The sequence below is a fragment of the Okeania sp. SIO2C9 genome (genome assembly GCF_010672455.1).
In the GTDB taxonomy this organism is placed as follows: Bacteria; Cyanobacteriota; Cyanobacteriia; order Cyanobacteriales; family Microcoleaceae; genus Okeania.
Genome location: NZ_JAAHGO010000066.1, coordinates 1 through 51639, shown reverse-complemented (window position 1 = coordinate 51639; position 51639 = coordinate 1). Strand labels below are relative to the sequence as shown.

Here is a 51639-nt window from a genome sequence, read left to right as displayed (position 1 = left end):
TCTATCTCACCTTTAGTAACCTCTAACTCCCAGTCACCACCCAAAGCAGCACTACCTGTTGGTCTAGCAGAAGCCGCAATATTTGCCCCTGTTAACTGATGTAGCTTTTCCAAAAATTCTGTACCTGTATCGGAAGCAGCGACATTACAACCATAGAGTAATATATTAGTAACTGACCAAGTTTCTAAATCTTCGGCATAACTATGATTAATACTATCAATATTTAATTGGCTATTACCAAACTGTAAACAACCTGGTGAACCATGAGAAACTATATGAACAGTTTTGACTTCCTGGTTACGAACTAATGTTTCTGTAATTTGTTGGATACCGTCGCGGTATGTATCCAGAATTACAATTTTAATATTGGGATTTGTTCCACGAACAAGAATTTGATAGTCTTCTACAGTGGGCTCTATAAATAGAATAGATTTAGTCATCCCTAACAATTTTGAATTCATATATCTTCCTCTATTTTAAATGTTTTTATAAAAGTATTTAATATTTAATCCGTTTCCTTTAACCTTCTTTAGGCTAACTGTTTTATAGCTAAAATGGCAAGCTTTTCTTAGAAAAAATTATAATATAAGTCAAATTGCTAACGTATATTTACTGGCATTTGTTTTGAATAAAAAATCAGGAATTGGTAATTACTTAAGTGTATTATTGGGACTCAATAAATATACTTAAAATCCCAATAATATCTATAAATAAGAACATCATTAATATTCAAATATTAATTATTCATATTGACTTAATGCACAATATGTTATAGCTATAATTATACTCAGAATAATTAGGAGACGATGATGGAGAAGCGAAAATTAGGTAACTCTGAAATTGAAATTACCCCAATCATTATGGGTACATGGCAAGCTGGAAAAAAGATGTGGGTTGGAATTGAAGATTCTGAAACTATCAAAGGAATAAGAGCTGCTGTTGATGCAGGTATCACCACAATTGATACTGCTGAAATTTATGGAGATGGTTACTCAGAACGAATAGTTGCTCAAGCAGTAGGAGATGTTCGAGAAAAAGTAATTTTAGCGACTAAAGTTTTTCCCAATCATCTCAAATATGACCAAGTAATAGAAGCTTGCGATCGCTCCCTCAAAAACCTGAAAACTGATTATATTGACCTCTATCAAATTCACTGGCCGTCTGGTGCATTTAATAGTGAAATTGTACCAATTGCAGAAACAATGAACGCCCTAAATAAACTCAAAGAGCAGGGTAAAATTCGAGCAATTGGTGTGTCTAATTTTTCTCGCGAACAAACAGCAGAAGCAGCTCAATATGGTCAGATTGATAGTACCCAACCACCCTATTCTTTATTCTGGCGAAAAATAGAAAAAGAAGAAATGCCTTACTGTGTTGAAAAGAATATTTCTATTATTGCTTATTCTTCATTAGCACAGGGTTTATTAACAGGCAAATTCGGACCAGACCACAAATTTGCAGAAGGCGATCATCGTGCTAAAAATAGACTATTTTATATCAAAGAAAACTACGAACGAGTGCAAACCGCTTTAGCAAAACTGCGTCCTATTGCGGAAAGTAAACAATGCAGTCTAGCTCAACTAGCGATCGCCTGGTTAATTGCTCAACCCCAGACAAATGCTATCGTTGGAGCAAGAAATGCTGAACAAGCTACTGCTAATGCTAAAGCTGGAGATGTTAAATTATCTGAGGATGACCTAGCAAAAATTGATGCGATCGGACGGATAGTCACAGATCCTTTAGACGATCGCCCCGTCATGTGGGATTTTTGAAGCAGGTTGTAGGTCTTAGGTATAGTTCAACAATTAATAATTAATAATTACCTCTCCTTGAAAAGAAGAGGATTGATTCAAGAGTTGTTGGGAGAGATCGGGAGGTGGGGAGGTGGGGAGGTGGGGAGATCGGGAGGTGGGGAGTGTGGATAGAATTATATAGCAAGGAACGAGTTGGCGTTTGACTTATGTTGATGATAAACCTGAGACAGAGAAAAGTTTTTGCCACTATTTCCTGTTCCCTCTCCCTCTTTTCTGGAGATGTCAAATAGAGAGACAAATTTTTCAGCTAGAAATTCTGACAAACTTAAAAGTTACCCGTAATGAATAGTTGCAAGATTGTATATCAATAATAGTGGGCATAACCTACCTACCAAGACTATAACTATATTAATTTAATGGGTAATGGTTAAATATTCAAAATTATTACAAATTTGTACAACTGGACTAATATTAGCAATAATCTCTCAAGGATGCACTTCTAACACCTTCTTGAAAACTAGACACGCGCTAGACATTTGCCATCTGGTGAGGTGCAAATGATTTCGTGGCTCACCCGTTTCAATGTGTACTTGCTGTGAAAGTTGATGTTCCGCTCTGAACGAAGTCAGAAGTCAGAAGTCAGAAGTCAGAAGTCAGAAGTTGTTTTTGCAACGGGTATTTGAGCAAACCTCTAAAAAGATTTTGCCATTTCCGGGCGCGATTGCGCAACCCTTAATCAAGTCAGAAGTCAGAAGTTGTTGAGGATACCTTAAGCGGGTTTTCCTCCACTGAAAAAGTTGAGTCCTCCGGATACGATTTAGTTTAATAAAACTAGCAACTCGTCTCCAATGACTCCAATCATATTTGTTGACATCCTCTGGTCTCAACAAACACTGTGGGATTTTTTCTGATAACTTTAACGCTCTACGGCCAATTACTAAAGCTGCAGCAGTGCCACTACTCAGGCCGTATTTACCCATATAATTAATCATTCCAATTACACTGGTAAAAGCTGGATTAACTTTGATTAATTCCACTCCAAATCTTGTACAACGTGACAATATAGCTTCCCTAAACATTCCCGTAGATAATAGGATCAGCATCTCATTATAAACTTTACTGTCTGAGCTCATCTTGGATTTTTTCTTCGTAAAATCTAGAGACTCAATGGCAATAGCACATTCAAAAAATTTGGCTAATTTGACAACTTGACAAACAATATTTCTCATGGATGCAAGGCGATTGTCCTGTAGTTTGATTTTTCCATTTATACGGGATTTCTTTTAAATATTCAATATTTCCATCCCACTTCACATAAGTAACTGAAATTGATTCTGCATTAAAGTCAATACCTATACAACCATTTTTTCTTGTATGAACTACTGGTATTTCTTGTACATAAGTAGAAAGATGTATATACCAATTGTCTTGTTTATGTTCTCTACGAAAAACCTGAATTGTGACTGGTTTGAAATTGTTTATGGCATAATCTAAATCTTTGACTCTATATCTGCCATTCCTATCTGAAACACTAAATTATAACTGTATTTTCTTACCATATTTATCCTGTAATGCTCTAGATTGAATCACTTTAACTCAAGGTTAGCAGAGCTTGTCTAAGGGTGTAAATAATATTTGCTATAGCTTTGACCTTTTCTCAAGTTTTGGCACAGGTTCCTAATTTTTCTACCTATTTGCTATTTGCAATTGTGTCATATCCTAGACATTTTGTAGATGTTTGTCTAGGATAGACTATATTTTTTGTGTTAGCAAACAACAGCAGAGAACAGCTCATCTGGCAATAGCAGTGCAACCTGATGAAAAAAAATCTAGAAACTTTGAACAGGGGGTATGGGGGAAGAGCAGGGAGAATAGGAAAACTTGATTTTAGCAAACATTGAGCTATTTCAAATTCAATCCTAAAATGTGGCAAAGTATTGACAGGGCCACATTTTTATCTCTTCTTTACTCAAGTCAAAGACTCTAAGTAATCCTGCACCTGACTACGACGCTTGGGTTGGCGCAGTTTCTGTAGAGCTTTTGCTTCAATTTGACGGACTCGTTCCCGAGATAGTTTCAAAGAACGACCAATTTCTGATAAAGAGTAAGGATTACCATCTCCTAAACCATAACGCATTGAAATTACAGACTTTTCTCTTTGAGTTAAATCTTCTAGTAGTCCTTTTAATGCTTGTACTAAAGATTCTCGCATCAACATTTCTTCTGGAGAAGCATCTTCAGTTTCTAGGAGTTCTCCTAACTCAGTATCCTTATCACTACCTACTTTTGTTTCAAGAGAAATTGAACGTGGAACTTTCAGTAAAACTTCTCTTACTTGAACTGGTGTCATATTTAGTTCTTGGGCAATGTCCTCAAGTTTTGCTATACGTCCTTTTTCTTGAGAAATTTTACGTTGCGCTTTTTTAATTTTGTTTAACTTTTCAGTAATATGGACAGGTAAGCGAATTGTACGACTTTGAGTAGCGATCGCTCTTGTTATCCCCTGACGAATCCACCAGTAAGCATAAGTACTAAATCTATACCCTCGTCTTGGGTCAAATTTCTCAACTGCTCTTTCTAGACCCAAAGTTCCTTCTTGGATTAAATCTAAAAGCTCTAGGCCACGATTCTGGTACTTTTTCGCTACTGACACCACTAAACGCAAGTTAGCATTAATCATGTGGTCTTTGGCTTTAATACCATCACTTTGAGCTTGCTCCAGTTCTTTGACAGTTAAACCTGCTAATTCTGCCCAACGAAGTTTTCCGGCAGTCAGAGCAGGTTTTAGTTCTACTACAGGTATATCTGCTGCTTTTGCCCACCGTTCCAAAGAGGGCCTATGTCCTAACTGAGCTGTCAGACGATTACGAATCTCAATCAACTGAACATAACACTGAATTACGCCTTCTTCTTCTTTAGCTGATTCATTGAGTAACTCCCATAACTCTACATAGCGCTTGACTTTTTGAGCTTCAGAGACTTCTTGATCTCTTTCTAGTAAGTCAACTCGACCAATTTCTTGGAGATACAAACGTACTAAATCAGTTGTGCCACGACTAGTGCTTTTCTGAGCATTATCTGTTTCTCCATTCTCCATTTCTAGCTCATTGGTTTCTGGTCGATCAGTGATTTGCTCTATTTCTTCAGAAATTTTAGTCTGCAAATTATCATCTTGCAGTTGTTCTTCAGATTCTTCAGTGTAAGGATAGGTAGCTGACATAACGATCATCTCAGTTGCTCCAAGTGACAAAAGGCTGTACTTAGTGGACAGTCTATGGATAAAATGCCTTATTCTGAGGAATATTGGCATTTGCTCTAGATTTTGTTTCCTGATGAGTATTAACAATTATAGACTGAATAAACTTAAGGAATCGCTTATATTAAATATTACGTTAAATATATTAGTGATGACCTTAAGAGTACATTTGCCTGTGTGTTTTTGCTCCAGGTAACTTCTCTAGGCTTGATTTTTAGTATACGGAGACTTCTGCTATAGAAAGGTGACTATAGTCAGAAGTTATATTAATATTCATCACTATTACTGGTTGTTTCCGATCACTTCGGGAAGTTTCTGATTTTGGAAGTTAAATTCTTATAGATCGTTATTTTGATTTTTTGCTGGTTACATTTTACTCTTGACTCAGCTTAATCTTTATAAAGCTTGTAACTTAATTTATGTGTAGTGTTCTCAATATAGTTACTAATCAATTTCTAGCTATTAAGTTATTTCAGACACAATAATAGGCGATCGGTATCACATTTTAGCAGTGATCATTTTTGCTATCAGGGGTGATGGGTGATGTACTTTGGAAGTGACTATCGCTTTCCTGAGTAGCAAAAATGAGGCAAAATCTAAAGTCTACTTCTTACTTTTAGCCTTTGGATGATTTTTCATTAATTCTTTTACTTGTTCAGCATGATATGAGCTACGAGTCAAGGGGGAAGCAACAACTTGTAAAAAACCCAATGAATAGCCTATTTTTCTCCATCTATCAAACTGTTCTGGTTTGACAAAATTAGATACTGGTAGGTGCTTAGGACTTGGTTGCAAGTATTGTCCAATAGTTAAAATGTCGCAGTCAACACTCCGTAAGTCCTCCATTACTGTTTGGACTTCTGCTTCAGTTTCTCCCAGACCTACCATAATACCAGATTTTGTGTATACTTCTGGGGCAAATTCTCGCGATCGCCTGAAAAGTTCCAATGTACGATGATAGTCACCTTGAGGCCGAACTCTACGATACAGTCGCTTAACTGTTTCGGTATTATGATTAAGTACTTCTGGCTTTGTTTGAAGAATTATTTCCAGAGCTTGCCAATTACCACACAAGTCTGGTATTAGGACTTCTATACTTGTTTGAGGTGAAGTTTCTCTAACTTGGGAAATACATTTAGCAAATTGAGTAGCGCCCCCATCTTTCAAGTCATCTCTATTAACAGAGGTAATAACTACATGATTGAGCTTTAATCTTTTTACTGCTTCTGCAAGTCGCTCTGGTTCAGTCGTATCTAGAGGCTGAGGCTTTTTCTCAAAATCTATATCACAGTAGGGGCAAGCACGGGTACAAGCAGGTCCCATAATTAGGAAAGTTGCTGTACCAGCATTAAAACACTCACCTATATTTGGACAGGAAGCCTCTTCGCAGACAGTATTGAGGTTCAAGTCTCGCAAAATTTCCTTGACATTACCAACTCTTTGCCATTGAGGGGCTTTTACTCGTAACCAGTTCGGTTTAACTACCACTTCTTTCTCTGCTGTGATTTTTACCTTAAGTTTAGCTTAACAAATGTAGGATAATAGCCACAAGAGGTTTAAGTAAATTTTTCGCTAAATTCCTGAGTTTAGGAAGTAGCGAAAGATTAACAATTAAGTTCATATAAGTTCATACATACAAACAGATATAAATAAGTCAAAAGTCAAAAGTCAAAAGTCAAAAGTAAGAAAATAAGAAGCCAAAAGTTAAGAAGTAAGAAGTAAGAAGTAAATTATAGTGGTCAATAGGAGTCAAGGATTCAGTAAGTATTTATGTTTAATATTTGACTGATAATTTGACTTTTGATGGAGGTAAATGAAGATAGTTTATATAGATAAATACTTAAGTTTGCTACGGATTTTATACTGATTTTCATGTTACAAATTGAAGTGCGGAATGTGGGCACTAACAAAAATATTTATTGATTATTAATTATTTTAAGTTTGGTTAATTAAAGGTTAATAATTAGGGCTTGCTGATTAAATATCAAGGCATTTACAGATAAAGGTTTTAGCCTTTTTAGGGTCGAATTGCAGTGCGTCTGTTTAAGTTGAAAACGCTCAAAAAGCTAATATTTTGGGCTGACTATGGCAGAACAATCTTGGGACAATTCTTACTCCTACCTCCTTGCTCATTCCCAGTTCTCCCCTCCTGGGAGGGGTTAGGGGTGGGTTGTCTCCTGTCTCCTGTCTCCTGTCTCCTGTCTCCTACCCCTACTAAAAGACTTTTTCAGCAAACCTTAATTATTTTCCAACAAGTACAAATTTCAATATAAATATGATTGCTAATATCCACATAGGAAAAGTAGTTTCATGTACTTTTCTTTGGAATGTTTTCAGGAGAGGATAAATAATTAGACCCATAGCTAATCCATCGGCAATTGAGTAACTTAAAGGCATGATTATAATTGTTAAAAATGCTGAAATAGATTGGGCTGGATCTTCCCAATTAATATTACGAACACTACTCATCATTAATACTCCTACAATTAATAATGCTGGTGCAGTTGCAAAGGAAGGAATTGCTGATAATAAGGGAATAAAAAATATAGATAAAATGAATAAAAGTGCTGTAATAACTGCGGTGAATCCACTGCGTCCTCCTTCGGAAATACCTGAAGCGGATTCAATATAAGTTGTGACTGTGGAAGTTCCCATTACTGCTCCAAATGTTGTACCAATTGCATCTGCCATAAATGCTTTTTTTAAGTTTAATGATTTTCCTGTTTGATTAAAATAACCTGTTTTTATTCCTAATCCTGTTAAAGTTCCTACTGTGTCAAATAAATCTACAAATATTAAAACAAAAATGATGGTAATTAGCTCCCATATGTTAGTTTTTATGATACTTTCTAAGCCAAGAAATGCTTGACCAAATAAGTGTGTTGGTAATTCAGGAAACCTGACAATTCCTTGAGGTAAAGGTGCAATTCCTAATATCCAGCTTAGTAAGGCGGTTGCTAAGATTCCCCATAATAATGCTCCAGTAATCCTGCGAGCTATGAATCCAGAAGTAATAATAATTCCAGCGATCGCTACTAATGTTTCTGGTTGATTTAGATTCCCTAAACTTGTAGTTGTAGTTTCATTAGAGACAATAATTTTGGTGTTTATTAGAGCTATGTAAGCAATAAATAAACCAATACCAACTGTTGTCGCTTGTTTAATACATTCAGGAATAGCATTAACTATTTGATTGCGAATTTTACTAATAGTTAAACCAATAAAAATTAAGCCTTCTATCAACACAGCAGCCAAGGCAATTTGCCAAGAAATTCCTAACTTCAACACTACTGAAAAAGTAAAATAAGCGTTTAATCCCATGCCTGGTGCTAAGGCAAATGGATAATTACCATATATTCCCATAATTAGAGTAGCAAATGCTGCTGATACTGCTGTAGCTATTACTAATTCTCCAAATAAATCGCCGGAGCTCTGCAAAAAAATTGCTTTAGATAATATGTCAGGATTTACTACTAAAATATATGCCATCGTCACAAAGGTAGTTATTCCTGCTATTGTCTCTGTGCGAAAGTTAGTTTTGAGCTGGTTAAATTTAAAAAATTTAGCAATAATTCCTAATTTATTTAACTGGCCATTTCCTGGTGTCATGTTGCTACCTAACAATTGAGAATTTGGCTAGATAAAATATCTTTATTTGTATCTTTTGTCAAGTCAAAAAAAAGTTTTTTTCTACAATTATAAATACCGTTTCTATTAACTGAGAATACTTTAATAGATAACTGTTTCAGTATTTTGCAAAAAGTATTATACATACACTATATTTAGCAATTTTTAGCAATTTTTGATTGATTTTTGCAAAAATACATAAATCTTCGCTTCATTCTCATTACTTTTTCAAATTTTATCTTTCATCATAAAAAAATTGATTTTGTTAAAACCATGCTGTATAATTATTTATATATTTATAATTTATTTAGAATTGTTGCAACAATTTTTTGTCGATAGATTCTAAGCATTAGTAAGCCTTCGTTAACGAAGTCAGAATTCAGATATGGGAGCTATCAGATTGGTAAGGTACAGAAGTTATTTTTGTAACGGAGATTTTGATCAACCTTCCAAAAAAATTTCGCCTTAAAAGGGGAAGTTTTAGACCAAATTATTTTGATAAATCAGTAATTTTTTTTGATTTTTTTTCACATTCCTTGCTATGGAAATTGTTTTTTTTAATTCATCGATCAAAAAAAATATTGAATTATAGGTTGCTTTAAGAAGGCTTATGCAAAATAAGATTTTCCTGTAACTTCTAACGCATCAGCGTTGCAGATCAAAGCAATTTGAAACTTATAGGGTGCATCACAGATTCTTAAGTCCTATTTGATTTTCATAGCTAAAAATTTCAAATGAATAAAGAACTAAAACCTCTTTAGTATCTCTAGAAAATAGGACTAAGATGTAATTTTTTTCTGGCCTATACAAAATTTAAAGGTAAATTTAACATGACAAGTCAACTGAAATTACTACCCCAAAATTCAGCAAAAAAATCTACAACTTTCTCTTTAATAGCATTATTAATAGGATTATTAGCTGTATCCTTAGCCGCAATTTTTATTAGATTAAGCGAACGAGAATTAGGACCTGCTAGTACAGTATTAGATCGTTTTATTATCTCTGGTTTTGTCTTGTGGTTTTGGAGTAATTTCCAAGCTCAAAAAAATCAATCATCAACTAATAAAAATGAACAATATTCAACTTATACATTTAGTGAGTGGATTTGGCTATTAGCTGGTGGTGTTACTTTTGCTCCTAGTTTACTTCTTTGGGCATGGTCTTTAACCCAAACTAATGTCGCAAACTCAACTATACTTCATAACATGATTCCCATTTTTACTGCTCTGGGAGGATGGATATTTTTAAGTCTTCGTTTTGACCGTAGATTTTTAATAGGAATGGGAATAGCTATAGTAGGAGCAATTACCATTGGAGCAGATGATATACAAGTAGATTTAGAACATTTTACTGGTGACTTAGCAGCATTTGCATCTGCAATTTTATTTGGTGCTTACTACTTATTAATTGAAAAACTTCGCTCCAAATTTTCTGCAACAACTATCTTATTTTGGACTTGTATAAGCGGTAGTTTATTTACTCTTCCTATTGCTTTGTTCACGGAAGATCATATTTTGCCTTTTTCTTGGGAGGGATGGTTATCAATTATTGGTTTAGCAGTAATTGCCCAAGTTTTAGGTCATGGGTTTGTTACTTATAGTCTCAAAACTTTTTCTTCTGGTTTTGTTGCTTTATGCTTTTTATTGGAACCTGTAATTACTGCTTTAATTGCTTGGGGATTATTCTCGGAACAACTTACTATAATTAGTTGGCTAGGATTTTCTATCGTATTGTTAGGATTATATTTAGCTCAATCAAGTCCTTCAATTCAAAAAGCTAGTAATTGAAATAGCACTCAGCAGTCAGCGTTCAGCTATCAGCTTTTCAAGGTGCTTCATTAATGGATAATTGATAATTACCTCTGGTTAAAACCGAGATGATTGAATATAAGGAAATATTATTTTTTCTCTTGTCTTGGTCGATTGGATATGTCTCCGAGACTTCGCCATCCCGCCCTTCGGGAAGCTGCGCTTTTTCCGTTTGTCATGCTACACAAACATGTCGGCGACAATCGTTAACGTAGTTATGCGCCAGCAAAACGCCATTCCTCGACCGCTTTTTTCCCTTAAAAGGGAAGGCTTTAAACCGGAATTATTTAATTCTTAATTATTCGGTAATAAGGGATTTAAATTCCTATTAACATAGACTAATAATTTTTCAAATTATAGTGTATAACAGCTCTAAACCTTTGGATTTTTAACTGATAGCTTATGGCTGATAGCTGTTTGCGTTTGCGTAGTATCCCGTAGGGAAGCAGTCTGTAGGAAATGCTTACGATTTATAGTACATCAATAATTGATAAATAAATAATTTGTGATTTTAACTAATTAGAGCTTGCTGATTAAATATCAAAGTATTGACTGATATTTGTTTGAGGCAATTTATGTCTGGAAAAAGTATAACTTTTCAGCAAGCTATGTTTAAAAAAGCGAGCATTTTCGGGTAGCAAAAGCCGAAAAATTACTCTTACTATTTTTTTTGCCACTGACTCTGTAATTCCCATTTATTCTAAGTCCTAACTACTCCCTTTTTCCCCTCCACCGGAGGGGTTAGGGGTGGGTCCCTACAAAGAGCAAAAAGACTTTTTCAGCAAACCCTAATTAAATTAATCCCACTTTTAAATAAATCTTCAATAGTTTGTTTATCTCTGAGAATAACTCCTAGTTCATCTCTATATGTTAAATGGGGGTCTGCTCTAAATGATAAAAAGTTAAAGCTGGTTACTATGGCAAATTTATCATCACAAATAATTTGTTTACGATGAGTATTTTTAGTTTTGTCAAATTGGAGATTTTTGTAATTTGCTTTTAAATTCCCTAATTGTTTAATCGACTTATCATCATTTTGAACTTTTGAACCTTTAATTCCATAGATTATATAAACTTGAACTTTTCGTTTTAAGGTATCTTTTAAAGTTGATATAAATTTTTCATCTACTACATTTGCTTTAATCCAAGGTGAAATTATCATTAGTCTATTTTTTGCTTCTTTTGAAGCTTTAAGTAAATATTCACGAATTTGATAAGTATGAATTACTTCTGATATTCTGGTTTTGTTTTGGACTTGCTTGAGTTCTTTCTGAAGCTTTTGTTTTTCTTGTTTGACTGAATTATTTTTAGTTTCAACAAAATGATCGGGGTCATTGAGAGAACTAATTTTTGTAGTTAATTTTTCTACAGTTTGAATATCATCATCTTTAATACTAAAAATAACCTCATTACCTAAACTTTCTGGTAGTTGATCCTGTTCCATTTGTTGAAAAATTGGCTCCAGTATTTTTTTTCCTTCAGCATACAATTCTTCTATAGTATTCCGATATTCTACTTGGATAGAACCTCTAGAAAAAATCTCATATTCAATTTCGCGATCGCCAGGATTATTTTTATACAAAACTAGCAAAAGTTCATGCCATTGAGGATATATTTTTTCTATGTTATTAACTTGTACTAATTCTATGAGATTAGGATGATTAGGAACGGATTTTTGTAGAAGTTTTTCAATATCTGGATAGTAATCAACTAAATCTTCTATATGACTTTTCTTTGGTTTTTTGATGATTTTATTTATGGCACTATTTTTATGAATTTTACTGTCAAAATTTTCCGAGGAGAAAGAGTTTGTCAGTTTTCCATTTAGAGTGTCTAGATAAAATGTCTGAGTTTCAGAAATAGGTGCTAAAACTGTTTGTTGTTCTAAAGCATCTAAACCTACTGTTGTTAACTCTAAATTTTCTTCTTTTTTGACTAAATCTCTGGAAATTAATTCTGATAATACTTTTTCTATTTGATAACTTTCCATACCAAGAAAACTAGAAATTTCTTTTGGTTTTACCAACCCATTAGTAATAGATTTCAATACAAATTCTTCTAGTAATTTTAATTCTCTATTCGTCAAATAAGTTAAGTCAAGACGTAAGACATAGAAAGGATAACCAACTGGTTTAGAATCAAGCACTATTGCTTCAGGAAGTGAATGATATTTTCTAATCTTATTTTCAAAGTCTTTAATTTCGTTCTCCATCATTAAGTTCCTCAAATAAATTTTTACAGCTTTTTATTTATTCTAGAGCTTTAGTCTCTAAACCCTTTTCAAAAGTTAGTTGCTATGATTTTCTTAATAGCTACATTCAAATTCTCATTTTCTCAAGCGCGTAACTTCCGCATCAAAGGTTCCATAAATTTCTCCTCAATAGAAAATACCTCAAATTCTCATTTTCTCAAGCGCATAACTTCCGCTTCAAAGGTTCCATAAATTCCTCCCCAATAGAAAATCCCTCAAATTCTCATTTTCTGTAGCGCATAACTTCCGCTTCAAAGGTTTCCATATATCACTCCTCCATAGAAAACACCTCAAATTCTCATTTTCTGTAGCGCATAACTTCCGCTTCAAAGGTTCCATAAATTCCTCCTTAATAGAAAAATACCTCAAATTCTCATTTTCTCAAGCGCATAACTTCCGCATCAAAGGTTTCATACATTCCTCCTCAATAGAAAATACCTCAAAATCTCATTTTATTAAGCGCATAACTTCCGCATCAAAGGTTCCATACATTCCTCCTCAATAGAAAAATACCTCACCCAATCATTTTATGGAGCACATAACTTCCTCCTTAATAGAAAAATACCTCAAATTCTCATTTTCTCAAGCACATAACTTCCGCTTCAAAGGTTTCCATAAATTCCTCCTCAATAGAAAATACCTCAAAATCTCATTTTATTAAGCGCCTAACTTCCGCATCAAATCTTTCCATATATCACTCCTCAATAGAAAATACCTCAAAATCTCATTTTATTAAGCGCCTAACTTCCGCATCAAAGGTTTCATACATTCCTCCTCAATAGAAAATACCTCAAAACCTCATTTTATTAAGCTCCTAACTTCCGCATCAAAGTTTCCATACATTCCTCCTCAATAGAAAACACCTCAAATTCTCATTTTATGGAGCGCATAACTTCCGCATCAAAGGTTTCCATAAATTCCTTCTCCATAAAAAACACCTCAAATTCTCATTTTCTCAAGCGCATAACTTCCGCATCAAAGGTTCCATAAATTCCTCCTCAATAGAAAACACCTCAAATTCTCATTTTATGGAGCGCATAATTTCCGAATCAAATATTTCCATAATTCCTCCTCCATAAAAAACACCTCATCAAATCATTTTATGGAGCGCATAACTTCCGAATCAAAGGTTTCCATAATTCCTTCTCCATAGAAAAACACCTCAAATTCTCATTTTCTCAAGCGCATAACTTCCGCTTCAAAGGTTTCCATAATTCCTTCTTAATAGAAAAATACCTCAAATTCTCATTTTATGGAGCGCATAACTTCCGCTTCAAAGGTTTCCATAAATTCCTCCTCAATAGAAAATACCTCAAATTCTCATTTTATGGAGCGCATAACTTCCGCTTCAAAGGTTTCCATAAATTCCTCCTCAATAGAAAATACCTCAAATTCTCATTTTCTCAAGCGTATAACTTCCGCTTCAAAGGTTTCCATAATTCCTTCTCAATAGAAAATACCTCAAATTCTCATTTTCTCAAGCGTATAACTTCCGCTTCAAAGGTTTCCATAATTCCTTCTCAATAGAAAATACCTCAAATTCTCATTTTATGTAGCGCATAACTTCCGCATCAAAGGTTTCCATAAATTCCTCCTCAATAGAAAATACCTCAAATTCTCATTTTCTCAAGCGCATAACTTCCGCATCAAAGGTTTCCATTCTCCCCCAAATTTTGATACTATAGTATTTAGATTGAGTCGTTCGTATATACTTATGACTTTTTATTCAACTTAAAATAGTATAGTTTTGAGCGCGATAGAACTCCATTCCGCTCCGCGATCGCTAAGGTTGTAGAAAGGAAAATCTTTTACAGCTTTTTAGAGGTTAATTGTAATAATTTTATTAATAACTCCATTTTTCCGAATTTTTCCAAATTTTCATCTGTAGGAGTTTGGTCTCTAAACCCCTCTTAAGAGTTCGTTGTAATAAAGAGTATTTCATCATATAAATTTACCAGACTCAAGTCGAGAGCAAACTTTACTACTATCAATATATTCAATTAAATCTTTAAATTGATTAGGAATATTACGAGGAGTCTTTCCTTCATAAGCCATATTATCATTGCCTACTATAATTAATAATTGCCTTGCACGAGATAAAGCAACATTTAATCTGCGATAGTCCGAAGTAAAACCCAATATTTTCTTAGAATTACTCCGAACTAAATCATAAATAATAATATCTTTTTCTCCACCTTGAAAAGCATCAACTGTATGAATAACAATATCTAGATTTTTCCACAACTCCTTATTTTTAGGAGCAATAGTCGATTCTAAAATACCAATTTGTGAACGATAAGCAGAAATAACCCCAACCTCTTTTGATAAATTATTCGACTCACAATTTTTTTGAATTTTTGCCAAAACTCCCTTAATAACTTTAGCCTCATAAGCATTACTAAAACTTTTTCCTATTCGTTTTTCTTGAGATTTTTCTTTTGAAACATCGCTAGTAGATATCCAAGAAATATTGTGATTAAATTCTCTCAAACCGTGTTTTTTTTCCTTAACATGAACAAACTGACTAGAAACCCGACTTTCGTAAAATAATGTACTAACCAAATCACCAATATTTGGGTGCATTCTATATTGATTAGTTAGAGTTATCTTATTATTATCTGGCAATTTTTCATAAAGATACTCAAACAAACTTATCTCCAGAATTCTCTTTTCAATATGTTGTTCATTCCACGCTTTTTCCTGAACTTCTCTATCGATAATTGGCGGTAACTGTTGATGGTCTCCCACTAAAATAATTTTCTTACCTTTCGACATTGGCACAAAACTTTCCGGTGCAGTAGAGCGAGCAGCTTCATCAATTATTACCCAATCAAAATTACGGTCTTTAAATCTCGCGACCCCTAAACAAGTTGCCCCTAAAACATTTATTTCATCTATAAATATAGACATCAAATCTTGTTGTTTTCTCCGTAATTTTTCATTCCATTCTTTATTTAACTTCTGTAAAATGAAAGGAGATGTCTCTTGGACTAAAAAGATAAATTCCCACCTAAAAACTGCTATTAAAGCCATTCCCATATGACTTCTGAGTTCCCCTCCTGGAAGGGGTGAGGAGTGGGTTGACTCCTAAGAAATATCCTAGCTATTTGTAGCAAACATTTATCAATTTGATATTAGATTTTCAGTGCTATACTAATTTGGAAAAAAATATTACGAATAATCAGGGCAGGGCGAATTGCCATTCGCCCCTACTTTACAGGAATGGCAAATATTACTTATTAATAATTAATTATTACTTATTAATTATTCAACCGTATTTCCATGAATAGGTAATTAAAGAAACAAAATTTTAAATATAGTAGTCGAAGGAAAAATTAGAAGATATTAAAAACCTAAAACTCAGACAACTCAAGATTTTTTATTCTTCCTTCTTCCTTCTTCCTTCAGCTATATGTTTGAAACAGGCGATCGCCACTTTAGCATTTTCAATCTAAATCACCTTTAAATGCCTGGTGAATGGCTATTATTTCAATCACCTTTAACTTAAAATTTAATTACAACTCATAACGTAAGCATTCAGCAGTCAGCTATTAGCTATCATCAATAGCTGATAGGAGGAGTTCAACAATGAATAATGAATAATGAATAATGAATAATGAATAATGAATAATGAATAATTACCTCTCCTTGAAAAGAAGAGGATTGACTAATAATGAAAATTTTTTTTTATTATCCCTTTAAAAGGGGAGGCGCATACCCACAATTTTTCGGTAAAAGCAATTGAGAAATTTGGATAGAATTAAAACTTACTGTCAAATTATGCTTTTTCATGATTATATGGAATTATTCATTATTTGCGCTCTAGCTGACTGCTAAGAGCTTAATGCTTACCTGACAACTGATAACTGATAACTGATAACTGATAACTGAAATTACCCTTGATTAACTTCTTCAATAATCCAATGAAAAGTTTCCATTACTTGCTGTAATGCTGCATCATCTTGTAATGTCGATAAACGTAAACTAGGCGCTCTAAATTCTTCTAAATTTCCTGGTAGAGCTAGACCAATCGAACTAAGTTTAGCTCTTAACTCCAACCATTTAGTATTGTTATTAAATGGAGGTTGACAACTATATTTATTCGAGTAAATTTCTAGACGACCTGAAATATCAATACTAAACAACTCCAGACTCTTTTTCCCTGGTTGATTAACTATTGTAGTAAAGCCACCATAAACATCTCCTGTCCCCCACTGAATTGAAACTATAGGTTCTTGGTTTTTAGCCCACTCATGAATTTTTCTCAGTATTGCTGCCTCATCAGCGCCCCATCTAGTTTCAAACTCTTGAAAGAAAGATACTTCGTCCCACCTTCTTCTTTCACGAGTTGTGCTTAATTTTTTCAGTTGTGCTTCAGTTGTTTGACCAATTACTCTTGGAACTAAAGTTCTTAAACCTTCCTGACTAACATACTGTTTAATTTCTAATGCCAAAACTTCTAGTGGGTCTATTTGTTCATTCAGAAATTCTACTACCCTTCGTAATTCTGCCGGAATATTATCTGCCACAAATACTAAACGAATTTTATTTGCTTGTAAATTGGTTTTAACTTTTTGCCAAAACTTTTCTTCATCAGCATCTAAACCCAGAAATTTTTCAAATACTTGTTCTGGATCGCGGCCATGTTCCCGACAGTTGACTTCAAACTGAGCAATAATTGACTCTAGAGGCCAATAAACTCCTACATTAGCAGCATAATCAATCATTTGACCTACTACTTGTTGGCGAATTTCTGCTTTGTAAGCGCCTTTAACTATTACTAATGTCGGAATTGCTTCTTGGTCAAGAAATAAATTAGATAGCGCCCACTGTTGTGTGATATCTTCTTCTGTAGATATTGTTATTTCCCGTGATATTAATAACCATCTTCTGGGAGTAGCTCTGTCTATATCATCTCCCGCAAGTAAGTTAGGATAAGTTTCTACAAATTCTTGTAGTTGATCTTCAGACTCATAAGCTTGTTCTGTCATTTCCACTAGTTGATCGTTGTCACGAATTAAGTAAATACCTCCGCCCATGAATATACCTCTATTTTTAAGTCAAAATTCCCAGTAAAAATCAATATAACTTTTAATTTTTATCTAAAAGTTATTCTCAGTATTGAAAATAGCACAGTTGATTTTTTTATACTATCTAATTTTTCTTTATAACTTTCTTGAAAATGTAAATTTTGATATTTATAGCAGAAGGAAGAAGAAAGAAGGAAGAATTCATTAATGGATAATGGATAATTACCTCTGGTTAAAACCGCTACGGAATTGAATATAAGGAAACATTATTTATTTCTTTTCCCCTTAAAAGGGAAGGCTTTAAACCAGAATTATTTAATTATTAATTAATTAATTATTCGGTAAAAATTTTACCTTATCTGAGTTTTAACCTGTTGATCTTTGCTAACCTTTCTTTTGACTGCTATAGCAGGGAACAGGAAACAGTGGGAAAAGTATTTCTCTGTCTTACTATTCATCATCAATTTATTTCCTAACCAACTCGTTCTTTGCCATATAAAACTAATTTTTAAATTGTCAAAAAATTAATTTTCAACAATTGCCAATCTCTACATTTTTATGAACTAATTATTGATTCATTAATGACTCCTGTAAATACTTTTTCTGCGGGTCCAGTCATATAAACTTTTTGGTCTGTAGTTGACCATTCAATTTCCAAACAACCTCCAGGTAGTTCAACTGTAACTTTGTTTTCGTTTCTTTGAGTTAAAACCCCCGCTACTACTGATGCACAAGCACCCGTGCCACAAGCTAATGTTGCACCAGCGCCTCTTTCCCACACTCGCATTTTCACATAATTTGGGCTAATAACTTGAATAAATTCTGTATTAGTGCGTTCTGGAAATACGGAGTGATGCTCAAATTGAGGACCTACTATTTCTAGAGCTATATCAATAACATTTTCTACAAAAGTTATACAGTGTGGGTTTCCCATATTGACACAGGTAACAGACCAAGACTTTCCAGCCACTTCTACAGTTTGATTGACAATTTTCTCATCACCATTACCTATACCTAGAGTTGTGGGTATTTCCGATGCCAATAGTTTTGGCTGTCCCATATCAACTTTTACTTGGCCATCTGGTTGTAATTCGATTCCGAGCAGACCTGCACCAGTATAAATTTTATATTTAGTTTTATTATCATTATCTATTTCAGCAATAAACTTAGCTAAACATCTAATCCCATTGCCACACATTTCTGACTCTGAACCATCAGAGTTAAATATCCGCATGGTATAATCTGCTTGCTCTTGTCTAGGCAGAGCAAAAATCACACCATTTGCGCCAATACCAAAATTGCGATCGCACAATTTTATCGCCTGTTCTGGTGTTACTATGGGTTGCGGGAGGTGGCGATTATCAATCAAAATAAAATCGTTGCCTAGACCATGATACTTGGTGAATGATACTGTCATTATAATGCTCCAGCAATTAAGTTGAAATTTACTTTTAAATAAAAATTTGACGCGGGAAATATATTGAATAATTATTATGTCTGACTTTGATACCAGTTTACCCAGTGTTCGCCAGATTCAAACTTATATCACAGATAAGAAAGAAGTAGAGCTAAAACTAATTACCAACGACCTCCATGTGGGAAAAGTTTTTTGGCAAGACCCAAATTGTATTTGTCTCTTAGACCAGTATGATTTACCAATTCTAATTTGGCGACAAGCTATTGTTTATCTCAAACCAAAAAACTAATCCTAATTTTTTCATCAAAGTTCTTCTACCTTTTTATTTTAAGTTACAGCACTTTTTAAGATGGTGAGGTAAAGTTCAACATTAATCTCTCTTTCCTACTCCCTACTCCCTACTCCCTGAACTACTAATCCTAATTTTTTCATCAAAGTTCTTCTACCTTTTTATTTTAAGTTACAGCACTTTTTAAGATGGTGAGGTAAAGTTCAACATTAATCCATCTTTCCTACTTCCTACTTCCTACTCCCTGAACCACTACTTTCCAGAATAAATTTTTTACCTCCGGAAAGTTTGAAACTGCTGTAATCAAAAATAGAAAATTCCAAAATGATGTAATTACAAAATTTGTGGCAAAGTCAAATATGGCAAATGACTATTGCTAAATTTCTGTAGTTTCACTAACTGCTGTAGTTAACTTCTGTTTTTTAGGATATTTCTGAGTCTGGGGAATTTTCAGTTGCCTTACTTGACTTAGTTCATGGAAACCACCACATATCAACAACCGATCGCCCACTTGTAACTTCGTATTTCCTCGAGGCCATCGGATAAATTTCCCTTCTCGTCGAATTGCTTGAACTTCTACCCCATATTGACGACGTAAATTTGCCCCAGATATTTTTTTGCCCACATAAGGACTAGACTCAGCTAAAATTAACCATTGACAAGAAGTACTTTCTTTTGGCACAGCAATTTCTCCTTTAGCCAACTTATCGAAACTCTCTAATTCTGAAGGTTCCCCTACCAACAAAAGTTTATCGCCAATATCTAATATAGCTTGACCTTCTGGATAGTCAATTTCCTCTCCTTCCTCTCTACGGATAGCCATTAAGCTGACTCCTGTCAACTGTCTTAAATTAGTTTCCTCTAAACTCATCCCAGTCAGAGGAGAATTTTCTGGTAGGGAGTACCATCTGCTGTTCATATCCTGAATTGCTGCTTTTAACTCGCGAGATATTTCAGGGTCTGGAATTGAAAGACGCAATGCTTGATAATGACTTTGACGAATTTCTTCAATTTCTTTTTGAATATCTTTTGCTGGTATCCCCATCCCAATTAGCAAATGATTAGAAAGCTCCAAACTAGCTTCAAAATTTGGTTCAACTACCTCCCTTGCTCCAAGTTGATAAAGCAACTCTATATCCTTATATCGGTTAGCTTTGACCACAATATCTAAATCTGGGGCAAATTCTAAAGACCGCTTCAGGCAAAGTCTCGTACTCATAGCATCTGGTATAGCGATCGCCATTGCCATTGCCCTGTCTACACCTGCTGCTTCTAAAACGTGTAAGGAGCAAACATTTCCGTAGAAGTACGTAATTCCTTTTTCTCGTAACTTTTGAGCTACTCTTTCAGATTGGTCAATTACCAGATAAGGGACATTATGTTTTTCTAGTTGTTGTGCCAAGTTACGGCCTACCTGTCCATAACCACAGATAATTACATGATTTTGTAGAGGTAAATCTACTGCTATCGCTGTAGAAGGTTCCCCAGTCTGGTAAAGATATTTTTGTAACCAGGGGAAAGTCTCAGCCCAGTTTAACAATTGTGGGACTATTTTCAGGACAAAAGGTGTAATTACTAAAGTTACAGCCGTTGTACCTAATATTAATAAGTATACCCGACGAGAAACTAATCCTAATGTTTGTCCCGCACTAGCAAGCACAAAGGAAAATTCTCCTATTTGGGCTAAACCTAAACCAGTCAGAATTGCTGTTTTCAGAGGATAACCAAAAATTCTGACAATGGGAGTGACAATCAAAAATTTTCCCACTAGAACTAAAAAGACCAAACCCAGAATTATTTCTAGATGACTCCATAAGAAAAATGGGTCGATTAACATCCCGATCGCTACAAAAAACAGAGCTGCAAAAATGTCTCGGATCGGCTCAACATAAGTTAAAGTTTGGTCAGCATACTCTACCTCAGAGATCATCAGACCCGCCACAAAGGCACCCATCTCAATCGAAAAACCCAAGTGTTCAGTGAGGAGAGCTATTCCTAAACATAGGGCCACTACTCCCAATAAAAATAATTCTCGACTCTCAGTTTTTGCTAGAAATCTGAGTAAATATGGTATAATCCATATTCCTGCTGCTATTGCACCCAGGGCAAATAGACCTATTTCCAGAAGCGATCGCCCCACCGTAATACCAATAATTTCTGGTGGCTGATTTAAAGCAGGTAAAACCGCTAACATTAGTCCCAAGGCTAAGTCTTGGACTACTAAAATCCCCAACATTACTTGGCCGTGTGATGTTGAAGCTTCGTTGCGCTCCATCAAGCACTTCAATACAACCGCCGTTGATGATAGGGATAAAATTGCTCCTAAAAATATTCCTTGGGCAGGAGAAGATACCCATCCCACACCTAAAGATACTAATGTTGTGATTAAAATAGTCAGGGCAATTTGTAGTCCACCTCCGCCCAAACTTATAGCTTGAACTTTTTTCAATTCTCCTAGAGAGAATTCCACTCCTAGAGCGAATAGTAAAAAAGCCACCCCTAGTTGAGCTAATGTTTCTACTTGAATCAGTTCTTTAATGAGACCAAATCCTGCTGGTCCCACAATCATCCCACCTACTAGATAACCTAATAACACTGGTTGTCGTAGTAGTGAAGCTAATAGTCCTCCTGTAGCTGCAGCGGCCAGAACTAATACTAAGTCTATGATTAATCGGAAGTCTTCTTGCACAGATTTTTATTAAGTATGACAATATTGTAAAGGTATATTAACTTCAAGATATAATATTTAATGTTTGATTGGTTATGTCTTAAATCCTTAAATAATAATTTATTGACATTTAATCGTTTGAGTGTTAATCATATTAATCCTATTGATTAATCATCAAATAACTTAACTTGAAGAATTAGACATTGATGAATGAGTCTATAATTTTTATATTTTTGATATTTAATTGAATATTGAATTAGATTTATAATTTTCAGCTATCTATACCATGCCAAAAATCAGCAAAGCTAAAAATTAATTACCAAAGCTATGTTTCTTTTGGTGGTAGGTCTTAGGTATAAAAAACACTAATTGATTGGAGTTAAATACCCTAAAAATTTGGAGTTGTACATTATGTAATGATATTGCCAAAAATTTAGTTTAGACTTTGACTAAAAAAAACTAATATTAATATTTACTAGCAATTGATTAATCCAAAATCCTGTTCATTAAAAACATAAAATTCTTTGTTACTGTGCAACGCAAAAAGTTGAATCTAATACCTAAAACCTACAACTTAAAACCTTCTTCAAATAGATTCCTCCTGAGATAAGAGGATATTTTTAATTTGAACCTGCAAATATAATTTAGTCTTTAATTAATTAGAAAAATCTTAACTACAAAAACTAATGTTTTGGTCTATCAAACTTAAACAACTTATCCCTAACTTAATCTTAGCTATAGTTACAACAATATTCATAATATCTAGCCCTGGATTTAGCCAAACTGTACAAATAACTCCTACTAACCCACAACTTGGAGATACTTTATCAGTTGTAATTCAAGAATCCATTGGCGGAGCAACCCCTAAAGTTAATATGGATGGAAAAACTTATCCATTTTTTTCAATTGGAGAAAATAAGTTGAGGGCATTATTACCAACTACTCCTTTAGACCGACCAGGTACACGACAGCTTCAAATTACCACTGAAACAGGTGTACAGAATGTAAATGTAAATCTGCAAGGTCGCTCCTTTCCCACTCAATCTATTTGGTTGCCTCCTGGTAAAGATTCTCTCAAAGGAACAGACTTAGAATTTGACAGAGTGGGAGAATTTAAGAAACTTGTCACTCCAGAGAAATTTTGGAATGGTCCATTTCTTCGACCTAACCAAGGTCCTGTAAGTACAATTTATGGGGTGCGACGGTATTATAATGGAGAATTTGCTGAAAACTATTATCATCGTGGGGTAGATTATGCAGATTATAATGGCTCTCCTGTAGTAGCTCCTGCTGCTGGTCGTGTCGCTCTAGTAGGATTAGAATCTCAGGGCTTTGAAATTCATGGTAATACTGTGGGTATCGATCATGGTCAAGGGGTAACGAGCGTTTTTATCCATTTGAGTCGTATTAATGTTAAAGAAGGTGATTTTGTGAAAGCTGGCCAGTTAATTGGTGCTGTAGGATCTACGGGGGCATCTACAGGTCCTCATCTACATTGGGGACTATATGTATCTGGTCAAGCTGTCGATCCTGTTCCTTGGCGATACAAAGGTATTGAATAAGGCTTTTATAATTAACACATCAAGACTCAGAAATTTTTTTTCCGCCGACTTACTTATATGTGATTTTTAAGTTATGCTCTGAAAAGTAAGGTAATAGTTGATCTTGACTTTGATTAACTTATAATCTTAATCTGATAAATATGTAGAAACCTTATTTGAAAATTATTTTCAGTAAACTTAGAATAAAACTTATGAGTATAGAAAAAATTGTTGAACAAGCTTTACAAGATGGTTATTTAACACCTTCTATGGAAGCAGAGGTAGGACTAATTTGTAACACGGCTTCCGAATTATCAATTGAGGAATATATGGCTCTTGACCGTTTAATGGGAGCTTTATTAACAGGAGAAGTTGTTGTTTTACCTCGTAAACAATTTATTAATGTTATGGAAGAATTAGTACTTTCTGAGGCGATCGCACGAGTGGCAGAAATTGAAGCAACTAGCGACAAAACCCTTGATGTGGGGGATATTGCAGCTTATGCTTTAAATAGACTTCCTCCTCTATATGCTACTACAGAGGAGGGCGCTCAGTTTCAAAGGTCTAAGGCTAAAGATGAACTTCAAAATCTAATTTCTCAGCAGGTAAATGAAGCTATTGTTCGAAACATAGACCGACAACCAATTAACCCTACACCTTTTGGTACTTCTCCTGATGTTGGTTCACAACTTAGTGATTTACTTAAATCTTATGCTCCACAGTATGAACAATAGTACGATTTATCTTTAAATTATTCTTACTAGATAGAATAATAAAGGTTGTTTGTTCTTAGGATAAAAATGATTGTTATAGATTTTTTTTATTTGTATTAGTATTTATGAAGTATTCTAAATTTTTATTTGCTCAATATATAGTTTTTTTAAAATAAAAAATTGATAATCTTATATTATTATTAACCAGTGAACTACATTCTATAAATACTATCTATGGAATAAATAATTTGAGTAGGAGATGTTTTCAAACATCTCCTACTCAAAAAAATTAAGTTGAAATAATAGCAAGAATAATTTTTAACAAGCCAGTAAATAGCACTTAAAAAAATACAGTCAAAATACTAAATATTAAATTATTCAATCTTTAGTTATTTATATTTAATGACTATCATTTGAAGTCTTACTCGCAGAAGTAGGTACATTCCCTTTTTCCAAGCTACGTTTCTCTCGTTTTTTCCTAGCTGCCATCAGAGTATCTTCCATAGCACTGCGAGCTTGAATTATTCTCTCTAAATTGCTACGATACATTTCGATATCTTTTAATGATTTTTCTTCTGGCAAGTTTAAAGCTTGGGAAATTTTCTTGATAGCTTCTGTACGCTGCGGTTGTTCCTTAACTAACTCTGTATCTGCTATTTCTAGTAAAGTGAATAAACCTATAGCAAATAAGCGATTATACTTAAATTTATAACCATCTGAAATAGCTCTTAAATTATCTTGCAAATGTTGAGCATCATCTCTATCTACTGATAAGCAAATCCACGATAGCATATCCTGTCCAGACATTTGACTCGCTAAATCTTCTAATCCTTTAGCATCTGCACGGTATTTATCTGAGTCCTCTTCTTGTGCTTGAATCAGAGCATTAAAAATAGAAATTTTGTCCTGTTCAGGAGAGTATCCCTCCATAAAACGGTCAAAAGCTGTAACTATACCCAAAGCATAAAATGGATTATAGCTATAATCAGCATTGACGGAAATCAGGTGCATTTCCACTAACAGCTCTTCAACAACTCGATTGTATATGGAGCTAATTGGACGGGTGTGAGAATTATAAAAAGCTTTCTTAGTATCTGAAACAGTACGAATATTATTCACCTGGTATTCTAATTCTTCTATAATCCCATCCCTGTCAGATGTTTATTCCCTACTAGGTCAGCTTGAAAGCATCATATAGTATTGGAAAAGCAGGGTGGGTTTGACTTTGTGAAGTACCTACCGCGAGAATTAAACTGCCAAAAATTAAAACAGTTAATTTCTTCTTACTGGTTTAACCAATTAATGACTGTATGGCACAATAGAGTATTGTATCAACAAAAGGCAATTGATAATTACCTTGATTCCCAAAAACCATTACAGTAATATCTGGCAGACTACTTTAATATTTCTCAATAATTCCTTTGAGGAGCTGTACTGAAGCAACTTAGTTTGACATCCTCCCGACGCTGCTCTCACGAGACAGGGCGGGATTCCTAAACCTCGCGGTTCAGGACTTTCTGCTTAAATACGCACCTGCCTCCAAGGCCAAACTTCTTTCTGGTCTTATGGTCGCTCCACAGACTGACACTGCTAGCCCAGCAGCCTTCTTTAAGACTAACACACTATTGGCATGCGCCGCAAAATTGATTGGTTTTCCCATGCGACGCTCCCCTTCGGGAGAGTGCGGGTCTTCAACCAACGTTGAGATAAACAAGGTTATTATTTATCTGGCAAATCCTATTATCTTCCTTTGTAGAATAGATATAGGATATACTCTACAATAATTTTGCTATTGCAAATTTGACATCTCCAGGGGTTGAAACACCCTGGATTCCGTGGTTAATCCACCGCAAATGGGATGAATCCACATTTGCTTAAAGCCTGTCAACAGACTTCTAAACTCCTCGACATAGACCGAAATCTAGCTGTGAGTCTACTTTTTTTAGCTTTCACGAGTGGTTTTACTCAATATGTTGGAGCAATCTTCTCGCTGCTCTAGCTGCCTGCTTGCTTTGAGCCGTCGTAAGAAATTAATTCCCCGTCTCCTGTCCGCCGGAATTTCACCGCAAAGCGCGATCTTGTCATGGTGACAAACCTTGTTCTTACTTGCTATTTCTAGTATACCAGACTTTTACGCCGGGTTTAAACCCGCGCGTCGTTATTCAACCAGGGGATAAATCTTCCGGGAACTTTCCTCCCGCCATTTTTTATGTTTCTTAGTTATGACAAAGGTGTAGATCCGCAAACAGGTAAAGGTACTTGGGAGGCTTTATTAGGGATATATGAATTTATCAAAAGTCGTAGCTTTAGTTCAGAACTGATGTTATGGCGCTACACGCAAGGCAACAGCTCCGGAAGGCAATAGGGGAATACAAACAAAAGGGTTTGATGCTTCTATTAATGTCAAACACCTTAATGCGTAGCGCTATATAAGTGGTGCAGTAAAATTCTAATTTATAAAAAAAGGCCACCAGGTTTTAAGAATTGGCAGCCATTGAGATTACTAAGCTTAACTCTGAGTTCAACTAAAATATATATTTAACCAAATAACAAGTCCATACCCACTGAATTTGCATTGATTGCAAGTAAGGTAGACCATAAGGCAAAAATAATACATTTTAAATAAGTGCAATTAAAATTCTGATTGGGGATTTTGAACTGATGCCAAGCTAGAACAAATTAATTTCTGCATTTAGTCATCAACAAAAAGTCGGTTTCTACAAAAACTATGATAACTTTTGCTTACGCCAATTCTAGAAGATTCAGTGGATTTACCATAAAACTTTTTGTTTAACAAAGTTGTCAGCCTTTAATCCAAAGGAAAATTTACCAATAGTTCTACATAGTAATGGGAAATAGGGCTGAAAAACCCAATATACCCTTACTAAAATAATGACAATTTATGATGACTAATTTACAATCATGTTGTCAGTTATATACTTTTACTCTATTGTGACTGGTCTTGGTAATCCCATTTCAATCGAATTTTAATTTATTAAAGAAGTACTCTGCTGGACAGTTTGTTTAGATATAAAATTGAGTAAGTTCTGCTTCAACTCAACACTGTTTAAGCTCTATTCCCTTCACGGACATCACGATAATTAAGAGCTTCTGGTTCTGTTTCAAAAATCTCAAACACAGAATCCATCATAGTTACTTCAAATACCAGTTTGGCTTCTGGATGAACACTACAAATTCGGAAACTACCCTTAACTTTGTCAGCATCTCGCATGCCTGCTACCAAAGATGTAAGTCCAGAACTATCAATAAAGTTAACCTGACCTAAATTGACCACTACATGACGACTTAGTTTGGAGATACATTCCTGCAACTTGAGGCGAAACTGCCAAGCTGTTGTGATATCCAAGCGTCCAGTTGGTGCTAGGACGATTACTGTTGTGCCGTCCTGAGTTGTGTGGGTTTTTTGCTCAATATGAATCACTGACCCTTCCCTCGGGATGATATTAGTTATGGTGGTTGCCCATCTGACTGTAGTTTAACTCAGAGTAATTAATGATTTGGTTTCCAGTTAGCCCAATCATGAGGTTTTAAGAATACTTCATATAGTTTAGCTTCTGGTGTATTGGGTTCTGGACTGTAGCCATATTCCCAACGGACCAAAGGTGGTAAAGACATCAAGATTGACTCTGTACGACCATTGGTTTGCAAACCAAAAATTGTACCTCTGTCATACACTAGATTAAATTCAACATAACGGCCACGTCGGTATAGCTGAAAGTTGCGTTCCCGATCGCCATATTCCATGGGTTGCCGTCGCTCTACTATTGTTTTATATGCTGGTAAGAATGATCTACCACAATTTTGTACAAATGTAAATAATGATTCCCAACTACGAGATTCAGGAACTCCTAACTGCTGACTATAAATTGCTGCTGGTCCTTGACTATCTGGCCCTTTGTATAATTCTCCTTGACCATCTTGATAATCAAAGAAGATACCTCCTACACCTCGCATTTCTTGACGATGCTTTAAGTAAAAATACTCATCACACCATCTTTTAAATACAGGATAATACTCTTTATGGCTTTGATCACAGGCAGCCTTAATAGTTTGATGAAAGTGAGCTGCGTCTTCGGCATAGGGATAGTAAGGTGTTAAATCTATACCTCCACCAAACCACCATACAGGTCCTGCTTCAAAATAGCGATAATTAAGATGCACTGTTGGTACATAAGGATTTTTAGGGTGCAGTACCATTGAAGTCCCTGTGGCATAAAAACCATGACCTTCGGCTTCTGGTCTTTGTGCTAGTATGCTTGGTGGTAGTTTATCTCCCCAGACTTCTGAAAAATTAACTCCTCCCTGTTCAAAAACCGCACCGTCTCTAATTACACGAGACCTTCCTCCACCACCACCTGGACGTTCCCAACGGTCTTCTTTGAATTTGCCAACTCCATCTAATTGCTCCAGTCCTTGACAAATTTCATCTTGTATATCCTGCATAAATTTACTGACTCGACCTTGGGTACTACTCATTGATAGAGATAGAGGTGTTGTTTTTTGGGTTTCAGTGGAAGCTGTCATAGGTATAATATGTGTTTCAAATTGGCTAAAAATTATATCTTTACCAGGCTTTTTATCCTACCATGCTCTTGATCGCCTAGTAAAATTTTCCTGTTTTTTCCAGCTTTTATTTTTATTGAGTAAATCAACCTATCTTGATTGATATAGATATATTGTCAAACACTCAACTATCATTCTTAACTACTGAATTAGCCTTGCCTATTAATTTACATTGAATAACTATATGATTATGATATGGTAGACCATAAGTAAATTATGGATTACAGAAAATTTTGTAGCTAGTTATCATTGATTCTTTTACTAATTACTAAATTTAATTTTTAATCTCATCACCAATCATTTTTCTAGACCTCCTAAATTATATTAATTTCTTAGATTCTAATTTATTGCTTTTAATAAAATATCAGATTAATTAACGAATTAATTTAATTATTAGTAATTAAATGAATAAAATGTTCAACATGACTTTGCAAATAACAGATATAATTTAATAAAAATTTAACTTTTGAAGGATATCATATGTCAAGTATACCTGATACTCAATCTATTTTAGATGTTTTGCGACCAGTACAAGACCCCGAACTGCAAAAGAGTTTGGTAGAACTAAATATGATTCGCAATATTAAAGCTACAGATGGACAAGTTAAGTTCACCTTAGTGTTGACAACTCCAGCTTGTCCATTACGAGAATTTATTGTAGAAGACTGTCAAAAAGCTGTTAAGCAACTTCCTGGAGTGAACGAAGTTATAGTAGATGTCACAGCAGAGACTCCTCAGCAGAAAACTATACCTGACCGCCAAGGTATTGATGGAGTGAAAAATATTATTGCTGTCTCTAGTGGTAAAGGTGGAGTTGGTAAAAGTACAGTGGCAGTGAATGTAGCTGTGGCATTGGCTCAAATGGGCGCTAAAGTGGGTTTGATTGATGCTGATATTTATGGCCCTAACGACCCAACGATGTTAGGTCTAGCAGATGCTAAAGTTATGGTACAAGCAGGACAATCTGGAGAAGTCCTGGAACCAGCTTTTAATCATGGAGTAAAGTTGGTTTCTATGGCTTTTTTAATTGATAAAGATCAACCTGTAATTTGGCGTGGTCCAATGTTGAATGGAATTATCCGACAATTTTTGTACCAAGTGCAATGGGGAGATTTAGATTATTTATTGGTAGACTTGCCTCCTGGTACTGGTGATGCTCAATTAACATTAGCTCAAGCTGTCCCTATGTCTGGAGTGGTAATTGTGACAACTCCTCAAACAGTGGCATTATTGGACTCTCGCAAAGGTCTAAAAATGTTTCAGCAGTTAGGGGTTTCTGTATTAGGAATAGTTGAAAATATGAGTTATTTTGTCCCTCCAGATATGCCAGAGAAAAAGTATGACATTTTTGGTTCTGGTGGTGGTAAAAGAACAGCAGAGGAACTAGGTGTACCATTACTGGGAGGAGTTCCTTTGGAAATGCCTGTTAGAGAAGGTGGAGATACTGGAGTTCCTATTGTAGTTGGTGCTCCTAATTCTAGTTCCGCTCAAGAGTTGAAAGCGATCGCTCAAAAAATTGCTGGTAGAGTTTCTGTTGTGGCCTTGGCTTAACGAAGTCAGAAGTCAGAAGTCAGAAGCGGTGCGACCCCGCGTGGGCGACAAACGCAAGCGGTCAGACCCCGCGACGACCATAGTTGCAAGGGAACGCCGACCAAGAGAGGGAACGTGCACCAAGAGAGTCAGAAGTTATTTTTGTAACTTAGAGCAGTGTCGGGAGAATGTCAAAGATGCCAAAAATATTACAATAAAAAAGCCTTCACTTTCCTAAAATTGAGAAAATTTTTGATTGGAGTAGAAAACAATGATTTTACCTGGTGTAGCAGTTCGAGTTAAAAATATTAGTGATACTTATTATGGATTTCAAGGACAAGTTCAACGAGTAAGTGACGGTAAAGCTGCTGTATTATTTGAAGGTGGAAATTGGGATAAGTTAGTAACATTTAGACTCTCAGAATTAGAGTTAGTAGATGCCACGGCAGGTCGCAAGAAAAAATAATTTAGTTAGTAAATAGTAGATGTTTTTCATTACTGAATAATTCAGGTTGAATGTCTCTTTTTTCAACAAGGAATAAAGACAAATAATTTTGTTTGCAAATTCTATAACTTTAAGGATAGGTAATTATTAATTGTTGAATTAATTGTTGAAAAAAATCAAGAATGGTGTGAGGTTTTAGGTGAAATATTAAATTATCTACAACCTACTACCTTTCACCTTCCACCTTATTAAATACTTTAGACATTTCCATTTGGCATAAGTTAGTAAGGTTTAGATTCTCAGAATTAGAGTTAGTAGATCCAACAGCAGGTCGCAAGAAAAAATCATTTAACTGGTGTCGCTACTCGGAAGTTAAAAGTCATGGATTTAAAAGTCAATCATTTTTGATTTGTAATTGTTCGCGGGATTTTGTAACCAGTTATTTGAGCCATCCTGCACTAGTAAATAGTAGATTTTTTTTCATTACTGAATAATTCATGTTGAATGTCTCTTCTTTCAACAAGCAATCAAGATAAAAAATCCTATTCGCCAATTCTATAAATTTTAAGGAGAGGTAATTATTAACTGTTGAAAAAAATCAATCATGGTGTGAAGTTTTGGGTGAAATCTTAATTGTCTACAACTTACAATCTACCAACTACTACCTACCACTTTTTTAAAGACTTTGGCATAAGTTAGTAAGGTTTAGACTCTCAGAATTAGAGTTAGTAGATCCAACAGCAGGTCGCAAGAAAAAATCATTTAACTGGTGTCGCTACTCGGAAGTTAAAAGTCATGGATTTAAAAGTCAATCATTTTTGATTTGTAATTGTTCGCGGGATTTTGTAACCAGTTATTTGAGCCATCCTGCACTAGTAAATAGTAGATTTTTTTTCATTACTGAATAATTCATGTTGAATGTCTCTTCTTTCAACAAGCAATCAAGATAAAAAATCCTATTCGCCAATTCTATAAATTTTAAGGAGAGGTAATTATTAACTGTTGAAAAAAATCAATCATGGTGTGAAGTTTTGGGTGAAATCTTAATTGTCTACAACTTACAATCTACCAACTACTACCTACCACTTTGTTGAAAAAAATCAATCATGGTGTGAAGTTTTGGGTGAAATCTTAATTGTCTACAACTTACAATCTACCAACTACTACCTACCACTTTTTTAAAGACTTTGGCATAAGTTAGTAAGGTTTAGACTCTCAGAATTAGAGTTAGTAGATCCAACAGCAGGTCGCAAGAAAAAATCATTTAACTGGTGTCGCTACTCGGAAGTTAAAAGTCATGGATTTAAAAGTCAATCATTTTTGATTTGTAATTGTTCACGGGATTTTGTAACCAGTTATTTGAGCCATCCTGCACTAGTAAATAGTAGATTTTTTTTGATTACTGAATAATTCATGTTGAATGTCTCTTCTTTCAACAAGCAATCAAGATAAAAAATTTTATTCGCCAATTCTATAAATTTTTAAGAAGAGGTAATATCATGTCTATTAGCATCGTTTATGTATAGAATTAAATCACTAATGGGAAGAAAACCTTCAGCATAAGTGCCTTCTACTCTCTGCCTTATTTTCACCAAAGAATAAGTATTCAAGGGGACATGATATAATTATTAATTGTTGAAAAAAATCAAGAATGATGTGAGGTTTTAGGTAAAATCTTAATTATCTACAACCTACAACCTTCTTAAATACTTATGCGTCTTCCTTTACCACAATTTGCTAATACAAATCGCCAGAACAATTACATAGCTGAAGTAATAGAAACAGCAACAACAGAATTTTTAGCTCAATGTTTAGAACCAGAAGAGTTAGATTTTCCGATGATGCCTGCTTTTGGTACTTGGGTAAAATCTCAGGATGAACAATCAGGAAATGAGATTTATGGAGTGGTTTATTATGCAACTACCTTGCCTATTGATTCAGTACATAGAGCAAGAGCTTTGGGAATGTCTTTAGCTCAGTTACGGGAACAACAACCACAAATTTTTGCTATGTTGAAGACAGAATTTAGAGCAGCAATAGTAGGTTTTAAATCTCAAGAAGAATTAAATGGTTCTACAGCAGAAAATGGCAGAATTTACCAATATCTGCCACCTCGTCCACCTCAAATTCATCAAGCAGTTTATTTATGTGAATCAGAAGAAATAATTAGGTTTAGTGAAAAGTTAGATTTTTTGCGGACTTTATTACAGTTATTTAATGCTCCTGTTGATGCTTTAGTAGCTGCTACTATTAGAGAAATTTATCAACTGAGAAAAGCAGACCGTAATTGGTTAGTTCAGGCAGGTAGAAATATGAGTGTTTTGTTGAGAGATGATTATGACCGTTTAAAAATAATATTAGGGCAAATACATCCTTAAAAAATAAGAAGGAAGAGGGAAGAAGGAAGAAGGAAGAGGGAAGAAAAAAACTTAAATTTCTTTCTTATATATATTCATGCTTGGGCTTACACCAACGCACCCCAAAAGACATGATATTAAAAGTCAAATAACTAAAGTAAATACAGAGTTTTTACGTATCAAATTTGTAACTCAAAAATGATGATTAAACGAAAAGTATTTTACATATCTTTGCTTCTACTGTATCTAGTACTAGCAATTATCATAGTACCTATGATTGTTCCCTTAAAGGAGGAATTCCAACTCAATTTTGATCAGGGCTTGAATTAATGAGGGCTTCACTTTATATGCAAGGTTACTCACCGCATATCGAGATTTGGAGCGATCATCCTTTCCTTTTTACAGCAATGCTTTCATTCTGGTTCAGCATAGTTGGAAAATCTGTTTTTTTCGCGCGCCTTTTGACCGTAATTTTTTCAGCATTACTAATATGGTTTTTCTTTGAAACTATTCGTATTTCTTTAGGAATATTCTCCGCTCTTATTGGAGCAATATCATTGGCTGCTTCATCAGGGTTTATCAGATTTAGTAGTACTGTTATGATTGGAATTCCTGCATTATCTTTAATCGTAATTTCTATTTACTTTTTATTTATTTACAAAAAGAGTAAACAAAAATATTTATTGATTATTTCTGCTGCTCTTTTTGCATTGTCTTTGCAAATCAAATTTTTGACAGTTTTTTTAATACCAATTATTTTACTTTTGATCTTTGATGTCAATAAAATTAATTTGGAATCAATTCATAAGTTAAAAAGTAGATTTATTTATCCTTTATTGCTTTGGATAATAAGTTTAGTTGTTATTTTTTTGATTTTTTCATTACTATTTAATGCGTTAAGCTATGAACAGCTTTTTGGTACTCATGTTGGAGGGGAGATTAAAACGGCATTCGTCAAAGATGGTTTTGAAAAGCTAAGTAAAGTCATCATCAATAAAGATTACGATCTATTTTCTTTAGCTATTTTCGGTATATTAGTAGTTTTTGTGAGGCATCGATGGGAAGGTCTATTTCCAGTTGCATGGCTAGGAACAGGAACATTGCTTCTTTTAAATCATAGACCAGTATGGCCACATCATTATTGTCTCATTGCTATTCCTATGGCTTGATTAGCAGCTTATGTATCTGTTCTATTATTTGACATTTTTCAGCAACGAGAATTTAGATTAGGAAATTATTTTTGGGCAAGTATTTCATTAATTTTAATGATATTTGCATTATTAACATTAAAACCTAAAGTTTCAAAAGATATTCCTAGTCTTCAAAAAAACTATCAACCACAATTTGCAGTTGTAAATCGTCTAATAGAGCATAAAAATTCAACAAAATGGCTATTTACAGATGTTCCAATTTATGGTTTTTATGCAGATTTACTTGTTCCTCCCGAAATTGCAGTGTTCTCTACTAAGCGCATAAAGACAGGTCAACTGAGTCAAGATGAAATATATGAATTACTTGTAAAATACCGCCCTGAACAAATTTTAATCGGTAGATTTAAAGGTTTTATATATACATCCAGCGATGTTGACTCATACATAAATAAATTCTATTCAAAAAGCAATGATATTTCTGTTGTCGATCACTATGTTTTAAAGTCTTTAAAATAAGCTTTTTAATTTGCCAAGTAACCATTAAGTTTTTTTTAGATTGGAATGTTAGTAGTATTGGTAGGAATGTATATGATATCAAATCTGGGTAAATTAGACTTAACGAAGTCAGAATTCAGAAGTCAGAAGTTATTTTTGTAATGGGGATTTGAGCCGCGCTCCAAAAATATTTCGCTTTAAAAGGCGGGGTTGTGCGACCCAGTTATTTTGATAAAAAAAATCTCCAATGGTCATTTCAGTTATCAGTTATTAGTTACCGAATAATTAAGGTAAAAATTCTCTCCTTTAAAGGAGAAACAAGAAAAAAATTTCCTTTGAGTAATCCTCTTCTTTTCAAGGAGAGTTCAATAATGGATAATTGATAATGGATAATTGATAATTACCTCTCCCTAAAACGAAGAGGATTAACCAATAAGGAAAAAATTTATTTTTTTCCCCTTTCAAGGGGAGGCTTTAAACCTGAATTATTGAATTATTGAATTATTAATTTTTCGGTAATTGTTAATTATTAATTATTAATTATTAATTGTTGAACAGTACCTCTGGAATCAGGAGGCTTGAAATATGGAATATTCTCTTTTTTTATCCCCTTGAAAAGGGAGACTTGAGACCAAAGTTTTTCAGTCATAACTAGGGCGTGACCTTTCTAATCTAAAAGGATTGATATATAAAGTTTTTAGCTTTTTTAGATAAAAAAAAATGCCTGGGAATTAGCTCTCTAGTACTCATGCATGGAGCGTATTTTAGGCGCATAGTTGGGCAGAAAAATCATTCTTACAATTGTTACTTCTACCTCCTCTTATACCAAGCGTGAAAAAAGAATGTTACGAATAGTAAGAGGAGAAAAAAGACAAATGCAGGATATTCCCTTTGACAAAAAACGATGATTTATGATCTAAAAAACGCTTGAAATACTATTCCTATACGACTCCTGATGACTGAGGAATGACTCCTAAGAAATATCCTAACTATTTGTAGCAAACATTTATCAATTTGGTATTAATTCCTATTTCTCCTATCTCCTATCTCCTGTTTCCTCCTACTAAAAGACTTTTGAGCGCAAACCCTAACTACGCTCATCAAAATGATTCTCTCCACTCCTGACTCCTAAAGACTTAACCATTCCATAACTGTTTAACCGGATTTGATATGATACACTAGAAAAGTTGTCTAAAATCGCACATCTAGGTAGTCGGGTGTTCTGCAGATTAAGAATCTATGAGAATGCACCTGGATGGAGGATTAAACCCGAATAGGAGATTATAATTATGCCAGTTGTTAGTTTGGCTCAATTGTTAGAGTCAGGAGTCCACTTTGGGCATCAGACCCGTCGCTGGAATCCAAGAATGTCCCAGTATATTTTTACAGAGCGTAACGGCGTTCATATTATCGACCTTGTTCAAACAGCTCAATTAATGGAAGAAGCTTACGACTATATCAGAACTGCCTCTGAACAAGGAAAAAAATTCTTATTTGTTGGTACAAAGCGTCAAGCTGCTGGTATTATCGCTCAAGAGGCCAGTAGATGTGGAGCTTATTATATTAACCAACGTTGGTTGGGTGGGATGCTCACTAACTGGACTACTATTAAAACTCGGGTAGAAAGACTCAAAGACTTAGAGCGTCGTGAAGCAAATGGGGCACTAGATTTACTCCCGAAAAAAGAAGCTTCGGTTCTCCGTCGTGAAATGGCTAAGTTACAAAAATATCTGGGGGGTATTAAAAATATGCGCCGCTTGCCAGATGGAGTTGTAATGGTAGACCAGCGACGAGAGTATAATGCTGTTCAAGAATGTCAGAAGTTAGATATTCCAATAGTATCTTTGCTGGATACAAATTGTGACCCGACTCAGGTTGATATTCCAATTCCAGCTAATGATGATGCTATCCGCTCAATCAAACTTATAGTAGGTAAGTTGGCTGATGCTATCTATGAAGGTCGTCATGGTCAACTAGAAACACTGGATCAAGAAGATTATGATAGCTATGAAGAATATGAAGAAGATTATGATTATGATGGAGCGGAAGAAGAATTTAATGTAAGTGAAGAAGAATCATCATCATCAGACAATAATGAAGAAGAATAACAAATTCTAGTAATATTGTTGAGTAGTAGAACTGGGGTTTTTTAGGGATAAAATACAGCGTAAATTATTTCTAAAAAGCCTACTTTAAATTAAGGCACTAAAGTAGGATTAATGTAAGCATTCAGCTATTCGTAATGAGTAATTACTAATTACTTTTAAGGTTTAGTCAAGGGACGCATTCCAGTAACTTTTATTCTTTATTAATTTTAAAGGTTGCTTTTATATTCCTCAAAATTAATAGCTGACGCCTGAATGCTTACGGATTAATTCCTAAATAATAAAGTTGTAGTAAAGTTAAATTGGAGAATAAAAAATATGCCGGAAATATCTGCAAAGTTAGTTAAAGAATTGCGTCAAGCAACAGGCGCAGGCATGATGGACTGCAAAAACGCTCTCGAGCAAAATAATGGCGATATTACTAAGGCTACAGAATGGCTAAGACAAAAAGGTATTGCTTCTGCAGGAAAACTTGAGGGTAAAGTAGCAGCAGAAGGACTAGTTGAAAGTTATATTCATACAGGTAGCAGAATTGGCGTTTTAGTAGAGGTAAATTGTCAGACAGATTTTGTTGCTAGGAATGAGGCATTCAAAGAGTTAGTGAAAAATATTGCTATGCAAATAGCAGCTTGTCCACAGGTAGAATATATTTCAGTTGATGATATCCCTACGGAATTTGTGGAGAGTGAAAAATCTATAGAAATGGGTAGAGAAGACCTTAGTAAAAAGCCGGAAAATATTAGGGAAAAAATAGTTCAGGGAAGAATAGAAAAGCGACTCAAAGAATTAGCATTAATGGATCAAGCTTATATTAAAGACCAAAATGTCACAGTGGCAGAGTTGGTGAAGGAAACTAGCGCTCAGTTAGGTGAAAAAGTACAAGTACGTCGTTTTACACGATTTGTTTTGGGAGAGGGTATTGAGAAAAAAGAGGAGAATTTTGCTGAAGAAGTAGCAGCACAAATGGGAAAGGAATAATTGATCAATAATCATAATTAAAAAGTAAGCATTTCCTGCGGAATGCTGCGCAAACAGCGGTCAGCAATCAGCAATCAGCTATTCATTCACTGCCTTTATAGCAGGAATTAGTATTGAGAGGTTTAAGGAGAATTCAAAGTCTTGAAAAAACAACTAACCTTGACCTTAGCAGTGTATATTCATTATTTATGAAACAGCTAAAAACTGAATGCGAGCTAGCTGAATACTTAGATTAAAAATTAAAAGTAGCAGAGATAATCTGTTTATTTTTAATTTTTAATTGTTGATAGATAAAAAATAATTCACTATGATGGGAGCAGCAAAACAAATAGAGGAAAAATTGAAAGAAATAGAAGTAGCGATCGCAGAAATTGCCAAGGAATTTTATGGTACTTATGAAGGTTATTTCAAAGTATTAGGTGAAGGGATAGGCCAACAATTAATTTTTGCTAGTTATCATATATGTACTCAAGGATATCCAGAAGCTTTTCTTAATTTATCGTTTTCTCAGCGACAAAAAATGCAGTCAGAGTTGCGAGAAATAGCAAAATTACCAGTTAGAGAATTAGAAGAATTATTAGAACAAATTCCAGAAGAACAGGAAAATTTAGATGGGACTTCAGCACCAGAATTAATGATGAGTCTTTTGAGTGAAGAAGATGGGGAGCAGCAAGAAGTAACATCCCCACTAAAAGACCAAAAGACAAACATAGAATTTGATTCTGCTGTATTATTTCTAACTCAAACATCTGATAATGAAGAGCAAAAATTGGCAGATCGGATAGAAGAAAATTTGAATAAAATTGAAACAGAAGAAATAGAAAAATCTCCAGAAAATATTATTGATAAATTAGATAATTTAGATACATTAATATCTTGGCAAGAGAATATAGAAAGGCAAATACCTGAAATTCTTAAAAAAATTTCTCATCAGGCAAATTGCATCCTTAAAAATGCAGAAATACTACCGAAAAAAATACCGAAAAAAGTTTTAGAAGCTGCGACAAAAATGGAATCAGGCGAGACTCCTTTGGGTGGAAAACCTAATTTATTAAACTTATTAATTGAAGCAGAAGATCCAGAAGAGGAAAAAAATTCTACAGTTACTAAAGTTATAGCAGTAAATCTCAGATTATCTGAAATAGAATTTACTGATATTAATGTTACTTCCTGGCGTAATAAAATTCGTAACCTTTTAGGAAGACTTAATCAACTGCAACGAGAATATCGTAAAAAGCAACGGGAACGAGCTGTAATAGAAGCAGAGTCAGCATGGCGTTCTAGTTGGTATGAAGAATAATTAATAATGAATAATTAATAATGAATAATTAAGAGTTGATAGTTAATAATTATTCATTCAACAATTCACGCCTTGAAGCTGACCCTTTTAAGGGGATAAAGCGGTCGAGGGATGGCGAGGTTTCCTCACCATATGCAATCGACCAAGAGAATCAAAAAAAATCCTTTTAGTCAATCCTATCCGTTTTAAGAAGAGGTAATTATTAATTATTAATTGTTAATTAATTGTTAATTGCTGAATTAGGAGTCAGGAGTCAGGAGTCAGGAGGGAAGAAAGAAGAAGTAAAGATGAGTAGAAGGACGAAGGTTTTTTGGTCGCTTCAATAAAGTAAGTAAAATAAAAAAAGTCAAAATAATTTAATGCTGATATTGGCAGGACTTACGCAAAGACTCTACTTATGGGGAGGTCGAATCGCATTCGCCCCTACATATGGTGGTTTAACAATCAATTTGCGTAAGTCCTGATTGATTTAAGTGTGAATTTCTATAAATTAGCGACTAAGAAAATATTACATATATAATCTGCCATGAATAACGAAAAAGAAAAGATAGACTGGGAAAGATTACAAAAAGCTTTGTCAGTAGAAGTACAATATGGTTTTCAAAATATCCAGGGAAAACAATATATATTTAATGACTTTTTAAGTATCAGTTTGAGCGAAGTACCCATAATATTAAAAGGTTATCAAAATCAATTTCAGGAGATATCTAATCAATTTATCAGTTATCCAGAAATGGCTAGGGAAGAACGGCAAAAATTACTAGAAAGAACTAAATATTTTTTAGAAAAAATGCAATATATTTCTGAAGGAGTAAAGCCAGAAGAAACAATAAAAAAAGAGAGAATTAAACAAGAAGAAAAAAGTCAAAAAACACTAAAAAATCACTCCATTACTTCCCAAAAATACAGCGATAAACTTGATGCAGAACAACCATTAACAGAAGTCAAAGATATTAGTAAAAGAAACAGCGATCGCCTAGAGACATTAGGATTATATACAGTACGAGAATTACTTTATTATTACCCAAGAGACCATATAGATTATGCTCGTCAAGTAAATATTCGCGACCTAGAACCTGGAGAAACTGTCACAATAATTGGCAAAGTTAAACGGTTCAATTGTTTTTCTAGCCCTAAAAATAAGAAATTAACTATTCTCGAACTTACCCTTACAGATGCTACAGGTCAAATCAAAATAAGTCGCTTTTTTGCCGGACCTAGATTTAGTAATAAAGGTTGGCAAATGCAGCAGAAAAAAATCTATCCGGTCGGTGCAACAGTAGCTGTTTCAGGTTTAGTTAAAGAAAATAAATATGGGAAAAATTTAGATAACCCAGAAATAGAAGTTCTTGATAGTGAAGGGGGTCAAATTGAATCCATGAAAGTTGGTCGTTTAGTACCAGTTTATCCCTTAACAGATGGAGTAGGTGCAGATGTTGTTAGACGAGCAATATTTACGGTTTTACCAACAGCAGAACAATTGTCAGATACATTGCCTGAAGAATTATTAGGGAAATATCAATTAATAGATTTAAAAAATGCTATTAAAAATATTCACTTTCCTATAGATAGAGATTGTTTAGCAGCAGCTCGTCGTCGCTTAGTTTTTGATGAATTTTTCTACCTACAATTAGGATTATTAAAACGTCGGCAATTGCAAAAAAAGGTAGAAACAGGAATAGCTTTACCAACTACAGGAAAATTAATTGAGCAATTCTATAAACTCCTGCCATTTGCATTAACTAATGCTCAAAAAAGAGTAGTTAATGAAATACTCAATGACCTACAAAAACCTGAATCAATGAAAAGATTAGTACAAGGAGATGTAGGAGCAGGAAAAACTGTAGTAGCAGTTGTGGCGATGTTAGCAGCAATTCAAGCAGGTTATCAAGCAGCTTTAATGGCACCAACAGAAGTATTAGCAGAGCAACATTATAAAAAATTAGTTGGTTGGTTTAATCTTTTACATTTACCAGTTGAACTATTAACTGGTTCGACAAAGGTAGCAAAACGCAGAGAAATTCACTCTCAACTTGAGACCGGAGAATTACCTGTATTAGTCGGTACTCATGCTCTAATTCAAGAAGCTGTAATTTTTCACAAATTAGGTTTAGTAGTAATAGATGAACAACATAGATTTGGGGTTCAACAAAGAGCAAAATTACAACAAAAAGGTGAATCTCCCCACTTTTTGGCAATGACAGCTACTCCCATTCCTAGAACACTTGCTCTGACATTACATGGAGATTTAGATGTTAGTCAAATAGATGAATTACCACCAGGAAGACAACCAATTCAAACAACAACTTTGACTGGAAGACAACGCAAGAAAGCTTACGATTTAATCCGCAGAGAAATAGTTCAAGGAAGACAAGTTTATATTGTTTTACCCTTAGTTGAAGAGTCAGAAAAATTGGATGTAAAATCGGCAGTTGAAGAACATCAAAAGTTAGCAGAAAAAGTTTTCCCAGAATTTCAAATAGGTTTACTTCATGGCAGAATGACAAGTGTAGAAAAAGACCAAGCTATTAGTGCATTTCGGGATAATCAAACTCAGATTTTAGTATCTACAACTGTGGTGGAAGTGGGGGTAGATGTGCCGAATGCCACAGTAATGTTGATTGAAAATGCAGAAAGGTTTGGTTTATCTCAGTTACATCAGTTGCGGGGGCGAGTGGGTCGTGGTGTCCATAAGTCTTATTGTTTGTTGATGAGGGGTGCGGGTTCTACTGATGCTACGGAACGTTTGAAAGTGTTGGAGCAGTCTCAGGATGGGTTCTTTATTGCAGAGATGGATATGCGTTTGCGGGGACCTGGTCAAGTATTAGGGACAAAGCAGTCTGGGTTGCCGGATTTTGCTTTGGCGAGTTTGGTTGAAGACCAGGAGGTTTTGGAGTTGGCACGGGGTGCTGCTTTTCGGGTGATGGAGAAAGATGAAAGTTTGAATAGTTGGCCTCTGTTGAGGAGAGAGTTGGAATGGCGGTATCAGAAGATGATGGGAGGGTCGATTTTGAATTAGGAGTGTGGGGAGTAGGGGAGTAGGGGAGTAGGGGAGTAGTGGAGTAGGGGAGCGGGGGAGTGGGGGAGATAGACAAATAAACAGGAAATAATTAATTAATTCAAAGTCAAAAATTTATTCATCACTATTTTTCTATCACGCAATAGTAGAATCTCGAAAGTCTAGAAAGACTTGTTACTAAGAATTCTTTCAATCCCATGTCGATTCCCAGGGTATTTTTTAATGTTGGTTCAACTTTAGTTGTTAAAACTGGAACCGATTTGTCTTCTAGGGATAAAGTTACATAATAACCATCTGCTTTACGACTAATTGTTACTGTTTTAATTTTAAAACCATCAGGTAAAGACCGATGTTTAATTAACTTTACCTTGCCTATTTTGGGCAAATTAATTTGATTTTCTTCTATGGAGTCAAGTTTGATTTGAGGATAAGTAAAACTACGATAACGTCCAATTCCATTAAATCTTGGTTTCCCTAATTTATGTCCTTTTTTGTCTGTTTTCAACCATCTATCAAAGGCAAGTTTTACCCGTTTTATGCAATCCTGTAAAACCTGAGAATGAATTAACTTGTACTCAGGAAACTTGTCTTTGGTATTGACCAAATCTTTTTTTTGAGAGTAATAATTTGGATGATCTCTTAGTTGAGGAATTGGCATCACCAAGAGGCAGGCATTAACTGGACAACGGTTTTCTGACCACCAGGAGAACCGCTCCCCTAACCTATAGTTGTACTGCCGACGCAACAATTCCAACCACATTTCTATGGTGGCTATTTGTTCTTTTTTGGGTCTTAATTTATATTGGTAGGCAATGCGCATGGTGGAAAATTTCTGGGGTTATTGGAATATCATCATACAAGTTTTTCTACTAGGGCGAAAGCTTCTGCTGTGATGTTGGAAAATTGAATGGGCATCGAACCTATTCAATTTGCCGCCGATTCATCTCACGCTAATTTTTCAAATATGGCGTGAGATGAATCGGCGATGTAGCTAAACTAAGAGTGAGTTACTCTCCCATCAAACTATTCTGAGCACAAGAGTAACTATACAAATTCACTTCAACAATCACCTAAAATCCCAATTTATTCAACTGTTAAGCAAAAACAATCTTACTTTTGATTGTTTATTTTGACTTTCGTAAAATTGCTCATATTTCATTTTTGACTACGAGCTAGTTTAAGCATATCAATAAGAGTATGATGAGCATCTTCAGCATCCTTTAAAGTATGGTCAAATTCTATTCTTATCGGTAAACTTTTCCCACAAACTTCAGCAGTTAAATTCATACCTTGAGCATCAATAGAAAGCATTTTTGCTGCTGTAGAATTAGAATAACTGCCAAATTTTTGAGCATAAAGAAGCACAGCATTTGCATGGTCTTCATTCATGTGAGAACAAATGCGATCGCTAATTTCTGGAGTAAATGAATCAGACATATTTTCAAATCCTTATTATTAAATTTATCAATTTATCAATTCTAAATTTTAAATTATATCAATTTCTCAATTCTAAATTCTCTAATAAAGTCCTCTGCTGGGCTATAATGGTCTGCTAAATCCCAAGTAGTGAAACCTGCATCCATGTAGTCAAACATACTTTGGATAGCAGTTTTGGGGTCTATATGTCCGTGAATACCTGATACCTGCCACATTCCGTTAAAAATGCGACAGATGTTTAAATTATCGGTAAATTTTAATCTGCTTGACTCAGGTAGTTTCATCGCCTATTTTGACTAGATTTTAGATAATTGTTCTACTGTGGCAAATATTTTAATATTTCTAGATGCCACAGACTAGGTTATAGCTTAACTATTGAAGAGCTAAAAAAGTATGTGTTATAAAGTTAATTATGTAAGCATTTAGCTATCAGCAACGCCATTTTTTGGAAGGCAAAAGCAACCTTTGAAATTGAGTTTTAATAAAAAGTTATTGCTATGGGTCCTCTTCCCAAACCTTAGAAGTAATTATTCATTGCTAATTGTTGAATGGGTGTGCATTCCTTCATAAGTGCTGACTGGTAATAGCTATTTGCGCAGCATTCCGCAGGAAATGCTTACCTTAATATATCCCACTAGGATATATAGTTAATTATTCAAAAAAAACTTAAAATCAAGTTTATTTATAGCTTAACCTCTTTATGGTTATGCTAGTTATACTATTATGATTGTTCCCTAAAATTAATGTCAATGATGTATAGTGTTTTTCAAAATTTACAGCAAAGTGTCGCTCAGTTGACAGAAGAGTTAAAAAAAGAAAAAGCAGAACATCAATTGACTAAAAATTCTCTCCAAAAAAGTGAAACACGTTTACGAATACTAACTAATCAAGCATCTTTAATTATTTGGGAAGTAGACAGCAAAGGTATATTTACTTTTGTCAAAGGAGAAAAAACAATAAAATCAACAATTAAATCAGAAGATTTAATCGGACAATCAATTTTTGAACTACACAAAGACCATCAAGAAGTTTTAGATAAAACTCACTTGGCACTGGCAGGTAATGAAGTTAAATGGTTTGAGAGAGGGGAATATATAGAATATGAAACTAGAGTAATTCCTCAAATATCTGAAAGCGGTGAAATAACAGGATTAATAGGAGTTAATATTAATGTTAATGCCAGTAAAAATACTCAAGTAGAAGACCCGAAATCTCAACTAAGACTAAAAGAAAAAGTTGAGGAAAAAACATCTGCTTTAAGAGAATCAAATGAACAACTTATAGAGGAGATTGTCAAACATAAACAAGCTAGAGAAGAATTACTATATAGGCTAAATTTTGAAGAATTAATTACTACTTTGTCAACTCATTTTATTAATTTAGCCCCAGACGAGATAGATCGTGGAATTCAAGTAGCTCTGGAATGGATAGGAAGTTTTAGTGGTGTAGATCGTAGTTATATATTTTTACTGGATGAAACTGGTAGTTATATTAACAATGATTATGAGTGGTGTGCCAGTGGCATTAAACCACAAATTGAGCAAAGAAAACAAATACCAATTACAGCATTAGAAGAGTGGAATGAGCAAATAAAAAACCTAGAAACAATTTATATTCCAAGTACAACTAAACTACCAAAAGAAAAATGGATAAGTAAAATATTTTTGCGCCTGCAATGTATAAAATCTTTGGTTGTTGTACCAATAGTATATCGTGGTATTTTTATTGGATTTTTAGGATTCGATTCAGTTAAAGAGGAAAAAAATTGGTCAGAAGACATTATTGATCTGCTCAGAATTATGGGAGAGATGTTTATTAATGCTCTAGAAAGAAAACGGGTAGAAACAGCTTTAGCAGAAAGTGAGAAAAAATATAGGCATCTAGTAGAAACTTCTCAAGATTTAATTTGGTCACTAGATACTTTAGGACGTTTTACTTTTGTTAATCAAGCAGCTAAACGCATTTATGGGTATGACACAACAGAAATTATCGGTCGTTCCATAACAAATTTTATCTATCAGGAAGAAGTAGAAAAATCTACAGCAGCAAGCACAACAAATATTACACAAATACCTATATTTACTCAAGATAGTTGTTCCAGTTGTCAGTGGGAAACAATACATAAACGTCAAGATGGAATACCTGTATATCTTAACTTTAATGCAATTGCTTTACGAGATAAATTTGGCAATTTTGAAGGAGCTATTGGCACTGCTACTGACATTACTGAACGCAAAAAATCAGAAGAAGCTTTACAAAGAGCTAAAGACCAACTACAAGCAGTCTTAGATGCTGTACCTTGGTTCGTTTCTTGGATTAATTCAGAGTTAATATATATAGGAGTAAATAGGCAATTAGCAGCCAATTTTAACTTGCCTCCAGAAAAATTTATTGGTCAAGAAGTAGGTTTTCTAGGTAGTAGTTGGGGCTTTGTTGATTTTATTAGTGACTTTTTCCCTAGTTCAGCACAACAAATATCTCGGGAAGTCGAAATCACAGTTAATGGCAGTGTGAAAAATTATTTGGTTGTAGTTCAGAAATATGCTCAAGGAAAAGCATTAGTTTCGGTAGGAATAGATATTACCGCTCGTAAACAAGCAGAGGCAATGAAAAGTAAATTAATTGCTTCACTTCAGGAATCGGAAAAAAAATTTCGTAGCCTTTATGAAGCTACAAGCGATGCTGTTATCCTCCTAGATAAAAACGGAATTATTGATTGCAATCTTGCAACTTTAAAAATGTTTGGTTTAAATAATAAAGAAGAATTTTACAATCATAACTTAGCAGATTTTTATCCCGAATCTCAGCAAAATGGAAAAAAATCTTCCCAGTTAATCAAAAGATATATGATTCAAGCAATTGTCAAAGGTAATAGTTGTTTTGAGTGGATAAATCAAAGAGTAGACAAATCAGAATTTCCCACAGAAGTTTTATTAACTGCGATGAAAACAAGTGAATATCCTCAAAAAAAATCCAGCAAAAAATCAACTAAAAATATAGTATTTCAAGCCGTAATTCGTGATATTACCGAGAGAAAACATCATGAAGAGCAAATCAAAGAATCTTTAGCAGAAAAAGAAGTTTTACTAAAAGAAATTCATCATCGAGTCAAAAATAATCTGCAAGTAATCTCTAGTTTATTAAGACTACAGTCAAGATATATTGAAGATGAAAGAATTTTAGAAATGTTAAAAGAAAGCCAAAACCGAGTTAGATCCATGGCTCTTGTCCATGAACATTTATATCAATCAAAGGACTTGTCTAAAGTTAATTTTACTGAATATATTTCCAGTCTAGCTGCTCACTTATTCCAAGCTTATGCAGTCAAAGCAAGAGGTGTAAAATTAAATATAAACGTAATTCCTGTTTGCTTGAATATTGATACAGTAGTTCCCTGTGGTCTAATCATTAATGAATTGGTTTCTAATTCTCTCAAGTATGCTTTTCCAGAAGAATTTCGAGGAGAAATTTTCATAGAATTTGATTATGATGATCGTGACCAAAACCAATTTATTCTCAAAGTAGCTGATAATGGCATTAGTTTTGCTCAAGATTTAGACTATAAAAAATCTGGTTCTTTAGGTCTGCGTTTAGTATGTTCATTAGTGAGACAACTTAAAGGAAAAATTGAGCTAATTAATGAAGTAGGAACAGTTTTTAAAATAACTTTTTCTAGCTGGAATGCAAGTAAATTATAGAGAGGTATAAATGTCAAAATCAAAAATTCTAATTGTCGAAGACGAAAGTATTATTGCTGAAGATTTAGCAGACAGTCTGACAATCATGGGTTATACAGTTATGGATATTGTTTCTTCGGCAGAAGAAGCAATTTTAATAGCAGTAGAAAAACAACCTAATTTAATATTAATGGATGTGATGTTGCAAGGAAAAATGGATGGGATAACAGCAGCAGAACAAATTCATTTAAGCTCCCAAATACCAATAATCTTCTTAACAGCTTATACCGATGACAAAACATTACAGAGAGTAAAAGCAACAAACCCTTTTGGTTATATTGTTAAACCATTTGAAGAAAGAAACTTACATTTAACTATAGAAATAGCTCTCCAAAGATACCAGTACGACCCCATAACTCAATTACCGAACCGTTCTTTATTTATAGATCAAATAAATGAAATTATATCCTATCAAAATCAGAGCAGTTTAGGAAAATTATGTCATCTAAATAAATCTCAAAAAAATACATATTTTCCAATAATACCTATCCTTTATATTAGCCTAGATAGAATTAATCGAATCAAAGGAACTTTGGGGAGTAAAAATGGAGACTTAGTACTTTGTAGTGTGGCAAAAAAACTCAATAAATCTATTGATTCAATAGATATGTTAGCTCATTTAGAAGCTGCTGAATTTGGGATAATTCTCAAGGCAGTAGAAAAAAAGCAAGAAGTGACAGATATAGTTCAATCTATATTAGATACAATTTCTAAACCAATTGTTTTAAAAGGTTATGAAATTTATCTCACTGCTAGTATAGGCATTACCTTTTATCCGTTAGATGATGTAGAAGCAAATGAACTACTAAAAAATGCCAATGCAGCAATGTATTATGCTCAACAAAAAGGAGGTAATAATTATCAATTTCATCAATCAGAAACAGTTTTTGTTTCTCTAGAACAACTAAGCTTAGAAACTGATTTGCGTAATGCTTTAAAGCGCTCAGAGTTTCAAGTTTATTATCAACCAAAAGTTAATATTAAGACTGGTAAAATTACTGGAGCAGAAGCTTTAGTACGTTGGTGTCATCCAAACAGAGGTTTAGTATCACCAGCAGAATTTATTCCTTTAGCAGAAGAAACAGGTTTAATTATCCCTATAGGAGAATGGGTCTTGCGTACTGCTTGTAATCAAATAAGAATCTGGCAAGAAGTAGGTTTTGGGCTGTTAGAAATAGCAGTTAATTTATCAAGATGCCAATTTACACAAAGAAATATTCAAGAAAAAATTATTAAAATTATTCAAGAAACTGGTTTAAAACCTAATTACTTAGAATTAGAAATAACAGAAAGCTTAGTCATGCAAAATGAAAAAGCTGCAACTAAAATTATGGAAGCATGGCAAACCTTTGGCATTAATATATCAATGGATGATTTTGGTACAGGGTATTCATCGTTAAGTTATCTCAGAGAATTTCCATTTGATGTAATTAAAATAGACCGCAGTTTTATTCGCAATATCACTGAAGATAGCAAGACAGAAGCAATTACGATCGCCATCATTCAAATGGCTCATAATCTAAACTTAAAAGTAGTTGCCGAAGGAGTAGAAACTCAATCAGAATTAGACTTTCTTCGTAAATATGACTGTGACGAAATTCAGGGCTATTTATTTAGTGCCCCATTACCCACATCCAAGTTTGAAAATTTATTAAAAACTCATCAATTATCAAAATTCCCTAGCATTTAAAGGTAATGAATAATGAATAATGAATAATGAATAATGAATAATGAATAATAGAATTGTTGGGAATTAAGCTAAAAAAATGGCTAAAACCCTTATTGCTCAAAGTTTATAGCGTTTTTCAGTTCTATAATCCTGAAAACCTTATAGAATAAGCTTTTGAGCATTGTTCAATTTTTATTTCCCAACAACTCTAATAAATCATAGAAATATGTGGTTTTTAGGATGAGAGAGCAGCTCATTATTAAAAAGTGACATCATCTAGTAATAGAATGAGGTGACATACTCCCACACTAACCATTCGGTATAGTGTGGGCTTCTCGTTTCGTAGTCCTGCCATGGCATCGGACTCCACGAGCTTTAAGGACGGGATGCCCCGCCGCCCTTTTTGCACATAAAAAAGCGGATCACCTAGCACCGCTATCTGGTTTTACATTCCCAACAGATTACTAGGATGGATGGGATATAACTCCATATCTTATTTGATTTTCATGGTTTATAACTGGCGGTTGTTAACTCAAACCAGCTTGAGTGTATCATAACATAAAATTTTTAAATTAATGGGACATCGAGTCCCATTAATTTACCGTCGATTCATCTCACACCAAATTTTCAATTATGGAGTGAGGCTTCTCGACGCTCTAGCTAAAATTTTTCACTGACAGTAATTTAAAATTCTAACCTGAAAATAGAAGGGAAGGAGCAAAGTTGAAGATGCCACAAATCATATCAAATCCGGGGGAATTGGACATAAAAAAAATCTCGAATCGTCATAACTACGCTTATCTTTGTGATTCTCTCTCCTCCTGACTCCTGACTCCTGACTCCTGACTCCTACCTTCAAACTATACTCGTGGAAAGCCACCAGCCAAAACCTAAACCTAATCCAGAAATAATAGCTAAAATCAAAAAAGTAGAAAATCCATTAAACAACTCTATCAACTTTTCTCCCGCAACCATTTGAGCAACTACTCCTGCCACAATACCAATAACTACCCATAATCCAACAATAATATTAGGCCCAGCACTAGCCAAAGCGATCGCCACATTTTTAGACCGAGCAGAATTCCAAGCAGCAGACCAAGCTCCAACCCAAGCTCCCAAAATAAACCCAAGCATACTGCCAACACCAGTACCAGTCTTTAAACCAATTACAGCATCCACAATTGTCCCAAAAATAAATCCAGCAGCAGCCCAAATAATAGAACCAACAATCACCAATAATACATTTTCAGCCCCATTACCAGCCAAAAATCCCCCCAAAGCAATTACTCCATCAATAGTCACCACAGCAGCAACTGTTCTGGCCTGGGGTTCAGTGCCAGCAATTAACCCTAAACTACATCCAACTATCGCCCATGCCAAAGCAGTAATTATACCCCCCACAGAATTTCCAGCTATCCAACCTGCTCCTCCTCCAGCACCCAATAAGGCGATCGCCCAACATTTTTGAGAACCGGTTCCTTCTATTGCCAAAACAGTCATTCCCATCCATGCCACACCTTCAACTACGGCCCAACTCCAAACAGGAGCTTTGGAAATAACTAATACCCAGGCAGTCAAAGCATAAAACAGGAAAGTCGCAATTAAACTACCCCAAGGAATACTGGAAGTTGTTGAATTTGTTTGATGAGTGTGAACAGAGAATTGTTGAAAATGATTATTGGCGTTAGAATTTTCTGGTCTTTGAGGAGAAGGGGAAGGTTGAGGAGAAGGTGGACGACGAGGTGATGAGTATTGTGTTTGACTGGGAGTTTTTCGTTTCGGAATAGTTTGTGGTTGAGAGTCATTCAAAAAATACCGTAATTTTCGGTAAGCTTCATTAATTTCTTTGAGACGAATTTGAGCTTTTGCTTGGAGACGAGTATTTTGGGCAAAACGATCTGGATGCCAGACAAAGGCTAAATCTCGGTAAGCTTGTTTCACTTGATCTAGAGAAGCACCAGGTTCAAGTTCTAGAATTTTATAGTATTGATTTATCTCATCCACATTAGAAAAATAATCGGTAGTTAGGGCAGTTAGGAATTTAGTTGTTTGAGGTTATGGAAAGTCTTATTTTTTGAGGTTGGTATTATATGGGATGGAAAAGGCGGCCGAGAAGAGTGGGGAAAATATTTCTTCTTTGATTAATCATTACTCTAATCTATGTCCTAAGCAACTCAATATTTGATATTTGAAACAACATCAATAGACAATTAGTTCCATTTTGACTTTAAAGTAAGAAAAATGCCATATCATTCTTCTGAGTTTATGGGTCAAAAAACTGTAGCGCTAGAGATTTGTCTCTATTTTTCTCAGATACAAAGGTAACTCTAGAAATATTTCCTCCCTCTACCTAGACTGCTGAGGATAAAAATCTCAATTCAAAAATTAAAATATTCATCAGGCAAAAAAACTGTAGCGCTAGAGATTTGCCTCTATTTTTCTCAGATACAAAGGTAACTCTAGAAATATCTCCTTCCT

General features: G+C 34.5%; 34 protein-coding genes and 1 pseudogene. 18 read left to right on the top strand and 17 right to left on the bottom strand.

What is annotated here, in order from left to right:
* Positions 1–440: DUF4347 domain-containing protein (locus tag F6K23_RS31525; protein ID WP_293163402.1), on the bottom strand; the 440-nt coding region annotated here is incomplete at its 3' end.
* 369 nt (positions 441–809) lie between these two features.
* Here F6K23_RS31525 and F6K23_RS31520 point away from each other — a divergent pair.
* On the top strand, positions 810–1772 hold the full coding sequence (locus F6K23_RS31520; protein ID WP_293163411.1) for an aldo/keto reductase: 963 nt from the start codon (positions 810–812) through the stop codon (positions 1770–1772).
* 635 nt (positions 1773–2407) lie between these two features.
* Here the strand turns inward: F6K23_RS31520 and F6K23_RS31515 are convergent.
* From F6K23_RS31515 to F6K23_RS31500, 4 genes are all read right to left on the bottom strand, one after another.
* Entirely contained in the window at positions 2408–2983 is a 576-nt protein-coding gene (locus F6K23_RS31515) for an IS200/IS605 family accessory protein TnpB-related protein (RefSeq protein WP_293163399.1), read from the bottom strand.
* A 740-nt stretch (positions 2984–3723) separates the two neighbouring features.
* Positions 3724–4974, bottom strand: a complete 1251-nt coding sequence (gene sigC / locus F6K23_RS31510) for an RNA polymerase sigma factor SigC (RefSeq protein WP_293163396.1) — start codon at positions 4972–4974, stop codon at positions 3724–3726.
* Between the two features lie 639 nt (positions 4975–5613).
* Positions 5614–6516: a lipoyl synthase gene (lipA, locus tag F6K23_RS31505; RefSeq protein ID WP_293163408.1), complete on the bottom strand. Its 903-nt coding sequence runs from the start codon at positions 6514–6516 to the stop codon at positions 5614–5616.
* 735 nt (positions 6517–7251) lie between these two features.
* The gene (locus F6K23_RS31500; protein ID WP_293163405.1) at positions 7252–8619 is read right to left on the bottom strand and encodes an NCS2 family permease; all 1368 of its coding nucleotides are present in this window, start codon (positions 8617–8619) and stop codon (positions 7252–7254) included.
* An 848-nt stretch (positions 8620–9467) separates the two neighbouring features.
* Here F6K23_RS31500 and F6K23_RS31495 point away from each other — a divergent pair.
* A complete protein-coding gene (locus F6K23_RS31495) occupies positions 9468–10424 on the top strand; it encodes a DMT family transporter (protein ID WP_293163393.1) in 957 nt (318 codons plus the stop codon).
* 799 nt (positions 10425–11223) lie between these two features.
* Here F6K23_RS31495 and F6K23_RS31490 read toward each other — a convergent pair.
* From F6K23_RS31490 to dapF, 4 genes are all read right to left on the bottom strand, one after another.
* On the bottom strand, positions 11224–12660 hold the full coding sequence (locus tag F6K23_RS31490) for a phospholipase D-like domain-containing protein (protein WP_293163390.1): 1437 nt from the start codon (positions 12658–12660) through the stop codon (positions 11224–11226).
* Between the two features lie 1977 nt (positions 12661–14637).
* Entirely contained in the window at positions 14638–15729 is a 1092-nt protein-coding gene (locus F6K23_RS31485; RefSeq protein ID WP_293163387.1) for a DEAD/DEAH box helicase, read from the bottom strand.
* Between the two features lie 860 nt (positions 15730–16589).
* Positions 16590–17735 (bottom strand): hypothetical protein, encoded by a 1146-nt coding sequence (locus F6K23_RS31480; RefSeq protein ID WP_293163384.1) that lies wholly within the window; start codon positions 17733–17735, stop codon positions 16590–16592.
* 547 nt (positions 17736–18282) lie between these two features.
* Entirely contained in the window at positions 18283–19143 is an 861-nt protein-coding gene (dapF, locus tag F6K23_RS31475) for a diaminopimelate epimerase (protein ID WP_293163381.1), read from the bottom strand.
* Positions 19144–19219: 76 nt separating this feature from the next.
* On the opposite strand from dapF, the gene F6K23_RS31470 reads away from it, so the two are divergent.
* On the top strand, positions 19220–19432 hold the full coding sequence (locus tag F6K23_RS31470; protein WP_287518525.1) for an RNA-binding protein hfq: 213 nt from the start codon (positions 19220–19222) through the stop codon (positions 19430–19432).
* A 376-nt stretch (positions 19433–19808) separates the two neighbouring features.
* On the opposite strand, the gene F6K23_RS31465 is transcribed toward F6K23_RS31470, so the two are convergent.
* Positions 19809–22121 (bottom strand): cation:proton antiporter, encoded by a 2313-nt coding sequence (locus F6K23_RS31465; RefSeq protein WP_293163375.1) that lies wholly within the window; start codon positions 22119–22121, stop codon positions 19809–19811.
* Positions 22122–22786: 665 nt separating this feature from the next.
* Between F6K23_RS31465 and F6K23_RS31460 the strand changes: the two genes are divergently transcribed.
* Both F6K23_RS31460 and F6K23_RS31455 read left to right on the top strand, forming a co-directional pair.
* Positions 22787–23662 (top strand): M23 family metallopeptidase, encoded by an 876-nt coding sequence (locus tag F6K23_RS31460; protein WP_293163372.1) that lies wholly within the window; start codon positions 22787–22789, stop codon positions 23660–23662.
* A gap of 191 nt (positions 23663–23853) precedes the next feature.
* Positions 23854–24375: a late competence development ComFB family protein gene (locus F6K23_RS31455; protein WP_293163369.1), complete on the top strand. Its 522-nt coding sequence runs from the start codon at positions 23854–23856 to the stop codon at positions 24373–24375.
* A gap of 378 nt (positions 24376–24753) precedes the next feature.
* On the opposite strand, the gene psb29 is transcribed toward F6K23_RS31455, so the two are convergent.
* The 3 genes from psb29 to hemF form a co-directional block, all read right to left on the bottom strand.
* Positions 24754–25473, bottom strand: a complete 720-nt coding sequence (gene psb29, locus F6K23_RS31450; RefSeq protein WP_293163366.1) for a photosystem II biogenesis protein Psp29 — start codon at positions 25471–25473, stop codon at positions 24754–24756.
* Positions 25474–27421: 1948 nt separating this feature from the next.
* Positions 27422–27796: an STAS domain-containing protein gene (locus F6K23_RS31445; protein WP_293163364.1), complete on the bottom strand. Its 375-nt coding sequence runs from the start codon at positions 27794–27796 to the stop codon at positions 27422–27424.
* 68 nt (positions 27797–27864) lie between these two features.
* Positions 27865–28851: an oxygen-dependent coproporphyrinogen oxidase gene (gene hemF / locus F6K23_RS31440; protein ID WP_375340806.1), complete on the bottom strand. Its 987-nt coding sequence runs from the start codon at positions 28849–28851 to the stop codon at positions 27865–27867.
* A gap of 567 nt (positions 28852–29418) precedes the next feature.
* Here hemF and F6K23_RS31435 point away from each other — a divergent pair.
* The 11 genes from F6K23_RS31435 to recG all read left to right on the top strand — a co-directional run bounded on the left by F6K23_RS31435 (position 29419) and on the right by recG (position 42318).
* Positions 29419–30489 carry an Mrp/NBP35 family ATP-binding protein gene (locus F6K23_RS31435; protein ID WP_293163358.1) on the top strand — a complete coding sequence of 357 codons (1071 nt, stop codon included), beginning with the start codon at positions 29419–29421 and terminating at the stop codon, positions 30487–30489.
* A complete protein-coding gene (locus F6K23_RS31430; protein ID WP_293163355.1) occupies positions 30473–30706 on the top strand; it encodes a hypothetical protein in 234 nt (77 codons plus the stop codon). The genes F6K23_RS31435 and F6K23_RS31430 overlap by 17 nt, the downstream gene beginning before the upstream one ends.
* A 33-nt stretch (positions 30707–30739) precedes the next feature.
* On the top strand, positions 30740–30934 hold the full coding sequence (locus tag F6K23_RS31425) for an NAD(P)H dehydrogenase subunit NdhS (RefSeq protein WP_202219034.1): 195 nt from the start codon (positions 30740–30742) through the stop codon (positions 30932–30934).
* A gap of 1026 nt (positions 30935–31960) precedes the next feature.
* Positions 31961–32095, top strand: coding sequence for a hypothetical protein (locus F6K23_RS31420; RefSeq protein ID WP_293163349.1), 135 nt, complete (start codon positions 31961–31963; stop codon positions 32093–32095).
* Positions 32096–32625: 530 nt separating this feature from the next.
* A complete protein-coding gene (locus tag F6K23_RS31415) occupies positions 32626–33291 on the top strand; it encodes an HAS-barrel domain-containing protein (RefSeq protein ID WP_293163347.1) in 666 nt (221 codons plus the stop codon).
* Positions 33292–33617: 326 nt separating this feature from the next.
* A complete protein-coding gene (locus tag F6K23_RS31410; protein ID WP_293163344.1) occupies positions 33618–34439 on the top strand; it encodes a glycosyltransferase family 39 protein in 822 nt (273 codons plus the stop codon).
* A 96-nt stretch (positions 34440–34535) separates the two neighbouring features.
* Positions 34536–34937 (top strand): hypothetical protein, encoded by a 402-nt coding sequence (locus F6K23_RS31405; protein ID WP_293163341.1) that lies wholly within the window; start codon positions 34536–34538, stop codon positions 34935–34937.
* Positions 34938–36205: 1268 nt separating this feature from the next.
* Positions 36206–37024 (top strand): 30S ribosomal protein S2, encoded by an 819-nt coding sequence (gene rpsB, locus F6K23_RS31400; RefSeq protein ID WP_293163339.1) that lies wholly within the window; start codon positions 36206–36208, stop codon positions 37022–37024.
* Positions 37025–37339: 315 nt separating this feature from the next.
* The gene (gene tsf / locus F6K23_RS31395; RefSeq protein ID WP_293163336.1) at positions 37340–37999 is read left to right on the top strand and encodes a translation elongation factor Ts; all 660 of its coding nucleotides are present in this window, start codon (positions 37340–37342) and stop codon (positions 37997–37999) included.
* Between the two features lie 307 nt (positions 38000–38306).
* Positions 38307–39299: a hypothetical protein gene (locus F6K23_RS31390; protein ID WP_293163334.1), complete on the top strand. Its 993-nt coding sequence runs from the start codon at positions 38307–38309 to the stop codon at positions 39297–39299.
* A gap of 526 nt (positions 39300–39825) precedes the next feature.
* Positions 39826–42318: an ATP-dependent DNA helicase RecG gene (recG, locus tag F6K23_RS31385; RefSeq protein ID WP_293163331.1), complete on the top strand. Its 2493-nt coding sequence runs from the start codon at positions 39826–39828 to the stop codon at positions 42316–42318.
* A gap of 124 nt (positions 42319–42442) precedes the next feature.
* Here recG and F6K23_RS31380 read toward each other — a convergent pair whose 3' ends face one another.
* The 3 genes and pseudogenes from F6K23_RS31380 to F6K23_RS31370 form a co-directional block, all read right to left on the bottom strand.
* The gene (locus F6K23_RS31380) at positions 42443–43138 is read right to left on the bottom strand and encodes a transposase (protein ID WP_293163328.1); all 696 of its coding nucleotides are present in this window, start codon (positions 43136–43138) and stop codon (positions 42443–42445) included.
* Between the two features lie 335 nt (positions 43139–43473).
* Positions 43474–43755, bottom strand: coding sequence for a DUF2470 domain-containing protein (locus F6K23_RS31375; protein ID WP_293163325.1), 282 nt, complete (start codon positions 43753–43755; stop codon positions 43474–43476).
* Positions 43756–43826: 71 nt separating this feature from the next.
* Positions 43827–44039: pseudogene (locus F6K23_RS31370) on the bottom strand (aldo/keto reductase); the annotation flags it as partial.
* A gap of 465 nt (positions 44040–44504) precedes the next feature.
* On the opposite strand from F6K23_RS31370, the gene F6K23_RS31365 reads away from it, so the two are divergent.
* Both F6K23_RS31365 and F6K23_RS31360 read left to right on the top strand, forming a co-directional pair.
* Positions 44505–47453: a PAS domain S-box protein gene (locus tag F6K23_RS31365; RefSeq protein ID WP_293163322.1), complete on the top strand. Its 2949-nt coding sequence runs from the start codon at positions 44505–44507 to the stop codon at positions 47451–47453.
* 10 nt (positions 47454–47463) lie between these two features.
* Positions 47464–49182 (top strand): bifunctional diguanylate cyclase/phosphodiesterase, encoded by a 1719-nt coding sequence (locus F6K23_RS31360; RefSeq protein ID WP_293163319.1) that lies wholly within the window; start codon positions 47464–47466, stop codon positions 49180–49182.
* A gap of 834 nt (positions 49183–50016) precedes the next feature.
* On the opposite strand, the gene F6K23_RS31355 is transcribed toward F6K23_RS31360, so the two are convergent.
* The gene (locus F6K23_RS31355; protein WP_293163316.1) at positions 50017–51165 is read right to left on the bottom strand and encodes a J domain-containing protein; all 1149 of its coding nucleotides are present in this window, start codon (positions 51163–51165) and stop codon (positions 50017–50019) included.
* Between the last annotated feature and the right edge of the window lie 474 nt (positions 51166–51639).

Coding starts and splice junctions, on each gene's coding strand:
- F6K23_RS31380 (WP_293163328.1), bottom strand. CDS start 43,138: ATGCGCATTGCCTACCAATATAAATTAAGACCCAAAAAAGAACAAATA.
- F6K23_RS31490 (WP_293163390.1), bottom strand. CDS start 12,660: ATGATGGAGAACGAAATTAAAGACTTTGAAAATAAGATTAGAAAATAT.
- F6K23_RS31485 (WP_293163387.1), bottom strand. CDS start 15,729: ATGGCTTTAATAGCAGTTTTTAGGTGGGAATTTATCTTTTTAGTCCAA.
- F6K23_RS31365 (WP_293163322.1), top strand. CDS start 44,505: ATGATGTATAGTGTTTTTCAAAATTTACAGCAAAGTGTCGCTCAGTTG.
- F6K23_RS31460 (WP_293163372.1), top strand. CDS start 22,787: ATGTTTTGGTCTATCAAACTTAAACAACTTATCCCTAACTTAATCTTA.
- tsf (WP_293163336.1), top strand. CDS start 37,340: ATGCCGGAAATATCTGCAAAGTTAGTTAAAGAATTGCGTCAAGCAACA.
- F6K23_RS31455 (WP_293163369.1), top strand. CDS start 23,854: ATGAGTATAGAAAAAATTGTTGAACAAGCTTTACAAGATGGTTATTTA.
- sigC (WP_293163396.1), bottom strand. CDS start 4,974: ATGTCAGCTACCTATCCTTACACTGAAGAATCTGAAGAACAACTGCAA.
- F6K23_RS31470 (WP_287518525.1), top strand. CDS start 19,220: ATGTCTGACTTTGATACCAGTTTACCCAGTGTTCGCCAGATTCAAACT.
- recG (WP_293163331.1), top strand. CDS start 39,826: ATGAATAACGAAAAAGAAAAGATAGACTGGGAAAGATTACAAAAAGCT.
- F6K23_RS31415 (WP_293163347.1), top strand. CDS start 32,626: ATGCGTCTTCCTTTACCACAATTTGCTAATACAAATCGCCAGAACAAT.
- F6K23_RS31410 (WP_293163344.1), top strand. CDS start 33,618: ATGCAAGGTTACTCACCGCATATCGAGATTTGGAGCGATCATCCTTTC.
- rpsB (WP_293163339.1), top strand. CDS start 36,206: ATGCCAGTTGTTAGTTTGGCTCAATTGTTAGAGTCAGGAGTCCACTTT.
- dapF (WP_293163381.1), bottom strand. CDS start 19,143: ATGACAGTATCATTCACCAAGTATCATGGTCTAGGCAACGATTTTATT.
- hemF (WP_375340806.1), bottom strand. CDS start 28,851: ATGAGTAGTACCCAAGGTCGAGTCAGTAAATTTATGCAGGATATACAA.
- F6K23_RS31520 (WP_293163411.1), top strand. CDS start 810: ATGGAGAAGCGAAAATTAGGTAACTCTGAAATTGAAATTACCCCAATC.
- F6K23_RS31375 (WP_293163325.1), bottom strand. CDS start 43,755: ATGTCTGATTCATTTACTCCAGAAATTAGCGATCGCATTTGTTCTCAC.
- F6K23_RS31425 (WP_202219034.1), top strand. CDS start 30,740: ATGATTTTACCTGGTGTAGCAGTTCGAGTTAAAAATATTAGTGATACT.
- F6K23_RS31390 (WP_293163334.1), top strand. CDS start 38,307: ATGATGGGAGCAGCAAAACAAATAGAGGAAAAATTGAAAGAAATAGAA.
- F6K23_RS31495 (WP_293163393.1), top strand. CDS start 9,468: ATGACAAGTCAACTGAAATTACTACCCCAAAATTCAGCAAAAAAATCT.
- F6K23_RS31500 (WP_293163405.1), bottom strand. CDS start 8,619: ATGACACCAGGAAATGGCCAGTTAAATAAATTAGGAATTATTGCTAAA.
- F6K23_RS31435 (WP_293163358.1), top strand. CDS start 29,419: ATGTCAAGTATACCTGATACTCAATCTATTTTAGATGTTTTGCGACCA.
- F6K23_RS31360 (WP_293163319.1), top strand. CDS start 47,464: ATGTCAAAATCAAAAATTCTAATTGTCGAAGACGAAAGTATTATTGCT.
- F6K23_RS31515 (WP_293163399.1), bottom strand. CDS start 2,983: ATGAGAAATATTGTTTGTCAAGTTGTCAAATTAGCCAAATTTTTTGAA.
- F6K23_RS31405 (WP_293163341.1), top strand. CDS start 34,536: ATGATATTTGCATTATTAACATTAAAACCTAAAGTTTCAAAAGATATT.
- F6K23_RS31480 (WP_293163384.1), bottom strand. CDS start 17,735: ATGGGCGGAGGTATTTACTTAATTCGTGACAACGATCAACTAGTGGAA.